Origin of the sequence: Oceanispirochaeta sp. M1 (assembly GCF_003346715.1) — a bacterium.
Taxonomy (GTDB): Bacteria; Spirochaetota; Spirochaetia; order DSM-2461; family DSM-2461; genus Oceanispirochaeta.
The window spans coordinates 1-57,538 of record NZ_QQPQ01000004.1 but is presented as its reverse complement, the minus strand read 5'-3'; the positions used below and the strand labels follow the sequence as shown (position 1 = coordinate 57,538).

The window sequence follows — 57,538 nt, the reverse complement described above, 5'->3', positions numbered from 1 at the left end:
CAGGGCCAGCAGTGATTTAAATAGACCAACTGCAGAAGCGAAAGAGGCCTGATTCTGCAGCAGGCCGACTCTGTAGACGTATGTATCAATGATATCAGATACTTCGTAAACAGCAGGTGAATACAGCAGCAGGGTCTCTTCAAAACCCTGATTCAGAACCACGGATATTCTAAGGAGAAACATTATGACCACCGCAAAGGAGATTGACGGCAGAGAAATATGGATGGTTTGAGTCCAGCGTCCTGCTCCATCTATACGGGATGCTTCATAAAGTTGAGGATCTATTCCTGACAGAGCTGCCAGATAGATGATTGTCCCCCAGCCTATATTTTTCCAGACAATGGCTGCGAGAAGAACACCTCTGAAACTTCTTGTATCTCCCAGATAGTATGCAGCTTCACCTCCAAATCTTCTGATCAATTCAGGGATGATTCCGCCCTGAAGTGAGAGAACATTGAACACAAGACCTGCCAGAACAACTGTTGATATGAAATAGGGCATATATGAGACGGTCTGTACGAATTTTTTGAAATAACTGTTCCTGATTTCGTTCATAAGAAGAGCGAGAATAACCGGAGCTCCAAACTCAAATATCATTCTGAGTCCGGCGAGTTTGAATGTATTTCCCAGGATATTCCAGAAATAGTGGGAGTTAACGAATTTTTTAAACTGGTATAAACCTACCCAGTCAGCCGCAATAATCTGTTCGATGGTGGCAAATGTCGGGACTTTTTTGAAGGCCACTACAGTTCCTAGAAGAGGGATGTATCTAAAGATCAGAACATACAGTAGCCCCGGCAGTATCAGGGCATAAAGCAGCCTGTAATTTATGATTTTTTTTATAGTTGAATTACTATTTATCTTATTCATTTTATATGTGCAGCCCCTTTAGAAGGGACTGCTGATCTCCGAATTTAGTTGATTCAGAAGCGGCTCTGTTGAGCCGCATCTGTATAAAATTAACCTCTCTGTTCCAGATACATTTTAGTATGGGCCTTGATCCAGTCATCCATTCCGGCGGAATAGAGTTCGTTGATAAAGCTGTCCCATTCAGAAGCAGATCTGGATCCGATGATGAACTTGAATACTTCTTCATCCATCATTCTCTGAAGGTCTGCCAGACCGGGTACTTCCTCTTCCAGAACATTCTGGTCATACAATACATAAGCGTCCTGAGGCAGCTTTCCTCTGTCAGTATTTGTTACGTCAGGAGGAGTTCTTCCCAGCCCGCTGATACCGAAGTAGTGGTGCTGTTTGTAATTCTGATCTTCCCGATCGTTAATCAGACCGATACCGACCCAGGCTGCCAGTGATACAGACCATCCGAAGTCACCGGCATAGTCTTTGTACTCACCAGTGAAAGCAACAGCGTCTTTGCCGCCCTTACTTTCATCCCATTCCCAGTTTCCGGGTCCATAAAGGGACATCAGGAAATTTGCAGGGTCCTGATACAGGAAGTCCTGTATGGCGACAATACCTTCAGGGTGTTTTGAACTGGCAGGCACAAGCTGTGCCTGGTAACCTGAGGGTGTTGCGGTTTCAGCAAGACCCATGGGCCCCTTGATTCCTGCGGGGTTAAGAGCGAAGTTACAGTCAGGATTGATTTTTCTCTGCTCTGCGTCTGTGGCTGTTGTATCTGTAGAGGTACTAATTGTGGCTCCTACAACAGCAGATGAAATTAGATCTCTGATTTTATTCTGATCAAGTGAGGCAAACTCAGGATAGATATATCCTTCTTCAAACCACTGGTTCAGCTGTACTACAAAATCTTTTACACCGGGCTGCAGAATATAGGGTTTGAGCATGCCGTCTTTATCCATCCAGTTTGAGTAACCATACTCAGTGAATGCACCCAGAAGGCCGTCATACATGGGAACTGCACCATGAATCCCTTTTGTATTCAGAAGCAGGGGGACTGTTCTGTCACCTGCCGGTTTAGCTTTTTTGACTGCTTCAAAGTAGGCTGTCATATCATCTATAGTTTCGGGAATATCCATTCCCAGTTCTTCCAGCCAGTCTGTTCTGAAGAAAGTGGGGGAGGACATCATAGGTGTTACTCTCGGGATACCCCATATCTCACCGTCATGTGTCAGGGCATCAACTGAAGACTTGGGCCATGCCGGCAGGATATTGGGTCCTACTGTTTTAAAATGTTCGGTCAGGGGCTGTATGGCTCCCTGAGAATAGTAATCGGGCCAATCTCCCCAAAATCCATCGAGCTGGCTTCCTGATGCCAGGAGTAGATTAATCTTTTGAGTATCCTGATCCGAGGACGTACCCGGGGCGAGTACTTCAACACTGTATCCCGTATTTTCCAGTATCCAGTCATGCATGGCACTCTTCATCTCATCTGTTGTGGATATGGATCTGAGTCTTGCTCTCATAAAACCGCCATTTCCATATACAACCAGTTTGACTGCATCGTCTTTGCTTTCTGCTTCCTTTTGTCCGGCTGCAAATAACGTTGTTATTGAGCAGAAACAAATAAGCATTGCAATAAGAAGTTTCTTTAACATTTCAATTCCTCCTGAATTTTTGTATTTTCAGCTTAACCCCTGAAAAATGAATCAGGATATGATGAAATAATGACTTGTAGATGAAAGTTTCGAATCAACACAAAAATGTTTCATTTTGTAAAAATTGTTTCACTTTTCAGTATTTATTTTTTTCAAGAATAATCTGTTTTCTATACTCTCCCGGAGTAGATCCTTCACTTTTCTTGAATACTTTTATGAAGTAGTTCGTATTCCAATATCCAACGTCTTTGCAGATCTCCTGAACAGGTTTATCTGTCTCAATCAGAAAATTTTTAGCCTTATTTATCCGTAAATTTGTAAGGTAGTTGGTAAAAGAGATTCCCGTCGATTCTTTAAAAAGACGGCTTATATAGGATGGGTTTAATTTTACTCTTTCCGAGAGCTGGTTCAGATTCATGGATTCCCCATAATCTTTCTCAAGGATACTGTAAATGGCATTAATATACTCATTGGTTTCTGATACAGCTTCAATCTCAGTATTTTCACTGATCTGATAAAGAAGACAGTGATAGAATTCAGAGATATCAGCCGCCGTTATTTTACTATGAAGTTCAAGATACAGGTTTTGACTGTTAATCAGGATCTCATCGTTTTTCAGATTAAGATTCCCCGCGGCAATTAAAACTTTATTTAACAGTTCAATTTTCTTCTGTTGAATGATCTGGTCTGAATAGCTGTGTTCGGGGTTAAAAAGGATTTCAAGAAAGCTCTCAATTTCATGTATGGATTTTCTGATTTCAATTTTGTTGATATGCTTGATAATTGCTGATACTTTTTTATTAAGAGTCTTCTCTCCATCATTAAAATGATCTCTTTCAAATTCAATATCTTCCCTTGTTATGCTGCTTCCTTTGCCAAAAATCATCAGATACTTAAGCAGTTCATCAGCTTCTTTATAGGAGGTTGCCAGATCGTAAATACTGCGTCCTATAGATCCTATAGTAATATTAGACTCACAGTTGAGTGTTTCCCGGATTGAATCGATAGCAGTATTGGCCATCTCCTGTATACTTGATTCTATCTGCTTTTCAACATTTATAAGATAGATATATTTATGAGATTCCATCTCCAGCAATTCACCTGTTTTGGCGCAGCGGAGTTTTTCTTCCAATATTTCTTTAATGGATATCCTGAATAAAATCTGTTGTTTAAAGTCAAGGTTTATAAAACTGTTATCATCAATCAGTATTATAAGCACCTGAATATTCTCAAGTGTAAGATTTATATCAAGAAGTTCAAAACGCTCATTTATTTCATCAAGGCTGTATTCATTTGTTTTTAGAAGATCCTGGAGAAAGTCCTTCTTCAATGAAGGCAGAGCCTCTGTCAGTCTACTCTCAAGATAATTATTTTCGGCTGTTACAAGGTCTATGTAATTTTTTATATATGTAAAATCACTGTCTTCGGAATTCCTTGTGATTTTCAAATCGCTCTGAATAGATCTGATCAGTCCTTCAAAAGGACTATAGAATAGTTTCAGGTAGATATATGCTGATAAGAATATAAGTATCAGCAATGTGGTCGCTATACTGACAATCATAATTCTCAGCATCATGAAATCAGTCGCATAAGTATGTGCATCAACAAAACTGTACAGACTCCATCCGACTATAGGAATCTTTGTTTTATTCCCAAAGTATCGGTTTCCGTTTAACTTAAAGACCGAGGAATCATTGCTGAAATCCAGGACTTCTCTGATGACTTTTATAAATGAATATACTTCAAGTTCAGTCTTTGATTCATAGAGTATAGGAACATGTTCCCGGCTCAGAACAAAACGCAGTGAATCTGCGTATAGACTGCTTTCTCTGTGAATTGTTTTAAAAAGAAGTTTCGTATCGATACTTACAAAGAAGGTAAGATTTTTAAGAATGTTTCGATAGACAATTACAATCTCTTCATCTTTATCATAAGGATCGGTTAGAAGAATTTTTGATTCATTTATGTTTTTAATCGGATACAGCCTGGCACGGAACCACTCTACTTTGGATTTCTCATAAATCCTCTCAGGGATAGCTCCTGATTTGAACAGAATTGCAGTGGATTCATCATAAAAATAAACAGACTTGATAAACTCATTGAGGATGGGAATCAAGTCCAGTTTTGAACTGATATTGCTGCGCAATTCAAGGTATCTTGAATAATTAAAACGAAGATTATCTGATAATTCCCCCGGGCTTCCCCTGTATGAATCGAAGAACTCTTTGTCATCCAGAAGAGAATAAGTCTTAAAGGAAGTATCAAGAAGTAAAAGTTTTGATACTTCCAGTACACTCTCAAGAGCTACTGTCAATGAATCAGCAGTTTGATCCAGAACAGCCTGATTTCCTGCGCTTATCTTAGCTGAGAGGTTATGGGCAGAATAATTGTAAAAAAGAATGATACCAATAAAAATGGGTAAAAGGGCTGTGAGAATCAATGAAACCACTAGTTTTCTGAAATAGCTGCTTTTCTGCTTCAATATAATATCTTCCTGTATTTTAACTAAACATGTATACAAGATATTAAGTCAATGATGGTTGATTTGTCCAGAGAAAAAGATCTGGTCCAATTTATCAAAGTACAAAATCAAAGATGTACCTGTACTGTTAGAAGAAATCTAAACTCCTCTTCCGGAATAAATAGCTTAAAATCCATCTTCTTTTCATGAAAATACCAAAATTTCTTAAAAAACAGCAAAATAACCCTTTACAAATCAATCTCTAAGACCTATTTTTATATTGTACTATAACAATAGTACAATGGAGCAATGATGTAATGGCTGTAAAAGAAGCGGAAATAAATAAGCTCGATTTTACACTTGATCCTAAAAGCGGTGTGCCCTATTACAAACAGATTATTCTGCAGGTGGAGCTGGCTATCGCCGACGGCAGGCTTGAGAAAGGCGAGCAGCTTCCCACAGTACGCGGGCTGGCGGTGGAATTAAGAATCAATCCCAATACCGTGGGAAAGGCCTATAACGAGATGGAGATCCGGGGCATTGTCACTACCCAGCAGGGTACCGGAACCTTTATCAGCGGGCTGAAAATAAAACTTGATGATCTGGAGAGGGAGAAGATCCTGGAACAGATTGTCAGACCGGTGATTATCAAGGCAGGGTCCTACGGCTTTAAAATCCAGGATATCATGCAGGCCCTTCAGAATATGACTGAAAGAGATAAGATCCCCTCTGTGGGAGAGGAGAGAAAATGATTGATGTATTTCAGAAAAAATTGGATGGGGTTAAGAATCAGCGTAAAGCATTGCTGAAGAAAGATTACAGCTATAATGCTTTTTCTTTTATGATCCTTGGTGTTTTTCTTGCACTGGGTACCACCGCACAGTATCTCTGGGGAGATGTATTCGATCTGGAAAAGATCGTTTATTACTCTGCGGGAATGCTATGGGCTGGAATAATACTGACCATTATTCCCCTCTGGATTATGAATGTTCTCATTATTATCGGAGCCTGGCTCTATCTGGCTCTTGAGATGAGCACTGCGTATTATCCACTGGCCATCGCTGCATCCCTGGGGATCTTGTTTTCGGCTTCAATGGAACTCATTTATCAGTGGGACAAGGTCGTGGTACTCCGAATGGGGCGCTTCCGCTCTGTACACGGACCCGGGCTGTTTACACTGCTCCCCCTGATTGATCGTGTTGCCGCATATGTGGATACAAGAATCAGGGTCACCGATTTCAGTGCTGAAAAGACAATTACAAAGGATACAGTACCGGTACATGTGGATGCCCTGTGTTTCTGGATGGTTTGGGATGCCAAGCAGGCAATTCTTGAAGTGGAGAATTTCGAAGAAGCAATCAGCCTTTCGGCCCAGACGGCCCTGCGTGATGCCATCGGTAAGCATGATCTTTCAACTCTTCTGTCAGGAAGAGAAGAGCTGGGAAAAGAGATCCAGAAGGTATTGGATACCAAGACGAACCCCTGGGGTGTCTCCATCATGTCCATTGAGTTTACAGATGTGATAATCCCTAAGGAATTGGAAGATGCCATGAGCAAGAAGGCTCAGGCCGAGAGGGAAAAACAGTCCCGTATTATTCTCGGAGAAGCAGAAGTAGAAGTGGCCAAACAGTTTCGGGAGGCTTCAAAGAGCTATGAAGGTAATCCTGAGGCTCTGCAGCTCAGAGCCATGAATATGGTGTATGAGGGAATCCGGCATAAAGGATCAATGATGATACTGCCGTCTTCCGCATTGGACAGTATGAACCTGGGAGGAACCATGGGTATGGCAGCCTTTCAGAAAACTCATATGAATCAAATAAATTCCGAAGGCTCTGCCGACGATGACAGCACAGGAGGTGCAGAAAAATGATAAATATTACTGGTGTAAAGAAAACTTATAAAGCTGGTGACACAGAAGTTAAAGCACTTAGAGGCGTAGATCTTCTCATAAATAAGGGTGAATTTATCTCCATTGCCGGTCCCTCAGGATCGGGTAAGACAACACTTCTTAATCTGATTGGATGCATAGACACTGTTGATGAAGGTGAGATCCATATTGAAGGTCAGGATGTCACTTCCTTGAAAAAAGAAGAAAAAACAACATTCCGAAGAGACAAACTGGGATTTATCTTTCAGAGCTATAACCTGATCCCCGTTCTTACGGCTTATGAAAATGTTGCATTTTCTCTGCAGCTTCTGGGACTGAAGGACAAGGAGATTAAAGAGCGGACCATGGCTATTTTGAAAGAAGTAGGCCTGGAAGGGATGGAGAGTAGAAGACCTGCGAAGCTTTCCGGTGGTCAGCAGCAGCGTGTGGCCGTGGCCCGGGCTCTGATCAAACACCCTCTGATTGTCCTTGCGGATGAACCTACAGCCAATCTGGATTCTCATACAGGAGAGGATATCCTCAAGCTGATGAAAGAGATGAATGAGAAGCATGGAACCACCTTTGTTTTTTCTACCCATGACAAGATGGTTATGGAGTATGCCGATAGACTGGTTTATATCCATGACGGTGAGTTCACTTCGGATGAGAGGCGTTCAGCCTCTGAGTCTAAATAACAGCGGAGCTATAAGGAGAAAAAAATGAACTTTCTACCTAAAATGGCAGTAAAGAATCTCTTCCGCTACGGAAGAAGAACCATAATTACTGCTTCAGCCATAGCCTTCGGTATTATGTGTTTCATTTTAATGGACTCATTACTCAAAGGTCTTGATGAAGATTCACAGAGAAACCTTATCTGGTACGAGACAGGTTCTGCAGGATTCTTTAATCCCGAGTACTGGGAAGACAAAGAGATGCTTCCCCTGGATCGTCCGGTTGAAAACTCTGAAGCCCTGGTATCCGAACTGAGATCCAGAAATATTGATGCAGTATCCAGAATCGATTTTTCTGGAGACATGATTATATATAAAGATCCTTATCCCGAAGATGGAAATCTTCAGGTAAAGCTGACAGGAATCGACGTGGACCATGACTCGGATGTCTTCAAACTTAAAGACAATGTAGCCCGGGGACGTTACCTGGAAGCCGGGGAAGACGGTGTTCTTATGGGACAGTGGCTTGCCAAGGATCTGGGAGCCGAGGTTGGTTACCCTCTGACCATAGTAACAAGAACCATGGATGGTTATTTTCAGACACTGGATCTTGAGATCGTTGGTATTCTGGAAAGTGATAACCCGATTGTTAACCGCTATGGAATGTATGTACCTCTGGACACAGTACGTTATGCTCTGGATATGGATGAGTATGCTACTGCCGTATATATCTCCCTGCCAAGGGGTGAACGAGAAACGGAAATGCTGGCAGATCTTGCTCCTCTTGCTGAGGAAAATGGTCTGGATCTCCTTGACTGGAGAATCCTTGGAGCCGACTATGTGGAACTTGCCGAAGCCAAGCGTTCGGGCAGCTCTTCCATTCTGTTCCTGGTATTTCTAATTGCTGCTGTGGGTATCTCAAATACCATTCTGATGTCTGTATTTGAAAGAATCCGTGAGTTGGGAATGATGCGTGCCATGGGTATGAAAAATAAATCCATCCGCAGCCTGTTTATGATGGAAGCAGCGGTGATCGGCTTTTTCGGTTCTCTCGGCGGTGTTATACTCGGAGCACTTGTCAACCTGTACCTGGTCACCAAGGGGATTGATTACTCGGAAATGATGGAATCCGGTGATATGGGATACCGTATTTCGGCCATTGCCTATGGGACATGGGATCCGGCAACCTTTATTACAGCCTTCTTTATAGGAACGGTCATGGCTGTTGTAGTGGCCTGGGTTCCCACAAGAAGGGCCCTCAAACTGGATATCCCGGTTTGTCTAAGATATAACTAGGTCCTTTTGGCCCTTAGATATCTGCCTGAAAGACCCTGGAGTTATATTTTTCACTCCGGCAGTTAAAGGAATTATTATGAAACTTAGATCAATAGCATATAGAAACATATATAGAAACCGCAGAAGAAGTATTCTTTCTGCAACAGCAATAATGGTGGCGGCCATGAGTATTGTTCTTCTTTTCTCTTTTTTGGGAGGGATGAAGGCAGATCTTACCTATAATCTGCAGACATACTCTACAGGTGCCGTCAGGATAAGACACAAGGACTTCAGTAAATATGAGAGACTGAATCCTATGCATCTGACAATTACCGATGTAGATCAGCTGAGAGATGAACTGTTGTCAGAGGCCGGTGTGAGTGTGGTCAGCCCGCGGATAAGCTTTCCCGCCCGTATCTACAAGGGTGAGGAGAACTACAACGCCATGGGAGTCGGGCTGGATTTTTCAACTGAAGCTGAGTACCAGGACCTGGGGCCGGATATTCTGCAGAAGGGCCGTCTGCCCGAGAGTGGAAAAAATGAAGCCCTCATAGGTTACAAGCTGGCCGAGAAAGCAGGGGTTGGTATCGGTGACAAGATAACCCTTTTATCATCTACAGCCAGCAGGGGTACCAATGCAATCACCTTCCAGATAACAGGGCTGGTTGTATTTCCTTTAAGCGGAATGTCTGAAATGACTTTTTATGCTCCTCTGGACAGGGTTCAGCATTTTCTCAAGATGCCCGGTCAGGTTCTTGAAATGCTGGTTAAGTGTGATGAAGATACAGATACTGCAGCTGTGGCTTCGGCTCTTCAAAAGAATCTCAGTGCAGCGGCAGATCTGGAAATTATAAACTGGCAGGATATCAGCACCAGCTACTCATTTATCGAGATGGCCTCGGCTATATATAATCTCTTTGCTCTATTCTTCTTCTTCCTGGCTTCAACGGTTATTCTGAATACCACCATTATGGTGATTTTTGAAAGGATGAGAGAAATAGGTACTCTGAGTGCAATGGGAATGTATGGCAAGGATCTGGTACGTCTGTTTTTCCTTGAGTCAATGTACATAGCAATCATCGGCTCTGTTCTGGGAGTCATACTGGGGGTTGTAATCACGCAGATACTTTCGGTGACAGGAATAAACTTCGGATCAGCCATGGATGGTGTGGATATGGAAATTTCATCTGTACTTCATCCGGAGCTCAGTTTGAAATCAACTGTACTTGTATTTTTCTATTCTGTGATTATGGCTTCGGTCGTGTCCATATTCCCATCCCGTAAAGCCAGCCGGATTGAACCGGTGGAAGCCCTGAGGGCCATTTAACCCGGGTGAAAACCCTGTTTCCTAAGGAGAACTATATGAAGAAAACAACAGCATTTTTTGCAGTACTGCTCATTTTTACAGCGGCAGCACTGTCTGCACAGAGTGCGGAAGACATTATCAGAACCATGGATGAGCTGCAGACCTTTGATACTATGAAGGCAACAGGTTCCATGATTACCAACGACCGCTTCGGCACAAAGAAAGTCGATTATATCAGCTGGTCCGAGGGTAACGATAATTTTATTATTGAGTTCACATCCGCCGCAGAGCTGGGTCAGAAAATCCTGAGAACTTCGAATGAACTCTTTCTCTACTATCCCGATGCGGAGGAGATTATCCGCCTTCAGGGAGCTGCCCTGCGTCAGTCCATGATGGGATCAGATATCTCTTATGAGGACATGACCGAAGGAAACGACACCCTAAGCAAATATGAGGTTGAACTGGTGGGCAGTGAGGTCGTAGACGGGCAGGACTGTTTTGTAATTGAGATGACAGCAAAAAGCCGAAAGGTTCCCTATCCCAAACAGACCCTCTGGGTTGTGAAAGACTCTTATGTGGCCGAGCAGGTCCATTATTTCTCCAAATCAGGAAAACTTCTCAAGGAGATGCGGGTTCTGGAAGTGAAGGAACTGGAGGGTAAGGTCACCATTACCAAGATGGTACTGGAAGACAAGCTAAAGAAAAACTCCAGCACAGAGATGATTGTTGATGAGATTGAGACTAATCCCGATCTGGGATCAAATTTCTTCTCCCTGGACCAGCTGGCCTGGTAATCAATCTCTGTTAAGAAGGATTCTATTTATGAAAAAACTGATCAGTCTGTTTCTTCTTCTGCTTCCCCTCACAGGACTGGCAGCTGAAGCACAGGTTCTATCAAATCTGGAATTTTACAATGCCATTTACCGGGGTGAGGATGAATGGCATTTTACCCCCAGCGGTAAGGCGGCCCTCTCTTTCCGTTCATCCAAAAACAACAATGTGCAGGGCCACACGGAAATAGAGTTCTACCCAATGGACCTCTATGGTACGGCTATGAGTGATGTTCCGGCTCTGTTTGTAAAGCGGGCCTATGTTCGAACCCGTTTTCCGGGATTCAGGATGACCCTGGGAAAGACCCGTCTGGCCTGGGGGCAGGGAACTGTGTTCAATGCAGGTGATGTGGTCTTCGGCAGCCTGAATCCCGTACTGGACCTGACTGAAACCGAGCTCCGTTCTGATACCGCCTGGCTGACCTCGATCAATGTTCCTCTGGGCAATTTTGCTTTTATCGAGGGAGTCGTACTGCCTCCGGCTATTGAAGTCGGAGATGATGGTATCACCATGGCCGGACTGGACAAGACTTCTATCGGTGGAAGGGGATATTTCCTTGCCGGAGGAATTAAGTTTGAGGGTGGCTATCTCTATAAGGGTCAGACAAAGGTCAACGGCGATGCTGTGGGCCATAGACCCTATATCAGTCTGCAGGGGAATATCGGCCCTGACTGGTATCTTTCCAGTTCTCTGGCCATACCAACCGAGCAGCAGAAGTCTGAAGGAATGGCTGGCGGTGACTGGGAGGAGAGCTGGATACTCTCTCTGGGTTTTTTCCATATGCAGGAGATCAACCGGAATAATACTCTTAATCTAAGACTTGAAACTCTCTGTTTTCCCTATCAGAACTGGGAGGACCAGGATATGAGAGATACAATCTATGGAATCTATCTCTACCCGGAAATCTCCTGGACCACAGGAAGCGGAACCTACTATTCAGTACAGTCTGTGATCTCTCCCCTTGATGCTTCCGCCATGATTACCGCCGGGGCAGGATGGAATATTTATCAGGGGCTTTTCCTTGTGGGGTATGCAACATTTCTGGCAGGGGATGAAGATGCAACATTTGCCTGGGACCGCTCGGATGTCTGGGATATCTCGAGGGATAATATAAACGGTATGTACTTTATGACAGGACTTCGATACAAGTTCTGAATTTCATAAAAAACCCCTTCTGTTGGATTTTTGTCCAACAAAAGGGGTTCATATCAGTGGGGAGCTATCTTTAGATACTTCGAAATGTGCCGCTGCCGGTCATTCTTATCTCTTTCAGATGAGCACCGTCTTTTAATGTTATATCCCCGCTGCCGGTGGTTCTGATGTAAGCTTCATCAGCAGATAAATCTTCTGCATGGATTCCTCCGGAACCTGTTGTCTGGAGATCAACTCTGTCACATCTGCCGGCTGCGATTATCTTACCCGATCCTGTGGTTCTGGCAGTAAACTGATCTGTAGTCATTTCTGCGCTGAAATCTCCGGAACCTGTAAGTTCAACTGTAAGAGAATCAGTCTTGACAGTCCCTATCCGTAAGTTTCCCGAACCTGTTGTGACTATATTAGTTTTATCTATATAAAGGTCATCAATATTAATATCACCGGAACCACTGGCTCTGCATTCAAACCTTTTGGCATGAATGCTGTTCAGTGCTATATCACAGCTGCCGCTGTTTCTGATCAGTACATGATCGAGCTTCCACATATCATCAGAATTGAAATTTCCTGAGGATGTTATTCTCAAGGACTCCCAGTAAGGCATAGTTATTTTAATTTTAATCTGATCCGCTCTCTGTATCCAGGAACCGCCTTTTGATTTAATAACAAGAGTTCCCCGTTCTGTATAGACCTCAATATTCCTGGCTGTCTTTTCAGACATCTGAATATCAACACTCCTTGAATTACCCTTTACCAGTTCTGTCTGTGCAGGAACATCTATGGAGACGGATTCAAAATTACCCAGTTTTTCACGCCGGGAGTGATCACTGTATTCACTATGTCCAAAGGCACTCAGATTAAAACCGACCACCAGAAGTATCATAAAAAACAGGCTGTATTTTTTCATAAAAACCTCACATTGTTTGTATATAAGGTGTAACCACTGAACTCATTGAATCTGTTACAAAAAAAAAGGGACGCAGAATGCTTTATGCAGTTCTGCGCCCCAGGGGTGGCTTGATTTTTTCAGCTCTGAAAAATCATGTTTCTATTTGAAAGAAATTTATTTTAGAGCTATCTGAATAATATTCTCGTTGGATCTGATTTTCTCCAGAACAGATTCAGCGGGACTGTCGTCGAGTTTTAGAGTACACACTGCGGCGCGTCCTCCGGAGAATATGGAGTTTTCCATCTCTTCGATATTTATGCTGGCAGCTTTCAATTCATCCAGAACACCGGCCAGTACACCAACCTTATTGATATGGCGGACAATCAGATTATAATGAGCCAGGCTCTTTTCCTGATGGTTTACCTGGTGAAGAGGTTTACCACTCTCTATGTAGGCTTTGACAATATTGACAACCTCAGATGCAATAGCTTCTGAAGCCTGGTCTGTGGAGGCTCCAATATGATGAGTTCCTGTTATTACGGCAGCCAGTTCAGTATCATTGAATTCTTTGGCCGATGCACCGGGTTCATTTTCATAAACATCCAGTGCAGCCTTGATTCCTTTCTCTTTAATAACACTCTTGAGGGCTGCTGTATCAACTACTTCACCCCGGGATGTATTGACCAGGATGGCTCCGTCTTTCATGGCATTCAGTATTTCTGCATTTATGAAATGGGTTGTAGCCTTTCCGGCGGCCAGGTGGATTGAAAGAGCATCTGCTTTGGAGGCGGCTTCTTTTGGAGTCGCACAGTACTCTACACCCCAGGCTTCTGCCTTTTCCGGAGTCAGACTGCGGGACCATGCCGCTACATTCATTCCAAAGGCCTTGGCTCTGTCTGCAGTGCCCCGCCCGATAGAACCCATACCTATTACAGAAAGTGTTCTGTCTTTGAGACCGGATGCATTACCGTAGAGTTTTTTATTCCATACACCATTTCTGAGGTCCATGGTTCCGTCGGCAATCCTGCGGTCGGCGGCAATAATAAGACCCATGGCAAGTTCGGCTACTGCATCGGAGTTTTTCCCCGGGCAGTTGGATACATGTATTCCTCTTGTTGAGGCTTCTTCAAGATCAATTGTATTCACACCGGCACCCGCTCTGATAATCAGGGAGAGATTTGAAGCTCGGTCGATAGTCTCTTTTGTCACCTTAGTTGAGCGGACAATAAGAACTTCAGCATCCTGAACAGCTTCAGGAAGATTTTCCGCAGTCAGATCGGGCTCAAAGCGTATAATGGCTCCAAGCGTTGATAGATCCTTTTTGGCGGATTCGGATAATTTATCTGCAATCAGTATATTCATAACAAAAATAATAGTCTCGAAATCATAAACTGTAAAGTTTAAATTGATCAATCAGTCAAAAAAATATTATCATTTTCAGGAATGGATCAAAAGCATATTCTTTTCGTCATAGCACAGATCAGCTGTGTTACACTCATCCTGTGGACAGGATATCTTATTTTCCAGCCTGTATCCTATATTTCATAGGAGAAACTCCATATAAATTTTTGAAACCTCTGCTGAAAGAATAAACTGATGAGAAACCGCATAACTCTGAAATCTCTGTTACTGATAATTCTGACAATCCGAGTTTTTTGGCGGCACTATTCATTTTTGACTGCCGGATATAAGATCCGAGAGAAGTACCCATATTCTCCTTGAATATGGTTCTGAGCCGGCTCTCTGAGAAAGAGCATAAATCAGCTATCTGAGATATAGAAATATCTTCCCTCAAATGGTCTAAAATATATTTTTGAATTTTCAATAGAAGATCCATACCTTCATCTTTTACAGGAATAGTGTGAAGATTCTGTACCGGCAGGAGAGCCAGCTCTTCCAGTAATATCATAAGATAAGGTACGATCCATGGACCAGTACCATCTCGGGTATAGCGCTGTGTTATCGTTTTACAGTAACTCACAACAGATTTAGATGCTATTTTCACACTGTTTTCTGAGAAATCGTTCCTGTTATTCCAGTCAAATCCGAAAAAGAGCCACTTAATCGGCTGATTGTTGTCATAAAGGAATCTGAATGTCTGCCATGGATGGATCAGAACTATGCTTTGTGAAGGAATATAAAGAATCTTCCGGTCAATTAATATTCGGCAGCTTCCCTCCAGAGAAATGATCAGATTGAACCTGCTGTGATGGTGTATAGATTGATTATCGAGACCCTGTCGGTCTAATCGAGTAAAGATAAGTACATTTTCAGGTAAACTTTCATGCCATTTTTCACCGGAAAAATAGTCAATTGGCTCAATCAATGGGAAATCCATATGTATTATGTAGTCGAAACTGTTAAAAAAGCAATCAATATTGTTATGGATTTATCATATAAATGATTATATACATGTAATATGAATACTACAAACAAGAAACCCGTAAAGATAGCTGTTATTGGAGCTGGCAGCCGGGGTACTTATGCCTATGCTCCCCATGCTTTGAAATACCCGGATCAGATGCAGATCACTGCAGTTGCCGAGCCCAATGAATACAGAAGAAAAAAGTTTGCTGAAATGTACAATATCCCTGAGGAGAATCAATTTGTATCCTGGGAACCTCTTCTGGAGAATCATAATTGTGATGGTGTGATTATTTCAAATCAGGATGCCGATCACTTCGATCCTCTGCTGAAGTCCATGGAATTGGGCTTATCTATCCTGATGGAAAAACCTGTTACCAATAACAGGGGAGAAGCCAGAGAACTTCTGAAGAAAATTGAAGCATATGATAAGCCTTTACTCATCTGTCATGTCCTCCGTTATACGGATTTTTTTATGGAATTGAAGAAACTTCTTGATGAGAATGCCATCGGTGAACTTATCTCCATTCAACACAACGAAAATGTCGGTCATTTCCACCAGGCTCACAGCTTTGTCCGGGGACACTGGCGGAAAACTGAGGGATCTTCTCCCATGATTCTCGCCAAATGCTGTCACGATCTGGATATTCTGAACTGGCTGAATGGAACGGACTGCAAAAAACTCAGTTCCTTTGGCTCCCTTACCAATTTTAGAAAAGATAAGGCTCCTGAAGGAGCACCGGAAAGGTGTTTTGACGGTTGCCCTGTGGAAAAAACCTGTCCTTATTCGGCCTATCGGTATTTGGGCAAAGCGGATGATGAATCAAATATCCCGACCTTTGCTCAGGTCGTCCGGGATCATGGTGAAACTGATGATTTAGAAGCTGCCTTAAAGAGTGGTCCCTATGGCCGATGCGTTTATCACTGTGATAATGATGTTGTGGATAATCAGGTAGTGATCATGGAGTACGAGGGGGGCAAAACAGCTTCCCTTATTATGAGTGCTTTTAATGATAGAACGGGAAGAACCGTAAAACTCATGGGAGTCAATGGAGAAATCCGTGGGTATATGGAAAAAAATGAAATTGAAATAACAGATTTCAGAACAGGTGCTGTGAAGAATATAAATCTTAAAGTTTCTGAATCGGGACACGGCGGCGGGGACGAGGGAATGATCATGGAATTTTTATCTCAGATAGAAAATCCCGATATTCAGGGAATGCAGAGAGGTAACCGCCAGGGATTGCTCGGGCATCTGATGGCTTTTGCCGCTGAGGAATCCAGATTGACAAACAGTGTCATTATGGATTCACAATTTTAGGGAAGAACAGATCATATTATCAGGGGAAAATCCCAGTGGTTTTCCCCTGATAGACTGCCATAGCTAGTATCAATCTACATGAACTGCTCTCATATAAATTATTCTTTTACCACCTTGTTCAGGTCCAGGTTAAGTTTATAAACAAAGGACGGGCTGAACATATCCGGTTTCATTTCGATCATTTTTTCAATCGTGAAATTCTTGATCATTCCAAACATGGAGTGCTCAAACATAGCAGTTGCATGCTTCCTCATTACCGCCTCTCCTTCAGGACTCTTTATGATTTTTGAGATTTTATCCCTTATGGAAAAGTATCCTTCGGGGAATTCGAGAGGGGGAACTTCCTGTCCGTCATCTTCTTCATCAAACCAGTTAGCCACCTCACCCATGGGATTTTTATTTTCTGCTGTACAGATGTAGGACTCTTCCGGCTTTTTCACTCCTTCAAAAAAAGCAGTGTCCCAGAGCTTTCCGCTTCTGGCAATGACGATGTTCTCCCCTTTGCTTTTTTATTCAGCTTTTAACCTTTTAAATCGACTAATTAAATATGGTTTTCAGGAATGGTTTTCAGGAGTTTATTCATCGAGGTCACACTAGCTTTACGGTGAGGGAATCCTTCCTCTCGCTTCCTATCATAGCGCAATCAGCCTAAATAAGAGTTTTCTTAATATTTCAAAAGTGAATGAATTGTAGTATATTTAACTATGCCAAAAGTATTTGAGAGCAATGGATATAAGTTTTTCTTTTATTCAAATGAAGGAAATCCAAGAGAAAGATGCCATATTCATGCTAGAAAGGCTGGTAATGAAGCCAAATTCTGGATGACACCATATATTTCGCTTGCTGATTCATGGGGCTTTTCTGGAAATAAAGATCTAATTGAGGAGAAATGGAATGAGTATTTTAGATAAACCAGTTTCGGCTCAAAAAATTTGGACTGATGTAGATTACCTCTGGGTAATACTTTCAGATGGTCGCCAATTGGCGACTCCACTTTCATATTTTCCTCGTTTGTTAAATGCTTCTAAAGCTCAAAGAGATTTGTTCGAAGTGAGCGGCGGTGGTCGAGGAATTCACTGGGATGAATTAGATGAAGATATCAGTGTTGAAGGTCTGTTACTAGGAGTAGGAGATCAGACAAAACATCATGAAAATAAAGCATCATAAAATGATGTATCGACTCCTTTATTATATGAACCCAGTAGCTTTATCCTGGAATTTTATTTATTCAATTAATAGTTATCTCAGAACTATTCTGTTGAACAAGATCTGTTGACTTCATTTTTTGCCTATTAATTCGAATCCTGTCCATATCAACTGATTCTGAATCGGAAATGGCTATCCCGGGGCGTTGTTCCGGGACTCTAAAGCTGATTGCCACATCACTCAGGTCAATACTCCGGACATGCCGTGCATAAAAAGCCGAGGCAATCGGAATTCCCCATATAGTTTTATCATCAGTCCAGTATCCATGAGAGTGAATATCAATTTCATGCATATCAACAAGGTCCTCAAAGGGAGATGATTCAGCAATCCCTCCTCCCGGATAGTCTATTTTTAAATTACAGAATGTAAGATTTTCCAATTTTCCGTTTTTATGTCCGTGCAGGAAGATCGTACTGTTTCTGTCAGGTCTCAGTAAAAAGTCGTTAATTTCTTCATCAGTATACTGATGAAGATCCCAGGGCTGCACAGGTCCGGCCGAAGCATGGATGATCATATCAGAAAACATTATGTCTTTAATGACTCCCGCTGCCATCATGGGTGGATTCTTATCCTGTGATCCAATATCGGTCCACACCGCGTTCATGATCAGAACAGGGGATGTGACATTGTCCATTATTATAGATGAAAACAGACAGTTCTTAATTGTGGCCCCCTCAAACATCCCAATTTTAATACCGCCGCCGCCGCAGTTTTTCAAAACGCAGTTGGAGACGACAATATTCTCGAAATTCCCCTTTGACAGAGGGCCGAGTCTGATGGCTGCCCACCTTGAACTGATAATGCAATTTGATACGGTCAGGTCTGTCAGTGGTTTATTCTCAGCACTGGTGGTCAGGGCAATGCCGTCATCTCCGCAGTGAAGATGACAGTCGGATATGGTGATTGTTTTTGAGCTTTCAATATTGAAACCATCCTGACGGTCATTTAAGACTGTTAAGCCTGTTAATTTGATGTTTTCACAGTATTTGATGTGTACACACCAGGAATAGGCCCCTTTCACGGTCAAATCTTTCATTTTAATATCTGAACAATTTTCAAGCCTTATAAGCATAGGTCTTTGTATTGAGTCGGTTCCCAGTGGATTATCATGTTTATCCAGAAAGTCTTCCCTGAACTGGCCGTCAATTATGCCGTTTCCCTCAAAACAAATATTTTTTTTATCCTTTGCATAGATCAGGCAGCGGTCAAGGGGTTCAGGGTGGTAGGGACAGATCCCTGTATCATCACTGTAATCTTCGAGATCCCGTGACCCCAGAATAACTGCATTCTCTGCCACAAATAGGGTGACATTGCTCTCAAGATATATTGTACCTGTCAGAAATCGGGTTCCCGACGGGAAATAGACAACACCGCCTCCATTTCCTGAACAGCTGTCAATGGCTCTCTGGATAAATGAAGTCTCTATGGTTCTTCCATCTCCTGAAGCTCCAAATTTCATTACATTGTAAATATTTTCATCAGGGTGGTTCATGCTTATTATCCTTTTGCTATCTCTACTTTTCACCGGACATACTTATTGATTTTATTTTGAATCAGTAGAGAGATATAGGGAAGAAAGTCCTAATATAGGGTACATAAGTACTATCGCAGGGGGATGGTATCCACTTTATATTCCATAGCCAGCCTCATGGCCTGAAATCTGTTTTTCACTTCCAGTTTTTCATAGATGGTACTGAGATAGTTTTTGACTGTCTGGGTACTGAGCAGCACCTGACTGGCTATCTCATCATTACTGTATCCTTTCTGAACAAGGATCAGGATCTCTTTTTCTCTGTGTGTCAGCTGGTAATACCAGTCTGGGATTTCCTGAGACTCTGAACTGGCCCTTCTTATCTTATAGGCACCCTCCAGGACTTTGGGAGATACAATTCTCAATCCCTGACTGGCGCCCTGGATGGAGGCCAGTAACTCTTCTGATGAGATATCTTTAAGAAGATATCCAACGGCGCCGTAATTCATTGCGTCCTTTACATAGTCATCATAGCCGAAAGTCGTGAGCATAAGTATTTTGATCGAAGGATACTTTTTATGAACGGTTCTGGTGAGTTCTATGCCGTCCATCCCCGGCATATGAATATCCATGAGAATTATATCAGCAGTTTCATCCTGAAGAGTCTCCAGAGCTTCCCTGCCACTGTTTACGATAGAGACACTTTCTATTGAATCCTGTTCCGAACGGATCACCTTTCCGAGGCTGTCGGCAAACAGTTTCTGATCGTCAACAATTAGAATCTTCAGTTTATTCATCTTTTTTTATCTCTTCCCTGGGAATGCTCATCTGTACTTCATAGCCTCGTTTGGTCTGCCGGAACACAATTGTTCCGCCGACTTCACTCACTCTTTTTTCCATTCCACTCTGCCCGATTCCCTTCTTGTTGCTGTCGCCGCCCTTACCGTTATCTTCTATAGACAAAAGTAAGTTCTCCTCATTCATCCAGAATATAATATTTATCTGACTGGCTTTCCCATGACGAAAAGCATTGACCAGTGATTCCTGAATGACATTATATATTATCAGTTCAATCTCTGTATTTCTGTATGAAGGGAGGTTTCCCCAGGAAACTTCGACTTTCACTCTGGTGGCCTGCTGGAATGTCTCAATCAGATTAACGATGGTTTTCGTCTTTAAATCCGGCTCTTTCATCTCTCTCATCCGATATAAAACGACTCTTGTTTCATCCAGTCCTGTCTGGGCCTGCTCTCTTGCCCAGGTAAAGATCTCTTTCTGCTCATCCATGTTTGATGGCGGATACTTAAGGGAGGCATCCATCATGGCAAAGATATTGGTGAATGATTTTCCCACAATGTCGTGAAGTTCCTGAATGATTCTCTTTCTTTCATTTTTTGTAGATTCGTTTTTTATTCTTGCGGCGTATTCCAGATATTCTTTGTTGACTTCTATAAGCCGGGTTACCATTCCATCCATCCCATCCATAATTAAATTATCCTTGGTATTTTCATCCATAGTCTTACGTAGGAGAATCATAATGATGGATACAATTATTCCGAAAAATCCATATGAAAGCATATTGATCAGGGAGGGAGCGCTGCGGGGAATGTAATAAATATTCATTGGCATTTGCAAAATAACAGAAACCGTCAGAATTATGAGAGATAATATCAGATTGACTGGATAGGGGGTAAAAAAAATGACATCCACCAGGAGTGCAAAGAGTAACATATATTCTAGGTCCAGCAGATTTCCGAAGGGGATTCCTATTATGAAAAAAGTTATTGTACGGAGAATAAAAAAAAGAAGAACGACATTTTTTTTCTGGTTGAAGATGTAAATAATAAGGGTAAAGGTGCAGGATAGAAAAAATAGGATATCAAAATCTGTTGTCCATCGCTGCGGTAGGTCGTAGAACTCCCCCCCATAATGAAATTGAATATATGCGATTGTATGTAAAAGAAGAGAAATAATCAAAAATAATGATTTAGTAATTTTTAATGACTTCATTTAGGGTTCATATTATCCGGTTTTATAGGAATATTCCAGACAGATTTGTTTTCTGACATACTCTCTGTCTGGATATAAAACCTTAATTACCCCTTTAAACCATCAAAGGTCAAACCACCAAGAAGGTATTTTTGCAGAAAGAAAAAAGTCAGTACAGGAAAGAGTACTGCAACCGAGGCAGCGGCCATTACAGCTCCCCAGTCCATATTGTAAGGAGTTATCATATAGTATATTCCCAGGCTCAAGGTATACTTCGATGAAGTATTGAGGAAAATCAGCGGATCGAGGAAATCGTTCCAGCTGCGCACAAATTCCAATACCAATACTGTGATAATCGGCGCCTTCAATAATGGAAGTATTATGTTTATGAAAATCGACCAGCGATGACAGCCGTCAATGATCGCAGATTCATCAAGTTCATAGGGGATCTGCATAATAAACTGCCTGAAAATAAAGATGTAAAATGGATAACCAAACCATAAAGGAACCACCAGGGGTAAATATGTATTGATCCAGCCCAATTTACTGAAAACCATGAACTGAGGAATTATTCTTACATCCCATGGTATCAGGATGCTGGCGATGACTATCATAAACAGCAGATTCCTTCCCGGGAATCTCAAGCGTGCAAATCCATATCCGACAATTGCCGATGATATGGTTGCACCGGTTAAAGCAAATAAGAGAATCTTTCCTGTATTAACAAAATTTTGTATTAAATCAAAATGTGTAAAAGCATTTTTGAAATTGGCCATACTGAATTGCTTCGGCCAGATATCAGGTGGATAGGCAAAGATTCCTACAGGACCGTTTACGGCTTTGATAAATATCCAGTAGACCGGAAGAATGAAAATGAGAGATGTTATTATGAGCATGAAATACAGCAATGTACTGTTCAGAACTTTCTTATTTTTATAATTCATAATTTTTAATTTCCTCTCTCACTGTGATAATAGACCCACCTGTTTGATGTCTTGAAAAGAAGGAGAGACAGTACAAGGATAATGGCAAACATGAACCATGAAAGAGCCGATGCGTATCCCATTTTCAAATACTTGAATGCATTTGTATATTCCACATAAGAATAGAGTTCAGTCGCCCGAACCGGTCCACCCCCGGTGATCACAATAATGGGAGCCAGCATTTGAAACTGCTGAATCATGACAATAATCAGGTTCAGAAATATTGTAGGTGATATCAGGGGGAGAGTGATGTGAATAAATTGACTTAATTTACCGGCCCCATCTATATCTGCGCTTTCATAATAGTTCCTGGGAACTCCCTCTATGGCCGCAAGGAATAGTATCATTGGCTGTCCGATAGCCCAGATTCCTGTTAATACTATAGAGTACAAGGCAATATTCGGATCATCTATCCAGGGAATCGGACCGATTCCTAAAAAGGATAGTAAATAGTTTAACACACCGGTCTGGGTATTAAACATATAGCGCCATATAACACCACCGACAGCACCGGAAATAACGGCAGGTAAATACACTATGGCCCTGGTTACTTTTGTACCGCGTATGCTCTGGGTCAATAAGAATGCAATAGCCAGGGCTATACCCAACTGCAGGGGAACTTCCAGTCCAACAAATTGTGCCGTCCTTTTCAAACCATCAAGGGCATAGGCATCTTTGGAAAAAATTTTTATATAATTTTGTAATCCTATAAAGGTTAAATCCTGTAAATAGTCCCAGTTACAAAAACTGACAACGAAGGAAAAACACAGAGGAACTGCGTAAAATATCAGGAATCCGATTATCCATGGTGAAATGAAAAGATACCCGTCAATTTTTTCCCTTGTAGAAATAGTAAATCGTTTCATAAATGACCTTATCTTATTTTTCTAGCTAATTGAGGGAGATGCGGATGATCTCCCTCAATTAGAATTAAATGTTTTATTTTTCCTGTAAAATAGAGTCCATTCTTCTTGCTGCTTCAGTCAATGTAGACTGAATCTCAGCATCTGTGATAAACACTTTTTCAAGAGCAGTTTTGAATTCACCGTCTGCTTCAAACCATTTTGGGTTTCTAGTGAAAACAGGGGCTGTATCAGCAGTTATTGCCACTCGATAAAAATCGCCAAGATAAGGCTCTTTATCCAGACCTGTTGAAGTTGTTACGCTTGGAATGGCTCCTACTGAATATTTAGCTTCTTCAATCAGTCTTGCACCTTCTTCGCCGCCGACAAATTTGATGTATTCCCAGACGGCATCTTTATTTTTTGCTTTTGCAAACATAGAATAGGTTGCAGAGTGGATAACAGGAGAAGTCTTCATTCCCGCTCTGGGAACAGGAGGAGCTGCAATACCGAAGTTCAGGCTTGTATCATCCAGGAAAACAGATATAGGCCATGAACCGTTGTCCATCATACCTACAATTCCTGTCTGGAATTCGTTCTGTCCAAGGTTCTGGTAAGCATCCATAGTACTGGTTGTCATAGACATATCGTACAGATCTTTATACCACTGAACTACTTCTACAACTTCTTTTGAGTCTATGTATCCACTGGCTGTTTTACCATCTGCACTGACAAGGTCTCCACCGTTGGACCAGATATATCCCTGGATAGCATATGTATGACCGGGAATCGCTACATAACCATATCTTGCATCAGCACCACTTTTGCCATTGGTTAAGGCTTTCACAGTGTTTTTGAAATCTTCAAAAGTCCATCCGTCTACAGGGTATGCAACACCTGCTTCGTCAAAAACATCTTTATTATAGTAAATTGCTCTGGCTGTATAATCTTTGGGAAGTCCGTATATGCCGCCTTTGTATTCAGCCCATGACTTGGTAACAGGATGATATTTATTCATGTCAATTCCATCACGTTCAATATATGAAGTCAGGTCTTCAACAACTCCGGCTTCTACAAACTGGGGAGTATTCCATATCACAAGACCATCAGGAGTATTTCCTGCTGCATTTGAGGTCAGAACCTTATCGTCGAATCCCTGGGGTACACTGATCAGTTCAACCTTGATTGAAGGATTTTTCTCCATAAACTTATCGGCAAGCATTTGATCAATTTCCAGGTGAAATCCGGAATTCCATGTCATAAATGTGACCTCTGAACCATCTCCTGCAGCCTTAGATTCCTGCTGTCCTCCAGCAAAAAGAACTGTTCCTGAGATCATAGTGATAGCCATCACCAGCAACAACATTTTTTTCATTAATATCTCCTTTGATATAGGTATATTCCAGCCTGAAAACGTATCTGCCAATTGGCCGACTCAGACTTAATATAATCCTAGCAGAGCATTGGAGATTAGATAGAGACCTTAGTAATAAAAAAAGGTACTTAAGTACTGTGCCGTTGTACTGAAAACTATGAATCCAGGGTCTCCCTGAAAATCATCAAGGCCGACATCATCCTGGGGAATCCGGCACTGGGAGCTGTCAGAAGCAGTGTGTGTTCAATCTCCTCGGCAGTACATCCGGCCTTAAGGGCCTTTTCGATATGAGTCTGCAGGGCAAAGTCGAATTGGGAGGCTGCCGAAACGGCTATTTTGATCAGCCATCGGGTTTTATTATCCAGGGGGCCTCCTTTTTCATGAAGGGCATGGCCGAATTCTTCATAGGATTTGTAAATCTCAGGATGCTGTTCCATCAGGTATTTCAGATTGTCTTTCCGCTTCTCTTTCATGCTCATTTGATACGTCCTTTTATTGTTCTGAATTATCTATTCATGTTATCATGGGCCGGTCAAATGAAAAGAAATATTACGTTTAAAATCATTTTTCTCTTCATCCTCTATTTTGCCTTTCAATGGTCTGGTCAATATGCGGCCGGGAAGCTGGCGGAGGAGGGGAGCAGACTCTTTCTATTATTGATGTATGGGGGCTTTTTTCTCCGGGCCTTTGTCTGGATTGAAATCCTGAGGGATATGAAACTGATTTCCGCCTATAGTATGAGCAGTCTCTCCTATCTGATCATTCCTTTACTTTCCCGGTGGTTCATGGGAGAGAGTTATAAGAGTACTTATTTCATGGGAGGAGTGTTGATTCTTGCGGGTATTATCATTTTTTCTGTGGGTGAGCAGAAGCAGACGAAGCTGATGGAAAATCTCTGATGGCCTATGTTCTAATGCTCTGTGTTCTCCTTCTTGTTGCGGCGGGACAGACCCTTCTAAAGAAAGGATTGCTTCTTTCCAAAGCCCGAGGCAGAGGTCGCATAGCATCTTTTTTCCATCCTCTGGTTATTGCGGCGGGGATGATGGTTGTGGCCTCTCCTTTCCTCTATATAAGGGTTGTTGCTCTTCTGGGATTGAGTAATGCCTTTGGTCTTAATGCCCTGAATTACCCCCTGATTTTCATATTATCCAGAGTGATGCTGAAAGAGAGCTCCAACCCCTGGCACTGGTCAGGTCTTATTCTCATTACATCAGGAGTTTTCATCTGGTCAATCTGACAGTCGTTATACCCCTGTATAAGGGATCATCCCATATCAAGCCTCTCTGGAATTCATTGATTCCTCATCTCATCTCACTCCCTGTGACGAATATAGAAATTCTGTTTGTGGATGACGGGAGTCCTGATGATGCTGTGGATCAGCTCCTGGCTCTCAGAAGATCTGTCCCCAAAGGGCTTGTGGTCAGGATCATAAGACTGGCTGTCAATGCAGGTCAGCAGGCGGCGGTCTATTGCGGTCTTGAGCATGCAGAGGGGGAGAGGGTTCTCACCATGGATGATGATCTGGAGCATCCCCCCTCATTCATAGAAGAATTCCTGGAGCAGTCAGAGGGTTTCGATCTCAGTTATGCTCTGCCGCAGCTGGATAAAAGAACAGGGGCTCTTAAACTGGGCAGCCGGATGAGGGATCTTTTTTTCAGAAAAATCCTGGGATGTCCCAGGGATATTACACCCGGCAGTTTCCGGGTCATCAGCCGGCAGGCCGTTGATGCCATAATCGGGAGGAATGGGTCTTTTGTTTATGTCTCGGCTCTTCTTCTGCGAAGTCTGCCGAACATGAGAATTCAGAATCTGTATTATTCCCGGCTCCCGGAAAGGGGAACCGGGCAGCAGCAGTCCCGATTTACAACCGGAGGACGAATCAGACTGTACCTGGGTCTGACCCTCCATTATGGCCTTCTGTTCGGTATACCCCCTCATCTGAGGAGCCGTAAAAAAGCCTATATAATCAAGGATGAATTATGACCGTACATGTTCTGGGTGGCGGCCCGGCACAATTGAATCTTATCAGACTTCTAAAGGACCGGGGACATAAGGTCGCCGTCTCTGATATGAATCCCGACTCTCCCGGTCTTGCTCTGGCCGATTTCCCATCCCCGGCCAGCAGCTTTGATCCTGCCGCTGTTGCAGAGGCTGCCCGGACGGCATCAAGTGATTGTCTACTCACTCTTGGCACGGATCAGCCTGTTTTGACTGCGGCCCTGGTCTCCGAAGAACTGGATCTTCCCTATTTTCTCTCATCAGCACAGGCCCGGCTTGTGACCAATAAGAAAGATATGAAACAGATGTTTCTCTCAGAGGGTATCCCCACGGCCCCTTTTCGCCTTATCAGTCCTGATTTCAAAGATGAGGAGCTGGAAGATCTGAATTTTCCTCTGGTCATCAAACCCCTGGACAGTCAGGGGCAGAGGGGTGTTCTGAAAGTCAGAAATACAGCTGAGATTCGGGATCATATGCAGGAAGTTCTGGGGTATTCAAGAGAATGTGAAATCCTGGCGGAGGAGTATTATCCCTCCGAGGAGATTACCCTGAGCGGCTGGGTTTATAAAGGAAATCTGCATATTTTCTCGATTACAGACAGGGTCACCATAGAAAATGATCCCTATATGGGAGTCTGTATATCACACCGTTATCCGAGTGTCTTTCATCAGGACTGGGATGAGCTGGAATCTCTGAGCAGAAAAATATGCCATACTGTAGGCTTGCAGGAGGGGGCTGTCTATTTTCAGATCCTGGGCGGAGAGAAAGGATTTTTTGTCAATGAGATTGCCTGCCGTCTGGGAGGCGCCTATGAAGATGAATTCCTTCCAGCCCTCTGCGGTGTGGATCCCCTGGAGCTTTTAATTGATCAGACCACAGGGGAAGGGTATAATTGGAGCCGTCCGGAGGAGATGACTGCAAAGCGACAGGGCCGTTATTTTTCCCTGCAGATGTTTTTCTGCAGACCCGGTAAAATCATGAAACAGAGTGGAATGGATCAGCTGCTTCAGTTTCCCGGGACAGGGAAGGGCAGATTTCTCCTTAAAGAGGGCACATCTATCGGGAACCGGGAGAATTCGACTCAGAGAGCCGGATACTTTTTTATCTATGGGAACAGCCCGGCAGATATAAACAAAAAAATTGACCTGGCCTATGAGTCCCTGGAAATCCTGGATGAGCAGGGCAGGCAGATGATAGAACTTGAAAAAAGGATGTACTTTCCCCAATGAAGATAATCAAGGTTGTTTTTCTTTTATTCCCAATTATGCTTCTTTTTTCCTGCGGCAGGTCAAGTGACAGTGTCAGCATCGCACAGCAGTACGGTCTGGCGTATGCTCCTGTACAGATCATGAAGGATAAGGGTTTTCTTGAGGATGAACTCAAAGGGAAAACCGAAGTGAAGTGGATAAGACTGGCTAATACGGCTGCTATTCGTGAGGGAGTACTTGCGGGTGATGTTGATGCGGGATTTCTCGGAATCCCACCCTTTCTGATCGCCATTGATCAGGGAATGCCCTGGAAGCTTCTTTGTGGAATCTCTCAGTCTCCTCTGGGACTTGCAGTACCCGCAGGACGTTGGGCTAATCTTGAAGATATTCCCCTTGATGTGAAAATTGCTCTTCCTCAGCCCGGAAGTATTCAGCATATTCTCCTTGCCATGGCTCTGAAGAGAGAAATGGGAGATGCATCCTATTTTGATAAAAATCTTCAGTCTCTGAAGCATCCCGACGGGCTCAATGCTCTTGTGGCAGGCTCTGTGGACGCTCATTTCACCTCTCCCCCCTATATTTTCATGGAAGAGGATATGGATGAGTTTGAAGTAATCCTGAAAGGAGAAGAGGCCATGGGCTCTCCTTTTACTTTTATTGTTTCCATGGTGACAGATAAGGCTGTATCAGAGCTTCCTGATTTTCCTGCAGCATTGATTATGGCACTGGAGCGTTCAATGGAATTTATGGAAACTCATCCTGATGAATCTCTGCAGCTCCTCTCGGAAGCTTATAATATTGATAAAATTAAACTGGCCGACTATATGAACCGGCCCGGGATGATCTATGGCAGCGATGTTCTCGGCCTTGAGGAATTTATCTCATTTATGGCTGCAGAAGGATATCTTGAGAATATCTCTGACAGCGGAGGGATACGCATTAAATGAAGCGTATAGCGGGTTCTTCAGTTTTCTGGATTCTTCTGATTGTTCTTCTCTGGGAGGGCATTTACAGGAGCGGCCTGCTTCATCCTCTGGTATTTCCGTCTTTGGGAGATATTGTACTGACGGCGGGAAATGATTTTAAAAGCGGAGAGTTGCCTTTAAATATTCTCAGCTCACTTTTTCTTATCTTTATCTCTTTTATACCATCCATCATCATCGCTTTTCTGATGACCCTTCTCTCCAGGAAATCTCTGCAGCTCAAGGCTCTTTTCAGAACGCTTGCCAATCTGGCACATCCTCTGCCGGGAATTGCCCTGCTCCCTGTTCTGATCCTCTGGACCGGTCTGGGACAGCATATTATTGTTCTTATGGTTATCCATTCTGTGTTGTGGCCCCTCCTGGTTAATCTGGAGAGCGGAATGGATGAGACTCCGGAAATCTGGCTGAATCTGGGACGCAATAATAATCTGAACTCCAGAGAGATGTTTTTTCAGATACTCCTCCCCGGAGCCTACCCATATCTTCTGGCGGGTTTGAAAATCGGCTGGGCCCGTGCCTGGCGTGCTGTTATTTCGGCCGAGATGATTTTTGGAACTATCAGCGGAGCCGGCGGTCTGGGCTGGTATATCTTCAATAAGCGGATTTTCATGGACAGCGCAGGAATGTTTGCGGGTATTCTGATCCTTATGATTCTGGGGATACTTGTGGATCAGCTGATTTTTGCTCCACTTGAACTCAAGGTAAACCGCCGCAGAGGGAAAAGCCTGTGAATGTGCTTGAATGCAGTTCTATAGATTTCTCATACCCTCTGCAGAACGGTTCCTCCCTTTCCATTCTCAAAGACTTCAGCCTGAAACTGGCCCCCGGGGAAATCCTTTCCCTTCTGGGACCTTCGGGCTGTGGGAAAACGACAGCTCTAAATCTTCTTGCCGGATTTTTAAAAGCAGAAATGGGCCGGGTAAAATATAAGGGTAATGAATTAGAGAGTCCCTTTTCCAGTGGACAGATGATATTTCAGGACAGTAATCAGCTGCTTCCATGGCTGACTGCAGAAGAAAATATCCTTTTTCCAATCAGCCGGCGTCGTTTTCCGGGGATGAGGGTCAGGGTTGATGAAAAACAGAGACAGAAGCTGGATAATATCCTATCTCTGGTAGGGTTGATGGATTTTAGAGCCTATCATCCTGTGAAATTATCAGGGGGGATGAAACAGCGCTGTGCCCTGGGCAGAGCACTTATGGCAGATGCGGAGATCCTTTTTATGGATGAACCATTTGGAGCTCTTGATACACCCTCAAGGCGTGAGCTGCAGAATCTTCTTCTGGATCTCTGGAAAGAGAAGGGCTTGTCCGTTGTTTTTGTCACACATGATATTTCTGAAGCTATTAACCTTTCAGACCGCATTATGCTTTTCAGCCGACCGGGTTCCCGGGTAAGAGAAATCCAGGTGAGTTTGAACAGACCCAGGGATAGAAGAGAGAGCTCTTTTAAAGAGATGGAATTTGATATCTATTCTTCACTGGCTGATACTGAAGAATAATCCTGCTTTAAGTCCGGGACAAAAAAAATCCTGCGCTTATAAAAACCGCAGGATGATCTTAATAATATAATTATTAAAAGGGATTATTTAACGACAGGAAGACCTTCGTTACCCCAGCCTGAACCACCGGTTCCGGCTGTTCCCATACCACTTTTAATAGAGGCTGCATCGTATCCCATCATTCTGAGAACACCTACAGTCTGACCGGCAGTCTGACCGGAGTAGCAGTAAACAAGAACTTTCTTGTCCATGGGGAGCTGATCGAAAGAAGTCTGCATGTTCTCACCGAAAGGAATGTTGATTGCACCTTCGATGTGACCCTTGGCGTAATCTTCAGCTGATCTGATAGAAACGATTACCGCACCATCAATGTCCATGGCTTTAGAAGCCGCAACGATGTTGTTGGGAGTTGCAGGATCAGATTTCAGGTTGTTGAAGTAATCTACGGCTGCAGCTTTTATATCGGCATCAATTCTTACACCGGAAGCTTCGGGAGCCGCGTTGGCAGCAGTTTCAACATATGTTTCGAATCCTTCAGTCTTGGCTATACCGAGGTTCCATCCGTATTTGATAGAACTTACATTGAATCCTGCAATATTAAGAACAGCGGTAGCCTGACCTGCAGTCTGACCTGTGTAGCAATTTACATAGATGGGCTGATCATCGGGCAGCCAGTCGATTGCTTTTGCAAGTTCGGGACCCCAGGGAACGTTTACTGCACCCTTCAGGTGGCCTTCTGCATAAACATCAGCCTGTCTGATATCCAGGATCAGAACGTCTGCACCGGCATCAATTGCTTCGAAAGCCTTTGTCGCGGGAACAATTCTGGAACCGGGGTAATCTGCAAAGTACTCAGCTGCAGCATCTGCTACAGGGTTAGAAGGGGCATCCTGCTGACCTTCGGCAAACATTGCCATGGGCAGTACTAAAAGAGCCATAAATAGAACAAGAATCTTTTTCATGTATAGTTTCTCCTTAGAGCCGTCAGCATATTTATACTGAAAGCTTAAAATATAAGGAACTGCTTTCACAGAACCTTTAAATCACAAGTTAGCGGAGTGTATCAAATACACCTAATATTGTCAGGTATTATCCTGGAAACTTAAAAACATTTCCGGGTCCAGCCATGCAGTGTCCTGAATATTCAGGTAATTATACAGTGCATTTTATGAATTAAGAGTAACTTCCAAATACATGCTATGTCAACTAAATATCAAGAAATCATTGAATAAAAAACATAACTACCCTTTTTAATCATTAGTAAAAAGATAGTGAATGATGTTAATTGTCTACTCTGGAAGGTTTTGCAATCTATAAATAAATATATATAAAAAAATATATATTTATTTATAGTGAACACAGGTGTATTGAAGACAACTGTAATATCTGTTGTCTATGAAGAACTTCATATAATCCACACACAAAAACCGCTGGTAAGAGCGGTTTTTGCGGCCTGTTAATTTATATTCAGAACAATGAAATGAAAAAGTCGAATCTATAAACTCCAGGGCTTATTTCATACTCAGTTCTAGTCTGAGGACCGCAGCTTCCTGTTCCAAGACCCCTCTGAGCCATATCAAGGGTCAGCCAGGTCTCTTTCTTTTCAAGCAGATCTGTCACATGACGTGAGGCGTATAGATCTTCAGCACTGTGATGGAGAGCTGAGAACTCAAAACTCCTGTCAGCTTCAATTTTTAAAGTTCTGTTTCCATCAGATAATTCCACCCAGCGGGTGCTGCTGTGATTTCCGCATTCCTGGGGAAGAATGTAGGGAACAAACTGTTCTGTTACACTCTGCCTGTAGATGCCGTAGAATGCAGAAGCATCTCTATCAATATAGTTTTCATGAGGTCCCCGTCCATACCAGTTCAGCTGTTCAAAATTATCTTCAAGAGGAAGAATAAGACCTATTCTGGGAAGGCTGGGGTATTCATGGGGGATCATTACTTCAGTTTCGATGACTATGCCCTTTCCCGAGGGTATAATTTTCTGATTCATTGTAATTTCAGGCATTCCATCGGCTGTGCTGTACTTTTTCTTTATCTCCAGTATCCGGTGATTCTGAGTCATTAGCTCTGTGTTTGAGACTCTGAGCTTATGAAGACCGGCTTTAAGCCATTTGCCCAGGGGCTTGTCTTCCTGCCCCGACCATTCCCTTATTCCGTCATTGTCTGTTGCCGCTCTCCATAGATTGAGTTCCAGACCCGTTTTCAGAAGATTCTTTCCCTCTTTGTCTTTCAGGAGCAGATTATTCCCTTCTAAAAAGGCAGTGACTGCAGCCGCAGTTTTATCTGTATTTTCCGGGCCGGCAGTATTTAATGCAAATGAGTAGTTTCCTGAAAGGCGTAGCTGTTCTTCTGCAAGTAAATGATCTTTTTCACACCAGCTTTTTGATTCTCTGACTCTGACTTTGATATTCAGAAAGTATTCGAATCCATTTATGGCTGCAGGAATTGAAACGGGGAGAGATATCTCCATCATTTCTTCTGGATCCAATGACGGAAGCCTCAGAATGCCGGAACTCTGAATTTCCCCGTTTTTTAAAAGCTCCCATTCTCCCTTCAGCCAGTCCATATTAGTGAAATCCTGCTTATTCCGGACCTGAACAGTCGTCAGTCGGCCTTCTCCTGAGGAGAGGGTAAAACTGACAGGCTGCTTAAGATACTTACACTCCCACATGGCGGGGTGAGGAGTTCTATCCGGCCAGATCAGACCATTGATACAGAAATCGGAGTCATGCACAGCTTCATTGTAATCACCGCCGTAGGCCCAGTACTCCCTGCCGTCTTCAGTTTTCTTTGTCAGTCCCTGGTCAACCCAGTCCCAGATAAAGCCGCCCTGCAGACCGTGAGTCGTTTCAAAGGCATGCCAGTAATCTTTCAGGCTGCCGTTGCTGTTTCCCATGGCATGGGAATATTCACAGGCTATATAGGGACGGTGATCCTCGGTCTCTGTTGCAAAGTGGACCATCTCTTCCACGGTTTCATACATAGGGCAGTAGATATCCGTGGCAAAGGCTCCCCATCCGGTTTTATGAACAGGAGTACCCTGACCCCATTCGGGACGGACAGCACCTTCATAGTGGAGAACCCTGGAATCATCAAACCTTCTGATCCATCCGGCACAGGCATCATGATTCGCTCCGTATCCGGATTCATTCCCAAGGGACCACATGATAATTGAGGGATGGTTCTTGTCTCTATGAACCATTCGCTGAACCCTGTTTAAAAAGGCAGAACTGAAACGGGGATCTCTGCATATCTGATCATAATAGTCGTGTGTTTCTATGTTGGCTTCATCAACAAGGTAGATACCATACTCATCACAGAGCTCGTACCATTCCGGTGTATTGGGATAGTGAGATGTTCTCACGGCATTGAAGTTAAACTGTTTGAGGAGTTCAATGTCCTTAATCATCCCTTCCCGGCTGACTGTTTTTCCTGTTTCCGGTTCATGTTCATGTCTGTTGACTCCCTTTATCATGACGGCTTTACCATTGATAAGGAGTTCTCTGTTTTTTATCTCCACTTTTCTGAACCCGCTGCGGCAGCTGACGGCTTCGACAATGCTGCCGTCAGGTTTATGCAGGGCTGTAACAAAGGTATAAAGTTCCGGATGTTCAGAGGACCACATCCTGATATCTTCAATCACCGCAGTAAAACGGATCTCTCTGCCGCCGATTTTATCGCTATCTGTGTGCCTTATGTCTCTGAATCTTGTAGTACCCAGTTCGGGGCAGTCCCATTTTATATTGCCTGCAGAATCATAGAGTGTCCCGGAAAGACCAAAGACTTCATGGGCTTCATTGATTGAGTCGGTCTGCACCGAAATTTCCATTGACCCTTTTCCCTCTGGAAGGGGTTCACATTTTACAAAGAGGTCGGCAATTCTCTCTTCATCCGTTGAATAGAGATAGACATCCCGGTAAATCCCGGCCATCCACCAGTGGTCCTGATCTTCCATGAAACTTCCGTCTGACCATCGGATGACAACGGCACAGAGGCTGTTCTCTCCTTCTTTGAGATAGGTGCTGATATCAAAGGCGGCGGGGGTTCTGGAATCCTTACTGAATCCTACTTCCTCTCCATTTATATATAAAAAGAATGCACTTTCAACACCGTCAAAGTGGATGACTGTACGTCGGTTCTTCCATCCCCCGGGTAGATTGAAGCTGGTATGGTAGATACCTGTCGGATTTTTTTCAGGTACATGCGGCGGCTTTACGGTAAAGGGCATCTGTACATTGGTATACCAGGGATAGTCTCCCGTATCTTCCATGGTCCAGTTTGCAGGGACTTTTATTTTTCTGCTTTTCAAGGGAACCATTTTTATATCTTCGGGGCTCACATCTTCGGGTTTCTCTTTCAGGAGAAAATCCCAGTGACCCTTCAGGTTCATAAACCAGGGAGATTTTTCAGGATTTCTTTCCAGGGCACTCTCTATATCTGCAAAAGGGAAGAGTGTGGAACGGGGTGGTATTGTTGAAATCGAAGGTAACTCGGGTTGTATCCAGGGTTTATGGGCTGCCAGTGGGGAAAAATACATGGGGATCTCCTCTTTATTGATCAGGGTCTAAGGGTTAATTCTGTATTCTGGTATCTTATTTTCTTCTTAATATCTGTTTTAACAGATGCCTTAGCCTTGGAAAATGGGGCTTATGGTATATATAATGTGCTAAATGGTATATCCGGGAAATGATCATATAAGAGAAGAGCTAGTCTTCCGTTCTCTGGGAGAGCCCTCTCGCAGGCAGCGTATCGGCTGTGGTTTTATGTATAAGGGCGGGGTCTCTGTGGATGAATATGAGAGTTATTTTTCTTCCTATGCTCTTGTGTATGTCATCAGGGGCAGAGGAAAATACATTACAGAACAGGGGCAGGAGATTCCCCTTGAGCCGGGTAGTCTTTTTCAGCGTCATCCAGGTATTCTTCACTCTACTCTTTTAGATCCGGAGAGCCGCTGGCTTGAGTGTTTTCTTGATTTCGGGGAAGACATGTACAGAGCTCTTGTCTCTATGCGTCTGGTTTTTCCGGATGAACCGCTCTGCTGGCTACCTCCCGACAGCGGTATTGAAGAGGAGTTCTACCGGATTATGATGAGTCTTAAAGAGGCGTCCGAAAGGGAGCTGCCCCATTACAGTATGGAGATTTTGCAGTTCTGTGCATCCCTGCTTGAGCGTTCCAGAAAGGGAGATGAACCGGGTTGGGACAGAGTTGAGCTCAGCTGCCGTGATTTCAATAGAATGATTGACAAGCGTTTTGATTTGAAAGAATACTGCTACAGCAGAGGATGGGGATACGAATCCTTCAGAAAGGTTTTTTATAAAAAAATGGGCCTCTCTCCGGGACAGTATATTATACAGATCCGTATGGATGAAGCCTGTCGGTTATTAAGAATTGGAGATCTTACTGTCAAGGAGACAGCCCTGAGGCTGGGATATAAAAGCCCCTATGAGTTTTCGGCTCAGTTCAGGCGCTATACCGGCTGGTCTCCCAGAGATTATAGAGGTGCTCAGCCTCTGGCGGCTCCGTAATCTCTTATTATTTTGATTATCAGCAGAATTGTAGGGACAAGATGGTAGAAAAGGTCGAAAATATCGATAGGTTTTTTCAGGGTACCTTCTCTCAGCATTATCAGTTTTTCAATTATATGCGGCATTGGTGTGAATGGTGCCAGCAGCATAAGAACGGCTGCTATAATAAGAAGCGGATATTCAATTTTATCTAGAAATGAAAACATATTAGTTCCCCTTTAATAAGTTATTGTTTTAGTTAATATTGCCCATGAAGCCTTAACTGCTCAGGGCCGAAGGATATTCAGGAAATACATCATTCAGATAGAGAGCCGCCTGTTCTACACATCCGCTGCAGCTGAGCTGGCGGGCTTTTCGGATCTTCCGGCAGACCAGATCGCCGGATTTTACCCGAAACCAGTTTGCAAAGTCCTCCATTTTATCAGGATGGTGTATTTCGAGAAGGTATGAAGCTGCATAATAGGCACCGCAGTACTTATTCGGAGCCTTACCGTGACCGTGTTTTTTGAATTCTATTACAAGTTCACTATCCAGAACCAGCCCGTTGGGATCATAGGTTTTCAGTATGGCCTGGGCACAGTTTATCCTCAGCTTGCGATTCTTGTGTTTAAAATGGTTCAGTACTGATTCTTCTCTTTTCATATAACCCTTTATTAAGATAATATGAAAAGAATATATATAAAATACAATATGTTGTCAATTTAAGGGAACGGCCATATTCGGGAATTTATTACAGAATATGTATTATATTGATGAAAAGTCTGTCAGTTTATGACTGTTTCTGTAGTCCGACATAAACTGCACATATATCTCTTTCCACACATCCGTATTGAAACTGGAGTCCCTTGGATTGGTCATTCCTGCTATCTGGCAGTCGGTGGCACCAAGGTTGAGAATCCAGGTCTTCATATTCACAGCCTGCCAGCTATAGATCTTTCCATTGCGGCCGCCCAGGGTAGGCATATTGTCATAAACATCTTTACCCGCCATCACTATTATATCCGGCTGTAATGCAATCAGAACCTCTTTGTAGATCTCCTGTCCCTGTTTCCACATCTCCCTTCCGGGATCGGAATAACCATCGTGAAGAATTCCCTGAAGAAACTGGTGATAACAGATACTGTTCCAGAATTTTTTTCGATCCAGTTTGAGAGAAGTTCCTAAACCTGATTTCCAGTGGCTTGAATCCGAGAGGACAAGTTCCAGAGCGGTATAGAAAGGATCACTTACTTTATTTTTGATAAGATCAGAGATATAGGATTCGATTGTTTTGTCCCGGTAACGGGCATCATAATAACTGCGGCCGATAATAAGCAGCCGGATATTTTCGGATGAGCCGTAATTTTTGCCTATCCATGGAGGATAGTTCACAGCCTTTCTGAAGTTAACTCTAGACATATGCAACTCCGCTGTATCTGATATATTTTTTGAAGAACTCTCTAATGACAGTCTAGCAGAAAGACGGGATATTACAATTGAAAAAAAAGAACCCGCATTTAAGCGGGTTCTGAAGTATTAGTTCTGCTCTCCGATAATCCAGAGGGATAGAAGGATAATGAGCTGAGGCAGCAGGGCTCCCAGCCAGCGTACAAAATCCGGTTCCACAAAATTAGAAAGGAAAAAGTTCATAATAATGCTGATCAGGAAGAATATGCAGATTACCAGATGGATAATTCTGAAAAGGTTATCTGAAATAGATATAAACAGTCCTGCAACCAGAGCTGCACCTGCAACCAGCTGCACAACTCCGAAAATCATCGGAAATAGATCATTTGATTTTCCGAACATCTTATTCAGGCCTCTCATGGCTTCCTGTCCGGCAGAATTATAGCCATTAAACGCCATAATTCCAAAAACGATGAGTGCGGCACCCAGTACCAGCTGTAAAATAAAGTAAGCGTCTATCTTTCTATTCATTTCGTCTCCTGTTTTTCCAGGACCTTCGAGTCCCGGTGTTTGATGTACAGGACCAGAGGGTCCTGCTTTTATAGTAAGACATCATTGTGTTCAGTACAAATTCGCATTTAAAATATTTTTACCATCAGAGAAAAATATGCTTGAAAAATGAAAAAAACAGTACCCGGAAATTCATTTTTATATAGACCCGTTAAGTCCAGCTGTTTATATTTGATGCGGAGGGTATTATTTTGACAAAAAAAATAAAAACCGGATGGATCGTACTGGCGGTTGTCGCGGTAGTGATTCTTATGATTTTTTCTTCCTTTAAAGGAACATATAATAAAATGGTGGCTCTTGATGAGTCTGTTGCAGCATCCTGGAGTCAGGTTGAAAATGTATACCAGAGACGAATGGATCTGATTCCCAACCTTGTAAATACTGTAAAGGGGTATGCATCTCACGAGCAGGAGACCTTTGCACTGATCACCGAGGCACGCTCCAGAGCGGGAGGAACCATCCAGGTTTCCGACGAAGTCCTGAATAATCCTGAGAGTTTTAAGCGGTTTCAGCAGGTTCAGAGTGAACTGGGATCGGCACTTCAAAGACTGATGGTTGTTTCAGAAAATTATCCTGAGCTTAAAGCAGACAAGAATTTCCTTGCCTTGCAGGATCAGCTGGAGGGAACAGAAAACCGTATTGCAGTAGAGCGAAAACGCTTCAATGATTCTGTTAAAAACTACAATCTATATATCAGACAGTTTCCCAGGGTCATGATTGCCAATTTGATGGGATTCAGCGAGAAACAGTATTTTCAGTCTGCTCAGGGTGCCGATCAGGCTCCTGAAGTCTCCTTCGAATAGGACAAGGTTTTATTATGAAAAAAAGTCTTTTAAATAAAGACGAGCAGATATCAATATCAGCAGCTGTCAGAAAAGCGGAATCCTCTACTTCGGGTGAGATTTCTACAGCACTCATAGGAGAGAGCTCTGATTATGCTTTTTACGAGCTGAGAGCATCTGTTGCTTTTGCTGTGCTCCTCTATATTGTTCAGCTCCAGTTTTATCCCGGTATGAATGCATATATTGAGACTCTTTACTGGAATAATCCGGCCTGGGTGACTCCCATGGTTATTGGAATGATCTCATTTCTCGGGGGAGGAATCTTTTACTTCATTAGTAATATTCCTGCAGTAGACCGCATTATCATTCCTAAGAATATTATGAAATCCAGGGTTCGAAGCAGAGCTCTGAGACATTTTACAGAGTCCGGAGTCTATGCCACTGCCGATGGTACAGGAATCCTTATCTTTATCTCATTGATGGAGAGACGGGTGGAAATACTGGCGGACAGAGGTATCAGTGAAAAAATTTCTGAAGATGAGTGGGCTGAAGTAGTCTCAGAGCTGACAGAGAGTCTGGCCGGGAATGAGCTTGCCACTGGACTGATCAAGGCAGTAGAGAGCTGCGGATTGAAACTTAAAGATCATTTTCCTATTGCTGAAGATGATGTAAACGAACTGAGCGATGACCTTGTCATCCTGGAGGAGTGAAAATGCGGAATAAAATAACAACTTTACTATTCCTTTTTGTACTGATCCCTTTTTCACTGTCTGCTCTGGAAGTTCCTCCTCTTGAGGGGCGTGTAAATGACAGGGCCCGTATCTTCTCCTCCTCACAAGCCCGGGAGCTGGAGCAGTATCTTACTGCTCTTGAATCGCAAAGTTCGGTACAGATGGCTGTTCTGACGATTCCCGGTCTCGATGGTGATGACCTGGAAGGATACTCCATACGTGTTGCGGATGAGTGGAAACTGGGGCAGGAAGGTATGGATAACGGAATTCTGCTCCTGCTGGCGGTTGAAGATCGAAAGGTGCGTTTTGAGATCGGATATGGTCTTGAGGGTACTCTGACTGATGCCAAAAGCGGTTATATTGTCCGTGAAATAATGATTCCCTATTTCTCAAAAGACGATTATGCAGGGGGTATTATGGCTGCATCCTCGGCTGTAGCCGGGGTTGTGACTGGCGGAAAGGATATCAGCCAGGCGGCAATGGATAAATCCGGTAGAAGCGGTCAGCAGTCCTCGAGGCGTTCCGTCCCTGTGAATCTTCTGGTTATTCTGTTTATTCTGTTTTTTAATTCCTTCGGACGTATGGGGCGCAAGGGCAGGGGAGGTCTGTTTCAGCTCCTTTTCCTCAATTCTCTTCTGGGATCTTCAAGAAGATCAGGCTGGGGTTCCGGAGGCAGCAGTTCCGGCGGCGGCTTCGGCGGAGGTGGCGGCTTCGGCGGAGGTGGCGGCTTCGGTGGAGGTGGCGGCGGCTTCGGCGGCGGCGGTGCCTCAGGGAGCTGGTAGCCAGCCCTCCTCACTGTAATAACAGTCTTCCCGGATATAATCCACAACCTTTCTAATGTAGGGGATGGTTTTTTCCGGGAGCTTATCCATGGGGAACCATGAAAGATCAGAGCATTTTTCTGGTTCCCTGTTTATGATTTCTCCCTGCCACTCTTCTGCAGTGAAGAACACATCCATTCTTACTGAATCATCAGACTTCCTGTGCATTACATGGGCGGTTTTTAAATCCTCTTCTCTAATATGGATTCCGGCTTCTTCCTGTGCTTCTCTTATTACTGCGGTAGTGAAGGATTCTCCCTCTTCCACATGTCCGGCTATAAAGCTGTATTCACCGTCTCTGAATCCGGTATTCCTACGCTGGAGCAGAAGAATCTTTCTATCTTTTAAAAGGATGAGATACGAGGCGGGTATATTGGTACAGCGGCTCATAAAAGGACCATCCCTGCTATAGCCGAAGCTGCGATATAGACAATGGGATGAGCCTTCCACTTCAGATAGGAGAATCCGATGAGAAAGAAGATCAGAAGGTTCATGGGTTCTATGAGATCCATGTAACGCCCGCTCTCTCTGAAGGCCTGAACTGGAATGACTGCGACTGTGAGGACATTGTAGGCTGCAGTGGCAATCAGACCTGTTACCGCTGGTCTAAGTCCGGACAGAGCTGACTGAACTAAGGGTTTCTCGTTGAAATGGAGAAAATAACGGGCAACAATAACGATTATAATCAATGAGGGGCTTACAAGACCGAGGGTTGCTGCCAGTGAGCCGAAAATCCCTGCCTGTTCCAGTCCTACATATGTGGCCATATTGATGCCGATGGGACCGGGTGTTGATTCAGAGATTGCAACCATATGGAAAAATTGACTGCTGCTGAACCATCCGCGGCTGAGGGCTTCATCCTGCAGAAGGGGGAGGGCTGCCAGACCGCCTCCGATTGTGAAGAGTCCGATTTTAAAGAATATAAAATAGAGGAAAAGTACTGTCATGATTTATGCCTCCCCTGTACAAAAAAGGAGAGTACACCCAAGAGGGCTGCCGTAAGTACAACGGGTATGGGAGAGACCGCAGTAAACCCCACAGCCATAAAGGCTGCCAGGCAGAGAAGGCCTCCCCATATATTTTTTACAGTTTTTTTTGCGAACTTCCATACTGATGAGATAAGAAGTACCGCTACTGCAATATTGACTCCCTTCAATGCTTTCTGTACCAGAGGCTGTTCGTCAAAATGGTCCAGAAAGCTAGCAATCAGTATGATAATTATCAGGGATGGAGTAACCATTCCCATGGTTGCTGCCAGGGCACCTGGAATTCCTGCGGTCTTATATCCCACAAAGGTCGCCGTGTTAATGGCGATAATTCCGGGTGTGGACTGTCCGATGGCATAATAATCCAGCAGTTCTTCCTCGCTGACCCAGTTTCTTTTTTCAGAAAGCTCTTTTTCAAGCATGGGAAGCATGGCATAGCCCCCCCCGAAACTGACGGAACCTATTTTAAAAAATGTCGTATAGAGTTCTTTTAGATGAACCTTCGGATTATTCATATTATTCCTATAGCATTGATCTGCTCCTGTGAGCAGACCGTGTAAGTAAATTTGAAGAAGATTTCAATTGTAAATTGGATTTTATAGAATTCTGGTAAAATACGGAATAGTACAGATATATTAAAAAAAAACGCCGGATTTCCGACGTTTTCAATATTCACATTTAATTCAGATCACTATCAGAACTTATATGTATAGGCTAGAGCCAGTCTGTGAAACTTTACATAAGTTGAATCATATACACGGTTTATAAACCAGTTGTAGTGGATTGTATCATCGGTGTATCTTTTATCGGTTTTCATCTGTGCAAGGATCGTCAGATTATTTTTTTCATTAAAAGTAATATTGGCCAGAGGTCCAAAGGTCACTTTAACAAAATCAGATCCCCAACCATCATCGGAATCCATAGGTGCTATGTCTTTTACACTGTCTATATACTGGCCTGTTTCAACCATAAATCCGACTGTATCGAGTTTCATGGGCATCTGATACCCGAGCAGGTAAGTTCCCTGGAATACAAGTCCGTTGTAGTTTTCACCCTTATCGGCTTTCCACTGCCAGGGATCATCGCTGCCGGCTTCGGTATAATTTACATATTTGAATTTTGCATTGGCTACCATCACTACATGGTTCCACTCACCGGGAACAACAGCCGCAAGGTCAAACTGGAATGTTCCGCTTGCCCAGGTCTCCATGGCAGCACCTGCGAAGGCATCCTGAAGGGGGGTTCCTGTTCCATCATTGTTAAGTCCTAACCCGTTAAACCCAAATCCATGCCATCCGGAACCTATGGAGTAACCAATGTCAAAGTTTAAAAAAGCTATGGGTGTAAATGATACTTTTGTCTCCACATAGGCAACAACCGGAGCGATATAAGCCTTGACCCCGAATTGGATATTATTATCTTTGGTCATGGCACCGCTGCCCTGAAGAAAGGGAACCGTTACAGTATGTCCCGCAAAAAGCTGAAGCTCCACTGCTCCCCATCCGCTCCCCAGAGGTCTTCCCGCGTCTCCATCTATGGGTACGAAATCGGGGGGGAGGTCTTCGGGAGTATAATCGGGCCATTCAAAACCGCCAGTGGCGTTCTGTCCCTCATTGCTGTCAGCGTAATAGGCGAATTCCGCACCCCAACTGGTCTGATGAGTTATTTCATCAAGGGCAAAAACCGAGGGGACCGATAAAAACAGTACCAGGAGTACCACAAAACATTTTTTCAAATCACTTTCTCCTTTTTATGCAGGCTCCATCATATACCGGATGAGAAAGGAGGTAAATTAAATTTTTATTACTGTTCTATTCTAATCATTTAGAATAAATTCCGTATCAGTCTTTCCAGTCAACCTTGATCATCTCGGAGCCCATTTTTTTGCCGGCCAGGGCTGCCAGGTTGAGGAGCTCTTTCTTGCAGCAGTCGACTGTTTTTCCGGCTTCCAGGCGTTTTGCTAATTCATCTGCAAATTCTTTTACAGTAATTGTTTTCTCTGACATAAATGAACCTTCCTTGAGTTTGTATCTTTTTATTTTAAACCACTCCTTTCGCAGAGTCCAATTTTAAATTTTTGATATCAATCCTTATGGTTCAACTGAAGCGGTTCATGACGTAGTCTGTAATTTCTTTCAGACTGCTGATTTGTCTTGATGAATTACCGGAGCGTACAAAGAACTTTTCAGTTTTCCCGCTTCCCTTTTCATTGTTTACTATGTAGAGCGGCTTATCTCCGGGTCTTATGTTTATTCTGCATATCTCACAGCCGTTTATCACAGGAAAATCCACCTTGATATTGCTAACCGGATAAGCAACGCCGAACATATTGGACATCAGCGTCCTGAGATGAAGTTCAAAGTAGTCTTTTCCCACTTCCTTGAGGCAGGCGTAATCTTTTTCCAGTCCGAGAATCTCTCCATCGTCCTGAACGCCCACCAATAGAGTTCCTCCATCGCTGTTGCTGAATGCTGAGATGGATTTCATGATGACCTGCTCCATGATTTTGCTGGCACACTCTTCCTTGTAATCCCAGCGCATGGATGATTTGAACTCACAGTAAAGATTTTCTCCCAGAATTATCATCTGTTTTACTTTTTCTTCTTCAGTAATAACAAGCTGTGTCTTCAGGACAGTTCTATAGTCATTGAAGAGCAGGAAAAAATAGAAGCCGATGAAAGCAGTGATAACTATGAGCAAAATGATTAGAGGATTCTGAATTCGGGCGATAAGCAGGTTATCTTCCGGGGTGTAGCTGCCTATGACAATTGATGAATCCATAAGCTCTATGGTGCTGTATTGCGTCCACCAGTCTCCGCTCGGGAGAGATATTCTGTTAATACTGGATGCGGTACTGTCAGGATTTTCCATAAGATTGTAAATAGCCTGAATAATTTCAATATCAAGGGGATTGGATTTAAGCTCAAAGGGTGTTCCTCCCTCGGACGTTCTTTTTATCTTCAGAAGCTCCCGAATTGGATATGTCACAAAATCTTCATCATCAAGAAGAATAAAGATGACAGTATTTTCATCAATTGAGTATTCAGATATTGCCGTAGCCAGCTGTTTCAAAGAGAAATCCAGCCACAACTCAATATAGGTTTCACTGTCCTTATACAGTTTGTAATAGAGGGTGACACCGCTTTTATTCAGTACGGGAAGATTGTAAGACTGGCTCAGTTTCAAAGGACTTACCCTGCTCTTTTCTTCAATTTCCGTAAAACCCAGGGTATTAACAAAACTCATACCACTGGATTCTCTCATTGTATTCAGGGTTTGAGCTGCATCTTTTTCGTTTATAAATAATTCAATATCTCCATTCTCCAGTGTATATGCATCCAGCTCCTTTCCTGTACTGTCCCGGAATGTTAAAGACTGGATCAGGAATTCCTGGAGCATCAGTGATTTAAGACTGTCACCATAAATCCCGGGATCTCCTAAATCATCAATCTGCCCGATCTGAACCCAGAGTGAGGATATTTTGAACGTCAGGAGCAAAGGAGTGTATACCTGGTCAATGGCCTGGATCGCAGTCTTTGAACTGCTGCTGAAATACTGTCTGGTGAGATTCCGCTGTACCTGGCTGCTGCTGACATAGAAAATCATGCCGATCATCAGCAGTAGAAAAATACCGGGAACACTGCTTTTCCATATGAGCTGTCTGCTGTTGGTCCCTTTTCTCCAGTTAAATCTTATGCTGCCTTTCAATTATTACTCCTTAATTCGATCAAGCTGTGTAGCTGCCGGGCCGTGGCATATCCTCTTCGGGATGGATGACCTCTTTTACTGTGGAACCGTTTTTTCTATCTATTACAAGAATTGTGGCCGGATGAAGAAAGGGATCCTCCCAGAGTCTTTCAATGGGTCTTGATTCAAGAATCTTGAGGATCATTTTGATTATAACCGTATGGGTCACTACAAGGATCGGTCCCTTCTCATTTTCAAGTTTGTCAAGAAATGTCCGGACTCTGTTTTCAAGTACCGGCATGCTTTCGGCACCTTCCAGTTCAAAACTACCGGGATTGTGCCAGAAATTATGCTGAGCCTCTGCTTCTTCACTGCTGAGTTCATTATGGGTTTTTCCCTGAAGAATCCCCAGGGATACCTCTTTCAGACCATCTTCAAAGTTTATTTTATCAGTATCGGGAGATAGGATATTCAGGGTATTGCGGGTTCTGCCCAGGGGGCTGCAGTAGACATTGGAAAAATGAAGAGTTTGAATTCTCTTTTTCTGCAGGAGGGTTCTGGACCTCCCGGTTTCTGTTAAAGGAGAGTCCAGTTGTCCCTGGTAACGTTTCTCCCTGTTCCACTCTGTTTCTCCGTGGCGCATTAGGTACATTTCATTCATATCGCTATTCTGGCAAATTTCTAAATAAAAAAATAGCCTGATTTTTCTTGTCATATAAAAAATGAACATCTACTATTAAGGTATGTTTTTCAGAAGAAAAGATTATCAGCTGCCCGAAGAGTATAGAGAGCTCTATTTATCAGAGCAGAATGCATTCAATTTCCGTCACATGAAAATTGTGACTCTCACTATAATTTTAATAATAGCAGTATTGCTGTTGGAGTATCTCTTTTTTCCAAGATCAGATACAGTTGAATATAATCATGTTTATAAGGTGATTTTTTCTCTGATATTGGGTGACGGAATTCTATTTCTTTTCATTCCTAAGGTACTGAGATTCGAAATTTCGGATTTAGGCAAAAAAGTTCTGCTTCTCCTGTATCTTTACACTCTCTCCTTTCTGTTTATGGGACTTACATACTTTGATCTCTATTTTGGTATGGAACTGTCAGGATTTCTCATCGTTTTGTTGTCCCTCAGTACCATGATCTGGTTAAATCCTAAAGAATTCGCCTATCTCAGTACTTTTGTCTTATTTCTTCTAATCCTTTCCTACCTGATTCTCAGTTCTTTAATTACGATTGAGCTGGAACATATTATACAGGCTTTAGTCTTTTACGGCCTGAGCTGGGTTCTGTATCTGAGCATTTCTACAGTACGGATTGAGAACTTTCTTAACAGAATCACAATGGAAAAGCAGTATGAAATGCTTGAAACTGAGAGTGTTACCGATCCCCTTACGGGTCTTTACAACAGACGTTACTTAAAAGAGGAAATACAGAAGGAACTGTCCCGAAGTGAACGTTCAGGGATAAGATTTTGTATCCTGATGATAGATATCGATCACTTTAAGAAGATAAATGATAATTATGGTCATATAACCGGAGATGATGTTCTTAAGGAGCTGTCTACCATATTAAGGAATTCTGTGAGGATCTCGGATAAGGTATTCCGTTACGGAGGTGAGGAATTTATCGTTCTCCTGCCGGAAACAGTTGCGATTGATGCAAAAATCCTTGGAGAGAGAATTCGGGAAAAAATTGAGAACTTTTCTTTTTCGGGAGTACGTAAAAAAGTAACTATCAGTGCGGGGATAGCTCAGACCAGCGTAGACTGTACCCAGGAGCTGCTCATTCAGAAGGCAGATAAACGTTTATATATGGCCAAAGAAGGCGGCAGGAATGCTGTTGTGTGGAGTAATGGTAGTTCTTCTCAGGATGATCTTTAATTCAATTTCTACTCTGTCGGAAGAAGTTCAGCAGTCATCTTCTCAATAGCCTGGAAAACCTGATTATCTCTGGAATAAACCTTTGCGAACTCAGTCTCTGCCACTGTGAATGACTCCAGAGCTTCATCATTCAAGCCCTGATATCTGGCGCTTATGGCCTTGTGGAAGTAAAGATTGCCCAGTATCTCGGCTTGTCCCTGATATTTTTCCAATTGGGTTTTGAAGAAAACAGATGTTTCATCCAGTTTCCCGACGCTGTAGAAGTATTGAATGATGGTGGTACAGTTGGCAGGATTTTCAGGATACATGGCAAAAAGATCTCCAGCAGCATCACGTGCATTAACAAAGTCAGATTTATTCAGGTAGAGACGGATCAGTCTGTCCGGGAAACGATAGTCATCGGGAGAGAAGGCTCCACCCTTGATGAGATATGATTCTGCCTTGTCGCTGTCTTCAAGATGGAGTGCAATCGTAGACGCAAGGAACGCGCTGTCCGCTTTGTAGAAGGGATCGGTATAGAGATTGATGGCCTTTTCGATATAGGAGAGGGCTTCATTATTTTTTTTCATATTCAGATGGGCTATGGCCAGGTCATGGTAGTAGGCCGGGTTGGCATTGTTATATTCGAGAGCCTTCTGCAGATCTTCTACCGCCGCCTCCCAGCTGCCTGAAAGAAGCTCAGTGTAAGACAGTTTTGAGTATATCTCTTCTGTTTCCATCCCCAGAGCCGCAGCCATCCGGAAGTTGGCAATTACCAGGGAGCGAATATCTTCCTGAGGCTTTTCCCACTCTTCACCATACAGGGTCATTACCTGGTGATAGTATTCAGCCAGCCAGTAGTAGGCCTCCCGTCTGTCGGGATTCTCCTTTATCACCATTGTCAGAGCGCCAGCCGGATCATAGAGTTTGAAGTCGAAACTCCCTTCCTGTCCCCTTATATCGCTCAGTTCTTCATTCTCTCTGAGATCCGCAAAGGCAAACATCTGATGGAGATTGGTTTTGGCATAGTAGAGCAGGGTCAGTTCAGTTTTTTTAAGAATCATATCTGATATATCCAGATCTTCTGCTTCATCGTGGAGCAGGGTCCATGCACTTTGATACTGTTTCTGAGTTATCAGGCGGTCTACATCATCCAGGACCGAGCTGTTTTTTTTGTTTTCAGCAGCACTCAGTGGTTGAAAAGCTGCAAAGAGGAAAAAGATCAGAAATATGTTTTTTAAAGGCTTCATGGCATGTCCTTAATGTTCCGGGATTGAAGTAAAGCCAGTATATACGGTCTGTCTTGACAAGTCAGCTCTTTAAGGTCAGTCTTTTTGCTAAGTAATAAATCAGGCACTTGCCCACAGGTTGAATCCATGAATAGTAATGCAGGAGATTTCGACTCCCTTGAACCTTCACTCATAATTGATGCCGTAGAGAAAGAGAGTGGACTCTCACTGTCTCCTCTGGTACATCCTCTTCCCAGTTATATTAATAGGGTTTATGAACTTCAGGATGATGAGGGGGGACGCTTTGTAGCCAAGTTCTACCGTCCCGGACGCTGGTCTGAAGAGGCTATCAGGGAAGAACATGATTTTATGGAAGACTGTCATGAGATGGATATTCCTCTGGCCCTCCCCGAAATACTGAAATCCGAGGACACACTGGGTAGAACGGAGGAGGGAATCCTCTTTGCCCTGTATCCCTATAAAAGCGGAAGGCTCTGGGAGTTTCGGGAAGATGATGAGCAGTGGTACCGCCTGGGGCAGCTCATTGGGAGAATGCACAGCGCCGGCCGGCAGGATGATGCTCCCAGCAGACCGAGAATCCATCCTGGTGGAACCTTTCTTCGGGACTGCAGTGAGATTCTGGAGAAAAACTGGATACCCGGCGGTCATGCAGGAGAGTTTGAAAAACTTGCATCAGATATTTCAGATCTGATTAATCCTCTTTTTCGGGATGTTGAGGAGCATCGTATTCACGGTGATTTTCATTGCGGAAATATTCTGGATAGAATGGATCAGGGGCTGATGATTATTGACTTTGACGATATGGCTACCGGCCCTGCAGTACAGGATTTCTGGCTCCTGCTTCCCGGTCATGCTTCAGCCTGCAGAAAAGAGTTTTTTATGCTCCTGGATGGGTATCAGGAATTCTGTGAAATGAATCCCGATGCCCTTGGATTGGTAGAACCCCTGCGAGTTATGCGCATGGTCTATTTTCTGGCCTGGTGCGGTCGGCAGAAGGATGACTACAGTTTCCGAACACACTATCCTGACTGGGGGAGTGAAGTCTTCTGGGAAAATGAAATAATGGATCTTCAGAACCAGCTGCAGGAAATCAGGGATTTTGAATAAAAAGGATACCCCTGTTTCTTGACTTTTCCCATCCCATTGATCATATTATGTACATAGCAATGACGGAGACGAGTAACTGTCCCCTCAGGTCAACAGAGAAGCGGTCCAAGGCTGGAAGACCGCCGTCCTGAATCAGTGAAAACCCCTCCTGAGCTTCTCCCCGAAACTGACTTTTTACTGTTTTCACAGAGCTGTCAGGACTAGATGGAGACGAAATCCCGCGTAACGGGAGAGCTGAGAGCGCCGAAATGCACAGACACTGGCAACGGCGAAGTAAGGTGGAACCGCGGAGAACCCTTTTGTTTTTCGTCCTTATACTGAAATTTAAGTATTTTGGTGACAGGACGGAGAACGAAAGGGTTTTTTTTCGTCCTGAAACGGAGGTAAAGATTATGACCAGCAAAGAACAGAAAAAATTGGAAAAACTTCAGAAAATGCGTCACTCCATGGCCCATGTCATGGCGGGAGCCGTTCTGAAACTGATGCCCGAAGCCAAGTTTGCAATCGGGCCGGCCATTGATAACGGATTTTATTACGATTTTGATCTACCCAGAAATCTGACTAATGAAGATCTTGCAGCTATTGAAGAGGGTATGAAAGAGATCATCAAGAGCAATGTTGCTTTTGAAAAAGAAGTACTCAGCCGTGGCGAGGCACTGGAGATGTTTAAAGATCAGCCTTATAAAGCAGAGCTGATTCAAGAGCTCCCTGAGGACGAAGAGATTTCAATCTTCAAGATGGGTGATCTTTTCGTAGATCTCTGCCGGGGACCTCATGTGGAGGATACCAGCCGCTTGAATTCTCAGGGATTCAAGCTCCTCTCCATCGCCGGTGCCTACTGGCGGGGTGATGAGAAAAGACCCATGCTCCAGAGGATCTATGCAACCGCTTTCGGTGATCCCAAGGCTCTGAAGGCACATCTGGAATTCCTGGAAGAGATGGAAAAAAGGGACCATAGACGGGTCGGTAAAGAACTGGATCTCTACAGTCTTCATGAAAAAGCAGGTCCCGGACTTGTCTACTGGCATCCCAAGGGCGCCCGGATGAGAGTAACCATCGAAGACTTCTGGAGAAAAGAGCATTATAAAAACGGATATGAAATGGTATTTACCCCCCATGTCGGAAAATCCTGGCTCTGGGAGACTTCCGGGCATCTGGATTTCTATAAGGAAGGGATGTATCCCAATATGGTAATGGACAATGTCGATTACTACGCCAAGCCCATGAACTGTCCTTTTCATATAATGATTTATAATAACGGCAAGCACTCCTATAAGGAGCTGCCCTTCCGCTGGGCCGAACTCGGTACGGTCTACCGCAATGAACGTTCAGGAACTCTTCATGGTCTTCTCAGAGTCCGCGGTTTTACTCAGGATGATGCACACCTGATCTGTACTCCCGATCAGATGGGGGATGAAATCTCAGAAGTTCTCCGTTTCAGCCTCTTTATGCTGCGTTCCTTCGGATTCAATGATATCTCCGCCTATCTTTCCACCATGCCTGAAAAGAGTGTTGGAGAAAAGGTTCACTGGGATGCGGCTACCGAATCACTGAGAACTGCCATTGAAAAAGAGGGCCTGGAGTATAAGATTGATGAAGGGGGAGGTGCGTTCTACGGTCCCAAGATTGACCTGAAGGTCAAGGATACAATGGGACGGGAATGGCAGCTGTCTACTATTCAGTTCGACTTTAACCTGCCCGAGCGTTTTGATATGACCTTTGTGGATAGGGACGGACAGGAAAAACGTCCTTATGTAATACATAGAGCCCTTCTGGGATCTATCGAACGCTTTTTCGGTGTTCTTATCGAGAATTACGGCGGCGCCTTTCCCGTATGGCTGGCACCTCTGCAGGTCAAAGTTATTCCCGTAAGTGAGAAATTCTCTGATTATGCCAAAGAAGTTGAAAAAGCACTCCGGGCGGCGGAAATCATTGTGGATACCGATCTCTCTGATGACCGTATGAATGCCAAGATTCGAAATGCTCAGAATCAGAAGATTCCCTATATGTTGGTGGTTGGAGAGAAGGAAATGAATGAAAAGGCCGTCAGTATTCGTATCAGAACCGGTGAACAGCTCAACGGCATGGCTCTTGATGAAGCTATTTTAATGATCAGAGATAAGATTGAGAAGAAGGAAATGCCTTAAATCTTTTTAAGATTTCAATGACCAAAACTCCGGGGAGCCTTGTTAGGCTCCCTTTTTTTATTAGATAATACTTTAGCGATTGACATGTATTATAATTTCAGAGAATATAAAGTGTTGATATTTAAATACTAGTAATTTACAGGGGATTGAAGGCTATGACAAAAATAGTTATTTTAGGCGGCGGTTATGCCGGTGTTCATGCAGGGAAACTTCTGCATAAAGCTTATAAGAAAAGTGATGATGTTCAGATTTCCCTTATAGATGCCAACCCCTATCATACAATAATGACAGAACTCCACGAGGTTGCAGGGGGCCGTGTTGATAACGGCTGTGTCAAAATTTCATTTGACAGAATCTTCAGCGGAAAAAAAGTTGAAGTGTTTCAGGACAGAATTAACAATATAGACAGAGAGAAGCAGCAGCTTCATTCAGATACTGCCACATATGATTATGACTATCTTATAATGGGTACAGGAGCCGAATCTACAGACTTCGGTATTCCCGGAGTCAAGGAACATTCCCTTCCTCTCTGGAGTTATCAGGATGCCCTTGATATAAAAGATCATATCCGAGAGATGTTCCGTCAGGCTTCTTATGAAAAGGATCCTCAGGTCAGAAGAAATCTGATGACATTTGTTGTAGCGGGTGCCGGATTCACCGGTGTGGAAATGATTGGAGAGCTTATCGAGAAAGTTCCCCAGATGTGCAGTGATTATAATATTGATCCAGATGAGGTTCAGCTGATAAATGTTGAAGGTCTGGACAGCATCCTTAAGATGATTCCCGAAAAGCCCAGAATGAAGGCCCAGCGCTATTTGGAGAAGAAGGGTGTGAAGATTCTTCTTAACTCCCTGATTACCAACGCCGAAGAGGGCTCCTTTACCCTTAAGGACGGAACTGTAATCCCATGCGGAACCCTGATCTGGACCTGTGGAATCAAGGGTGGTTCTTTTGGTGTGAGCACAGGGCTGACTGTCGGTCATGTAGACCGCCTAAAAGTTCATGAAACCATGCAGAGTGCTGATCACGAGAACCTCTATGTTGTAGGTGATGCACAATGGTTCCTTGAGAATGAACGTCCTGTTCCTCAGATTGTAGAGGCTGCTGAGCAGACCGCTTCAGTCGCAGTAAAAAATATTATTTCCCAGATTTCAGGTGGAAAAGCAGAACATAAGTTTAAGTCCAATTTTCATGGATTCATGGTCTCCATCGGAGGCCGTTATGCAGTGTCTCATACCGGCGGTTTTTCAATGTCCGGTATTCCTGCAGTGGCTGTAAAGCATCTTGTCAATGTTTATTATCTTCACACTGTTTGCGGTGTAAACGGCTGGTGGAAATATCTGCAGCATGAAATCTTTGACATGAAGAATAAGAGAACCCTTCTGGGTGGTTTTATCACCAATAATATTCAGAGTCTCTGGGCTGTTCCCTTAAGGGTCTGGCTTGGGCTTATGTGGCTTATAGAGGGTCTGAACAAGGTCGGCGAAGGCTGGCTTAAATTTGATCTTGGAACTAAATCGGGCTGGATGTTCAGTTCCGGTGTCGTACAGGCCGGTCAGGCTGTAGCGGATACCACGAGTGCAGCCAGTGAAGCTGTGGTGGAAGAAGTAGTTGTACAGGCAGATGCAGTTGCCGCCGCAACAGGAGACGTTGTAGAACAGGTTGTTGAGACCGTTACTATGGCCGCAGCCGATACAGTTGCCGCAGCCAGTGATGCCGTGGAAACTGTAGTAGAGACAGCAGGTCATACCCTGGGAGCACTCTGGGACACAAGCGGACTTGTACTTCGTTACGACAGTGCTGTGGTTACCTGGTTCCGGGAAACCTTTATGGACAGCATGGCAGCCTATCTCCCATACCAGTTTTTCCAGACAATGATAGTCTCCGTTGAGGTACTGATCGGACTGGCCCTTATTGGTGGTCTGTTTGTATTCCCTGCAGCGGGTGTTTCAATAATTATGTGTTTTGTCTTTATCTTTTCCGGATTTTTCAGCTGGAGTCAGGTCTGGTTTATCTTTGCAGCATTTCTAATGCTCGGCGGTGCCGGACGGGTCCTCGGTCTTGATTACTGGGTTCAGCCCTGGCTTAAAAAATGGTGGAATGGATCATCCCTTGCCAGGAAATCCTACCTTTACTTCGGAGAACCCCGCAGAAAGAAAAGGAAAGCCTGATTGTCCAAAGCTCTATCCTCAATGAATCTTAACCCGGAGCTCTCTGAGTTATTGGAGAGTGTCCGCAGTAAAATAGTATCCCTGGTTCAAGAAAGTCCGGATATGATCCGTGAGGATCTTAAAATTCTGACAGCCAGACCCGGAAAGATGCTGAGACCTCTCTTTCTTCTTATTTCTGCTCACGGCGGAGATGCGGATAAAGAGGATCTTATTTCAGTTGCTGCGGCGGTGGAGCTTCTCCATATCGCCTCACTGGCTCATGATGATGTTCTCGATAATGCAGCCCGCAGGCGTGGTGTTGCCACTCTCTATCATAGAAAAGGTGCCAGACGGGCTGTCCTGGCGGGTGATTATCTGCTGGCTCTGTCGATGAAGATGGCGTCCTCTCATTTTGAGGAGTCTCTTGTACCTCATATGACTGGAGGGATCGAGCGTCTCTGTCTGAGTGAAATAGAACAGGATGAGAATCTTGGATCTTTTAATATAAGCAGAGAAGATTACTTCAGAAGGATAAGGGGAAAGACCGCTGAACTTTTTGCTCTCTCCCTGTATGCCGGGGCTCTGTTAAGCGGAAAAACTGAATCTCAGCGTGAGACCCTCTACAATGCCGGGATAGATTTCGGTACGGCCTTTCAAATTCAGGATGATATTCTGGACTACCGGGGGAATCCGGGCACAATGGGAAAGAGCCGTAGCACTGACCTTAAAAACGGGATTCCCACCTTGCCCCTGATTCTTGCACTTGAAGATGGTGTTCCCCTTATACGTTTTTTACTGAATAAATTTATGAGACCTCTCTTTTCCGGAATACTCCGGAAACAGATCTTACACCGCGGCTATGATCAAAAGGCCCAGGATATTGCAGACAAATTCTTTCAGAGTTCCCTTGATTCAGCCTTAAAGGTTATGAGTAAGGATGGATTTGAACAGTACAGTCTTCTCCTTGGAACTCTGGGAAGCCGTATTCACTAGTTCTACTTTTCAAAATTCTGATTCTGACGGATAATGATTTATCACTGAGTTTGAATTTACAGGCTCAGGGTGTATGCCTACTGTAAAGGAAGAATATCATTGTCCGTCAATATTCAAGATACTGTTGAACAGATCAAAATTAAAGAACAGCTTATTAAAGACCTCGAGCATATTCAGGCTCTCCTTGACTGGGATCAGGAGACAGGTATGCCCCGTAATGCCTCAAAAGACAGGGCCCGTCAGATGGGAATGGTACAGGATCTTCTGACTCCTCATCTTCAGGATGATGTATGGGGAGTATGGCTGAAGGAACTGGGTAAGTCTTCAGAGCCTGATCATCAGTCATGGCAACGTCTGCTTAAAAGAAGATACAAAGAGAATAAAGTTCTTCCTTCCGATTTTATGAGCCGCTTTGTAGAGACCACCTCACTTGCCAGAGACAGCTGGCTGAAGGCCCGGGAAGCAGATGATTTTAAACTCTTCTCCCCATCACTTGAAAAAATCGTAGATCTTCTGAAAGAGAGATGTGAATATACAGGATATAAAGAGGAGCCCTATGATGCGCTTCTGGATCTTTATGAACCTGATATGAAAGCTTCTGTGCTGGAGCCTCTCTTTGATAGTCTCCAGTCTGAACTCACACCCATGCTGGATGAGATTCTGGCAGGACAGGATAACAGAACTGTATTGACGGGGAGATCCTTCTCTTCCGAATTTCAGAAAAAGATCAGCCTTAGGGTTCTGAAGGATATGGGCTACAGCCTGGATTCAGGCCGTCTTGATGTATCGGTGCACCCTTTTACAACAACTCTGGGTTCCCGGGATATCCGGGTAACCAGTGCATTTATTGAAGATGATTTGATTTCAGGTCTCTCAAGTACTATCCATGAGGGCGGACACGGCCTGTATGAGCAGAATCTACCGGAGAAATGGCATGGCACAATGGTGGCTGAAGCCTGTTCTCTCGGTTTTCATGAATCCCAGTCACGGCTATGGGAAAATATTGTCGGCCGCTCTGAGGCATTCAGCCGTTATCTGAGCCCCTTGATCTCTGCATCCGGAGGAGAGCTGTTCAGCACTGAGGATCTCTACCGGGATTTAAACAGGGTAAGCCGTGGACTGATCCGGGTGGATGCCGATGAGGTCAGTTACAATCTTCATATAATACTCCGCTTCAGGCTTGAACGGATGCTGATCAACGGTGACCTTAAGGTGAGTGAACTGCCTGATCTGTGGAATGATGAGCTGCGCCGTCTTCTGGGAGTGGATAATACAAGCGACCGCTCGGGAATCCTTCAGGATATTCATTGGTCCTGTGGAGATATGGGGTATTTCCCTACCTATACTCTGGGAAATCTGTATTCAGCCCAACTGTGGAATAAACTCAGAACTGATGTTCCTGATGTGGATTCTCAAATTGAGAAAGGGAATTTTTCAGGTATTCTCAATTGGCTTGTACAGAATGTTCACAGCAGGGGAGCACTGGAGACATCAACAGAACTGATGACTTCAGTTACAGGAGAGCCTTTGAAGGCTTCATACTTTGTAGAATACCTGAAGAGGAAATATATAAAATGATTGGAAATCCCCGCTTCTGGCTTGCACTCATTCTCTATTTTGCTGCTGCAGCTTTGAGCGCCGGAATCAGGGCTTACCGTAAAAAAAAATCACCCCGATGGCAGAATCTCTATCTGATCCTGGCTGTGACCGCTTCAATCGGTTTATGGGTTTATGCGGGTTCTGAATCCTACAGATTTATAGAGGTTTTCAATCTTGTTAATCTGTTCTGTCTACTCTTCGGTGTACTCACAGGACTGGGAGTGTATTTTCTACCTTTTCTGATAATACTGCCCATCCTTTTTTCACAGATATATAAAGTTCCCCTGGCTCCGTTTCTCTCTGAGGAGGAACGAATACTGGGGGAGCTCTGTTTTTATCCAAGTAATAAGGGTGATGTTACAGTAGGGTGGATAACAGGGGAGAAAGAGGATGTTATCTCACTTAAAGGGGAGAAGGCAGGAATCCTCTTTGTCAGGAAAAGTGTTGCTCCACAGTACTTTTTTCTAAGAAATTATATTTACCCATTGGCAATTCTCTCTGAATCACACACTGTTGCCGATCTTGCCCATGCTGATCCGGAGTGGTACTACTCTCTTACAACAGGACAGGAAAGTGAAAGTCCTCTCTATCAAAGCAGCTTTCCCGCGGTTAAATATCACGGTACCGGTTTTTTTACGTCTTACTCCTACTCTGTGGAAAAGGGTCGGATTGTTATCATGAGAAACTGAATCAGGACTATTCATCTATTATCCTTAAGGCGTATTGAATTAATCTCCCGATAAAAATACACTTAGCCTATGACATTACCTAATAAACTTACGGTGGGGCGGCTTGTACTGACTCCAGTTTTCTTCGGATTGTATATTTTCACGGTTCTGGGAGATTCAATTCTGTTCTCAGGAATGATAGCTCTCTGGGTTCTTCAGCTTGTTATGGAAGTTTCTGATGTACTGGACGGCTATATCGCAAGATCCAGAAATCTGGTTTCGGATATGGGCAAGATTATGGACCCCTTTGCTGATGTTATCAGCAGGGTTACCTACTTTGTCTGCTTTACGTTTTCCGGACTCATGCCTCTATGGGCTCTGATGATAATTCTATGGCGTGAGTTTTGTATCATGTTTATCAGAATGGTCATGGCCAAAGAAGGAACAGCCCTCGCCGCTAAATGGGGTGGTAAGGCAAAAGCTGTCTTCTATTTCATCTCCGGTATATTCGGATTGCTGGTATTAACAATGCAGTCTCTGGGTGCGGTGGAATACCTGTCTGAAATGCAGTTAGCAGCCAGATGGTTGTTTATACTTGCTGCTGCCAGCTCACTTCTTTCTTTTATTGAATACCTGGTTCTATTCCTTAAAACGGATACAATGAAACATTTTATTTCAGAATAAGGACTTAGAAGAAATATGTATTTTTTTTGCATAATTCTGTTGACAAAAAAAGGGTATTAACGGTATATTCACGGAGCGTTCAGGCAAACAAGCCGACAACGCAACGAACAAAGAGAGCAACTCTTAACGGGAAGCGATCTGCTAAATGTTCTTTTACAAAGGAATTAGAGAAGGGAAATTAAAGTATTTGACGAAAGTCAAGCACTGGTAGTACGAAGATAAGGTCGTACCGCAAGCCGTAAGGCTGAGGAACGATCCTGTCAAATAGAATCGTGCCGAAAATCTTATGATTTAGGTACGGTCCGAACGTTAGTTTTCTTTTTAGCACAGTGGGACTTTCCGCAAGGGAAGCCGCACTGCATAAAGG

Annotated in this window: 58 protein-coding genes (1 of these 58 cut by a window edge); 29 read left to right on the top strand and 29 right to left on the bottom strand. The window is 43.6% G+C overall.

All coding sequences use genetic code 11. From position 1 onward, the window contains the following. The 3 genes from DV872_RS03510 to DV872_RS03500 all read right to left on the bottom strand — a co-directional run. Window positions 1-870: the 5' portion of a sugar ABC transporter permease gene (locus DV872_RS03510; protein ID WP_114628466.1), read on the bottom strand. 63 nt of this gene lie to the left of the window's left edge; only the first 870 of its 933 coding nucleotides appear in the window; it begins with the start codon at window positions 868-870; the stop codon falls past the left edge of the window. 89 nt (window positions 871-959) lie between these two features. Further along, window positions 960-2,516 (bottom strand): extracellular solute-binding protein, encoded by a 1,557-nt coding sequence (locus DV872_RS03505; protein ID WP_114628465.1) that lies wholly within the window; start codon window positions 2,514-2,516, stop codon window positions 960-962. A 136-nt stretch (window positions 2,517-2,652) separates the two neighbouring features. Beyond that, window positions 2,653-4,998 (bottom strand): AraC family transcriptional regulator, encoded by a 2,346-nt coding sequence (locus tag DV872_RS03500; protein WP_114628464.1) that lies wholly within the window; start codon window positions 4,996-4,998, stop codon window positions 2,653-2,655. Window positions 4,999-5,294: 296 nt separating this feature from the next. Between DV872_RS03500 and DV872_RS03495 the strand changes: the two genes are divergently transcribed. The 7 genes from DV872_RS03495 to DV872_RS03465 all read left to right on the top strand — a co-directional run bounded on the left by DV872_RS03495 (window position 5,295) and on the right by DV872_RS03465 (window position 12,082). Then, window positions 5,295-5,729: a GntR family transcriptional regulator gene (locus tag DV872_RS03495; protein WP_114628463.1), complete on the top strand. Its 435-nt coding sequence runs from the start codon at window positions 5,295-5,297 to the stop codon at window positions 5,727-5,729. Beyond that, window positions 5,726-6,847, top strand: a complete 1,122-nt coding sequence (locus DV872_RS03490) for a slipin family protein (RefSeq protein ID WP_216664355.1) — start codon at window positions 5,726-5,728, stop codon at window positions 6,845-6,847. Before DV872_RS03495 ends, DV872_RS03490 begins: the two co-directional genes overlap by 4 nt. Beyond that, window positions 6,844-7,539, top strand: coding sequence for an ABC transporter ATP-binding protein (locus DV872_RS03485; RefSeq protein ID WP_114628462.1), 696 nt, complete (start codon window positions 6,844-6,846; stop codon window positions 7,537-7,539). Before DV872_RS03490 ends, DV872_RS03485 begins: the two co-directional genes overlap by 4 nt. Before the next feature lie 24 nt (window positions 7,540-7,563). After that, on the top strand, window positions 7,564-8,811 hold the full coding sequence (locus DV872_RS03480; protein ID WP_114628461.1) for an FtsX-like permease family protein: 1,248 nt from the start codon (window positions 7,564-7,566) through the stop codon (window positions 8,809-8,811). Between the two features lie 76 nt (window positions 8,812-8,887). Beyond that, window positions 8,888-10,117, top strand: coding sequence for an ABC transporter permease (locus DV872_RS03475; protein ID WP_216664354.1), 1,230 nt, complete (start codon window positions 8,888-8,890; stop codon window positions 10,115-10,117). 35 nt (window positions 10,118-10,152) lie between these two features. After that, on the top strand, window positions 10,153-10,890 hold the full coding sequence (locus tag DV872_RS03470; RefSeq protein ID WP_114628459.1) for an outer membrane lipoprotein-sorting protein: 738 nt from the start codon (window positions 10,153-10,155) through the stop codon (window positions 10,888-10,890). A 28-nt stretch (window positions 10,891-10,918) separates the two neighbouring features. After that, window positions 10,919-12,082 carry a hypothetical protein gene (locus tag DV872_RS03465; protein ID WP_114628458.1) on the top strand — a complete coding sequence of 388 codons (1,164 nt, stop codon included), beginning with the start codon at window positions 10,919-10,921 and terminating at the stop codon, window positions 12,080-12,082. 70 nt (window positions 12,083-12,152) lie between these two features. Here the strand turns inward: DV872_RS03465 and DV872_RS03460 are convergent, their stop codons facing one another. The 3 genes from DV872_RS03460 to DV872_RS03450 all read right to left on the bottom strand — a co-directional run bounded on the left by DV872_RS03460 (window position 12,153) and on the right by DV872_RS03450 (window position 15,294). Then, window positions 12,153-12,986, bottom strand: coding sequence for a GIN domain-containing protein (locus tag DV872_RS03460; RefSeq protein WP_114628457.1), 834 nt, complete (start codon window positions 12,984-12,986; stop codon window positions 12,153-12,155). A 156-nt stretch (window positions 12,987-13,142) separates the two neighbouring features. Then, the gene (locus DV872_RS03455; protein WP_114628599.1) at window positions 13,143-14,330 is read right to left on the bottom strand and encodes an NAD(P)-dependent oxidoreductase; all 1,188 of its coding nucleotides are present in this window, start codon (window positions 14,328-14,330) and stop codon (window positions 13,143-13,145) included. A 154-nt stretch (window positions 14,331-14,484) separates the two neighbouring features. Further along, a complete protein-coding gene (locus DV872_RS03450) occupies window positions 14,485-15,294 on the bottom strand; it encodes an AraC family transcriptional regulator (protein WP_171832040.1) in 810 nt (269 codons plus the stop codon). Window positions 15,295-15,387: 93 nt separating this feature from the next. On the opposite strand from DV872_RS03450, the gene DV872_RS03445 reads away from it, so the two are divergent. Continuing rightward, window positions 15,388-16,653, top strand: a complete 1,266-nt coding sequence (locus tag DV872_RS03445) for a Gfo/Idh/MocA family protein (protein ID WP_114628455.1) — start codon at window positions 15,388-15,390, stop codon at window positions 16,651-16,653. 98 nt (window positions 16,654-16,751) lie between these two features. Here DV872_RS03445 and DV872_RS03440 read toward each other — a convergent pair whose 3' ends face one another. Further along, entirely contained in the window at window positions 16,752-17,093 is a 342-nt protein-coding gene (locus DV872_RS03440; protein ID WP_114628454.1) for a hypothetical protein, read from the bottom strand. Between the two features lie 264 nt (window positions 17,094-17,357). Here DV872_RS03440 and DV872_RS03435 point away from each other — a divergent pair, with 264 nt between their 5' ends. Both DV872_RS03435 and DV872_RS03430 read left to right on the top strand, forming a co-directional pair. Further along, window positions 17,358-17,564 (top strand): DUF4160 domain-containing protein, encoded by a 207-nt coding sequence (locus tag DV872_RS03435; RefSeq protein WP_114628453.1) that lies wholly within the window; start codon window positions 17,358-17,360, stop codon window positions 17,562-17,564. After that, the gene (locus DV872_RS03430; protein WP_114628452.1) at window positions 17,548-17,820 is read left to right on the top strand and encodes a DUF2442 domain-containing protein; all 273 of its coding nucleotides are present in this window, start codon (window positions 17,548-17,550) and stop codon (window positions 17,818-17,820) included. Before DV872_RS03435 ends, DV872_RS03430 begins: the two co-directional genes overlap by 17 nt. A gap of 61 nt (window positions 17,821-17,881) precedes the next feature. On the opposite strand, the gene DV872_RS03425 is transcribed toward DV872_RS03430, so the two are convergent. The 7 genes from DV872_RS03425 to DV872_RS03395 all read right to left on the bottom strand — a co-directional run bounded on the left by DV872_RS03425 (window position 17,882) and on the right by DV872_RS03395 (window position 24,998). Further along, a complete protein-coding gene (locus DV872_RS03425; protein ID WP_114628451.1) occupies window positions 17,882-19,351 on the bottom strand; it encodes a glycoside hydrolase family 28 protein in 1,470 nt (489 codons plus the stop codon). A gap of 110 nt (window positions 19,352-19,461) precedes the next feature. Continuing rightward, window positions 19,462-20,127, bottom strand: a complete 666-nt coding sequence (locus DV872_RS03420) for a response regulator transcription factor (protein ID WP_114628450.1) — start codon at window positions 20,125-20,127, stop codon at window positions 19,462-19,464. After that, window positions 20,120-20,953 (bottom strand): sensor histidine kinase, encoded by an 834-nt coding sequence (locus tag DV872_RS03415; protein ID WP_158546811.1) that lies wholly within the window; start codon window positions 20,951-20,953, stop codon window positions 20,120-20,122. Before DV872_RS03415 ends, DV872_RS03420 begins: the two co-directional genes overlap by 8 nt. Before the next feature lie 473 nt (window positions 20,954-21,426). Next, the gene (locus DV872_RS03410; protein WP_114628448.1) at window positions 21,427-22,263 is read right to left on the bottom strand and encodes a carbohydrate ABC transporter permease; all 837 of its coding nucleotides are present in this window, start codon (window positions 22,261-22,263) and stop codon (window positions 21,427-21,429) included. 5 nt (window positions 22,264-22,268) lie between these two features. Beyond that, on the bottom strand, window positions 22,269-23,168 hold the full coding sequence (locus DV872_RS03405; protein ID WP_114628447.1) for a carbohydrate ABC transporter permease: 900 nt from the start codon (window positions 23,166-23,168) through the stop codon (window positions 22,269-22,271). Between the two features lie 73 nt (window positions 23,169-23,241). Beyond that, on the bottom strand, window positions 23,242-24,519 hold the full coding sequence (locus tag DV872_RS03400; protein WP_114628446.1) for a sugar ABC transporter substrate-binding protein: 1,278 nt from the start codon (window positions 24,517-24,519) through the stop codon (window positions 23,242-23,244). A gap of 155 nt (window positions 24,520-24,674) precedes the next feature. Continuing rightward, the gene (locus DV872_RS03395) at window positions 24,675-24,998 is read right to left on the bottom strand and encodes a carboxymuconolactone decarboxylase family protein (RefSeq protein ID WP_114628445.1); all 324 of its coding nucleotides are present in this window, start codon (window positions 24,996-24,998) and stop codon (window positions 24,675-24,677) included. Between the two features lie 57 nt (window positions 24,999-25,055). Here DV872_RS03395 and DV872_RS03390 point away from each other — a divergent pair, with 57 nt between their 5' ends. The 7 genes from DV872_RS03390 to DV872_RS03360 are packed head-to-tail and all read left to right on the top strand — an operon-like array spanning window position 25,056 to window position 30,209. After that, window positions 25,056-25,418: a hypothetical protein gene (locus DV872_RS03390; RefSeq protein WP_114628444.1), complete on the top strand. Its 363-nt coding sequence runs from the start codon at window positions 25,056-25,058 to the stop codon at window positions 25,416-25,418. Next, window positions 25,418-25,756, top strand: coding sequence for a hypothetical protein (locus DV872_RS03385; RefSeq protein WP_114628443.1), 339 nt, complete (start codon window positions 25,418-25,420; stop codon window positions 25,754-25,756). The genes DV872_RS03390 and DV872_RS03385 overlap by 1 nt, the downstream gene beginning before the upstream one ends. After that, window positions 25,663-26,502: a glycosyltransferase gene (locus DV872_RS03380; protein ID WP_114628442.1), complete on the top strand. Its 840-nt coding sequence runs from the start codon at window positions 25,663-25,665 to the stop codon at window positions 26,500-26,502. The genes DV872_RS03385 and DV872_RS03380 overlap by 94 nt, the downstream gene beginning before the upstream one ends. Beyond that, window positions 26,499-27,746 carry an ATP-grasp domain-containing protein gene (locus DV872_RS03375; protein WP_114628441.1) on the top strand — a complete coding sequence of 416 codons (1,248 nt, stop codon included), beginning with the start codon at window positions 26,499-26,501 and terminating at the stop codon, window positions 27,744-27,746. The genes DV872_RS03380 and DV872_RS03375 overlap by 4 nt, the downstream gene beginning before the upstream one ends. Next, on the top strand, window positions 27,743-28,672 hold the full coding sequence (locus tag DV872_RS03370) for an ABC transporter substrate-binding protein (protein WP_114628440.1): 930 nt from the start codon (window positions 27,743-27,745) through the stop codon (window positions 28,670-28,672). The genes DV872_RS03375 and DV872_RS03370 overlap by 4 nt, the downstream gene beginning before the upstream one ends. Then, a complete protein-coding gene (locus DV872_RS03365; protein ID WP_114628439.1) occupies window positions 28,669-29,439 on the top strand; it encodes an ABC transporter permease in 771 nt (256 codons plus the stop codon). Before DV872_RS03370 ends, DV872_RS03365 begins: the two co-directional genes overlap by 4 nt. Continuing rightward, window positions 29,436-30,209 (top strand): ABC transporter ATP-binding protein, encoded by a 774-nt coding sequence (locus tag DV872_RS03360; protein ID WP_114628438.1) that lies wholly within the window; start codon window positions 29,436-29,438, stop codon window positions 30,207-30,209. Before DV872_RS03365 ends, DV872_RS03360 begins: the two co-directional genes overlap by 4 nt. Window positions 30,210-30,292: 83 nt before the next feature. On the opposite strand, the gene DV872_RS03355 is transcribed toward DV872_RS03360, so the two are convergent. Together DV872_RS03355 and DV872_RS03350 are read right to left on the bottom strand one after the other, a co-directional pair. Further along, window positions 30,293-31,171 (bottom strand): rhodanese-like domain-containing protein, encoded by an 879-nt coding sequence (locus DV872_RS03355; protein ID WP_114628437.1) that lies wholly within the window; start codon window positions 31,169-31,171, stop codon window positions 30,293-30,295. Window positions 31,172-31,676: 505 nt separating this feature from the next. Next, window positions 31,677-34,754: a glycoside hydrolase family 2 TIM barrel-domain containing protein gene (locus DV872_RS03350; RefSeq protein WP_114628436.1), complete on the bottom strand. Its 3,078-nt coding sequence runs from the start codon at window positions 34,752-34,754 to the stop codon at window positions 31,677-31,679. Between the two features lie 133 nt (window positions 34,755-34,887). On the opposite strand from DV872_RS03350, the gene DV872_RS03345 reads away from it, so the two are divergent. Then, window positions 34,888-35,742 (top strand): AraC family transcriptional regulator, encoded by an 855-nt coding sequence (locus DV872_RS03345; RefSeq protein ID WP_114628435.1) that lies wholly within the window; start codon window positions 34,888-34,890, stop codon window positions 35,740-35,742. Here the strand turns inward: DV872_RS03345 and DV872_RS03340 are convergent. From DV872_RS03340 to DV872_RS03325, 4 genes are all read right to left on the bottom strand, one after another. Continuing rightward, on the bottom strand, window positions 35,721-35,948 hold the full coding sequence (locus DV872_RS03340; RefSeq protein WP_114628434.1) for an RND transporter: 228 nt from the start codon (window positions 35,946-35,948) through the stop codon (window positions 35,721-35,723). The genes DV872_RS03345 and DV872_RS03340 overlap by 22 nt on opposite strands. 52 nt (window positions 35,949-36,000) lie before the next feature. Further along, window positions 36,001-36,384, bottom strand: coding sequence for a C-GCAxxG-C-C family (seleno)protein (locus tag DV872_RS03335; protein WP_114628433.1), 384 nt, complete (start codon window positions 36,382-36,384; stop codon window positions 36,001-36,003). A gap of 102 nt (window positions 36,385-36,486) precedes the next feature. Then, window positions 36,487-37,140 carry a hypothetical protein gene (locus DV872_RS03330; protein ID WP_114628432.1) on the bottom strand — a complete coding sequence of 218 codons (654 nt, stop codon included), beginning with the start codon at window positions 37,138-37,140 and terminating at the stop codon, window positions 36,487-36,489. A gap of 117 nt (window positions 37,141-37,257) precedes the next feature. Beyond that, window positions 37,258-37,659, bottom strand: coding sequence for a hypothetical protein (locus DV872_RS03325; RefSeq protein ID WP_114628431.1), 402 nt, complete (start codon window positions 37,657-37,659; stop codon window positions 37,258-37,260). Between the two features lie 230 nt (window positions 37,660-37,889). On the opposite strand from DV872_RS03325, the gene DV872_RS03320 reads away from it, so the two are divergent. From DV872_RS03320 to DV872_RS03310, 3 genes are read left to right on the top strand one after another with little or no spacing between them, the layout of a single operon-like run. Continuing rightward, window positions 37,890-38,501: a LemA family protein gene (locus tag DV872_RS03320; RefSeq protein WP_114628430.1), complete on the top strand. Its 612-nt coding sequence runs from the start codon at window positions 37,890-37,892 to the stop codon at window positions 38,499-38,501. A 14-nt stretch (window positions 38,502-38,515) separates the two neighbouring features. Further along, a complete protein-coding gene (locus tag DV872_RS03315) occupies window positions 38,516-39,190 on the top strand; it encodes a TPM domain-containing protein (protein WP_114628429.1) in 675 nt (224 codons plus the stop codon). A 2-nt stretch (window positions 39,191-39,192) separates the two neighbouring features. Beyond that, the gene (locus DV872_RS03310) at window positions 39,193-39,993 is read left to right on the top strand and encodes a YgcG family protein (RefSeq protein WP_114628428.1); all 801 of its coding nucleotides are present in this window, start codon (window positions 39,193-39,195) and stop codon (window positions 39,991-39,993) included. Here the strand turns inward: DV872_RS03310 and DV872_RS03305 are convergent. From DV872_RS03305 to DV872_RS03280, 7 genes are all read right to left on the bottom strand, one after another. Next, complete coding sequence (locus DV872_RS03305) at window positions 39,979-40,422, bottom strand: NUDIX domain-containing protein (RefSeq protein WP_114628427.1); 444 nt, start codon at window positions 40,420-40,422, stop codon at window positions 39,979-39,981. The two genes, DV872_RS03310 and DV872_RS03305, sit on opposite strands and share 15 nt — an antisense overlap. Further along, complete coding sequence (locus DV872_RS03300; RefSeq protein WP_114628426.1) at window positions 40,419-40,979, bottom strand: chromate transporter; 561 nt, start codon at window positions 40,977-40,979, stop codon at window positions 40,419-40,421. Before DV872_RS03300 ends, DV872_RS03305 begins: the two co-directional genes overlap by 4 nt. Continuing rightward, window positions 40,976-41,533 (bottom strand): chromate transporter, encoded by a 558-nt coding sequence (locus DV872_RS03295; protein ID WP_114628425.1) that lies wholly within the window; start codon window positions 41,531-41,533, stop codon window positions 40,976-40,978. Before DV872_RS03295 ends, DV872_RS03300 begins: the two co-directional genes overlap by 4 nt. Before the next feature lie 179 nt (window positions 41,534-41,712). After that, window positions 41,713-42,753 (bottom strand): hypothetical protein, encoded by a 1,041-nt coding sequence (locus DV872_RS03290; RefSeq protein WP_114628424.1) that lies wholly within the window; start codon window positions 42,751-42,753, stop codon window positions 41,713-41,715. Between the two features lie 106 nt (window positions 42,754-42,859). Beyond that, window positions 42,860-43,024: a hypothetical protein gene (locus DV872_RS26465; protein ID WP_158546810.1), complete on the bottom strand. Its 165-nt coding sequence runs from the start codon at window positions 43,022-43,024 to the stop codon at window positions 42,860-42,862. A gap of 91 nt (window positions 43,025-43,115) precedes the next feature. Further along, window positions 43,116-44,726 (bottom strand): helix-turn-helix domain-containing protein, encoded by a 1,611-nt coding sequence (locus DV872_RS03285; protein ID WP_114628423.1) that lies wholly within the window; start codon window positions 44,724-44,726, stop codon window positions 43,116-43,118. 19 nt (window positions 44,727-44,745) lie between these two features. Beyond that, window positions 44,746-45,366, bottom strand: a complete 621-nt coding sequence (locus DV872_RS03280; RefSeq protein ID WP_158546809.1) for a histidine phosphatase family protein — start codon at window positions 45,364-45,366, stop codon at window positions 44,746-44,748. Between the two features lie 82 nt (window positions 45,367-45,448). Here DV872_RS03280 and DV872_RS03275 point away from each other — a divergent pair, with 82 nt between their 5' ends. Then, window positions 45,449-46,594, top strand: coding sequence for a GGDEF domain-containing protein (locus DV872_RS03275; RefSeq protein WP_114628421.1), 1,146 nt, complete (start codon window positions 45,449-45,451; stop codon window positions 46,592-46,594). 8 nt (window positions 46,595-46,602) lie between these two features. On the opposite strand, the gene DV872_RS03270 is transcribed toward DV872_RS03275, so the two are convergent. Next, window positions 46,603-47,823, bottom strand: coding sequence for a lipopolysaccharide assembly protein LapB (locus DV872_RS03270; RefSeq protein WP_114628420.1), 1,221 nt, complete (start codon window positions 47,821-47,823; stop codon window positions 46,603-46,605). A gap of 126 nt (window positions 47,824-47,949) precedes the next feature. Here DV872_RS03270 and DV872_RS03265 point away from each other — a divergent pair, with 126 nt between their 5' ends. Continuing rightward, window positions 47,950-48,930: a serine/threonine protein kinase gene (locus DV872_RS03265; RefSeq protein ID WP_114628419.1), complete on the top strand. Its 981-nt coding sequence runs from the start codon at window positions 47,950-47,952 to the stop codon at window positions 48,928-48,930. 40 nt (window positions 48,931-48,970) lie between these two features. Here DV872_RS03265 and DV872_RS26460 read toward each other — a convergent pair whose 3' ends face one another. Next, window positions 48,971-49,117, bottom strand: coding sequence for a hypothetical protein (locus tag DV872_RS26460; protein WP_158546808.1), 147 nt, complete (start codon window positions 49,115-49,117; stop codon window positions 48,971-48,973). 205 nt (window positions 49,118-49,322) lie between these two features. Between DV872_RS26460 and thrS the strand changes: the two genes are divergently transcribed. The 6 genes from thrS to pgsA all read left to right on the top strand — a co-directional run bounded on the left by thrS (window position 49,323) and on the right by pgsA (window position 57,171). Further along, window positions 49,323-51,077 (top strand): threonine--tRNA ligase, encoded by a 1,755-nt coding sequence (thrS, locus tag DV872_RS03260; RefSeq protein ID WP_216664353.1) that lies wholly within the window; start codon window positions 49,323-49,325, stop codon window positions 51,075-51,077. A gap of 155 nt (window positions 51,078-51,232) precedes the next feature. Beyond that, complete coding sequence (locus tag DV872_RS03255) at window positions 51,233-53,248, top strand: NAD(P)/FAD-dependent oxidoreductase (RefSeq protein ID WP_114628417.1); 2,016 nt, start codon at window positions 51,233-51,235, stop codon at window positions 53,246-53,248. Beyond that, on the top strand, window positions 53,249-54,220 hold the full coding sequence (locus DV872_RS03250; RefSeq protein ID WP_114628416.1) for a polyprenyl synthetase family protein: 972 nt from the start codon (window positions 53,249-53,251) through the stop codon (window positions 54,218-54,220). Window positions 54,221-54,319: 99 nt separating this feature from the next. Further along, the gene (locus tag DV872_RS03245; protein WP_114628415.1) at window positions 54,320-55,798 is read left to right on the top strand and encodes a carboxypeptidase M32; all 1,479 of its coding nucleotides are present in this window, start codon (window positions 54,320-54,322) and stop codon (window positions 55,796-55,798) included. Then, window positions 55,795-56,508 carry a hypothetical protein gene (locus tag DV872_RS03240; RefSeq protein WP_114628414.1) on the top strand — a complete coding sequence of 238 codons (714 nt, stop codon included), beginning with the start codon at window positions 55,795-55,797 and terminating at the stop codon, window positions 56,506-56,508. The genes DV872_RS03245 and DV872_RS03240 overlap by 4 nt, the downstream gene beginning before the upstream one ends. Before the next feature lie 69 nt (window positions 56,509-56,577). Beyond that, window positions 56,578-57,171, top strand: a complete 594-nt coding sequence (gene pgsA, locus DV872_RS03235) for a CDP-diacylglycerol--glycerol-3-phosphate 3-phosphatidyltransferase (RefSeq protein ID WP_114628413.1) — start codon at window positions 56,578-56,580, stop codon at window positions 57,169-57,171. The last annotated feature ends 367 nt before the right edge of the window (window positions 57,172-57,538 follow it).

Coding starts and splice junctions, on each gene's coding strand:
- DV872_RS03505 (WP_114628465.1), bottom strand. CDS start 2,516: ATGTTAAAGAAACTTCTTATTGCAATGCTTATTTGTTTCTGCTCAATA.
- DV872_RS03495 (WP_114628463.1), top strand. CDS start 5,295: ATGGCTGTAAAAGAAGCGGAAATAAATAAGCTCGATTTTACACTTGAT.
- DV872_RS03490 (WP_216664355.1), top strand. CDS start 5,726: ATGATTGATGTATTTCAGAAAAAATTGGATGGGGTTAAGAATCAGCGT.
- DV872_RS03485 (WP_114628462.1), top strand. CDS start 6,844: ATGATAAATATTACTGGTGTAAAGAAAACTTATAAAGCTGGTGACACA.
- DV872_RS03480 (WP_114628461.1), top strand. CDS start 7,564: ATGAACTTTCTACCTAAAATGGCAGTAAAGAATCTCTTCCGCTACGGA.
- DV872_RS03475 (WP_216664354.1), top strand. CDS start 8,888: ATGAAACTTAGATCAATAGCATATAGAAACATATATAGAAACCGCAGA.
- DV872_RS03470 (WP_114628459.1), top strand. CDS start 10,153: ATGAAGAAAACAACAGCATTTTTTGCAGTACTGCTCATTTTTACAGCG.
- DV872_RS03465 (WP_114628458.1), top strand. CDS start 10,919: ATGAAAAAACTGATCAGTCTGTTTCTTCTTCTGCTTCCCCTCACAGGA.
- DV872_RS03460 (WP_114628457.1), bottom strand. CDS start 12,986: ATGAAAAAATACAGCCTGTTTTTTATGATACTTCTGGTGGTCGGTTTT.
- DV872_RS03455 (WP_114628599.1), bottom strand. CDS start 14,330: ATGAATATACTGATTGCAGATAAATTATCCGAATCCGCCAAAAAGGAT.
- DV872_RS03445 (WP_114628455.1), top strand. CDS start 15,388: ATGAATACTACAAACAAGAAACCCGTAAAGATAGCTGTTATTGGAGCT.
- DV872_RS03435 (WP_114628453.1), top strand. CDS start 17,358: ATGCCAAAAGTATTTGAGAGCAATGGATATAAGTTTTTCTTTTATTCA.
- DV872_RS03430 (WP_114628452.1), top strand. CDS start 17,548: ATGAGTATTTTAGATAAACCAGTTTCGGCTCAAAAAATTTGGACTGAT.
- DV872_RS03425 (WP_114628451.1), bottom strand. CDS start 19,351: ATGAACCACCCTGATGAAAATATTTACAATGTAATGAAATTTGGAGCT.
- DV872_RS03420 (WP_114628450.1), bottom strand. CDS start 20,127: ATGAATAAACTGAAGATTCTAATTGTTGACGATCAGAAACTGTTTGCC.
- DV872_RS03415 (WP_158546811.1), bottom strand. CDS start 20,953: ATGAATATTTATTACATTCCCCGCAGCGCTCCCTCCCTGATCAATATG.
- DV872_RS03410 (WP_114628448.1), bottom strand. CDS start 22,263: ATGAATTATAAAAATAAGAAAGTTCTGAACAGTACATTGCTGTATTTC.
- DV872_RS03405 (WP_114628447.1), bottom strand. CDS start 23,168: ATGAAACGATTTACTATTTCTACAAGGGAAAAAATTGACGGGTATCTT.
- DV872_RS03400 (WP_114628446.1), bottom strand. CDS start 24,519: ATGAAAAAAATGTTGTTGCTGGTGATGGCTATCACTATGATCTCAGGA.
- DV872_RS03395 (WP_114628445.1), bottom strand. CDS start 24,998: ATGAGCATGAAAGAGAAGCGGAAAGACAATCTGAAATACCTGATGGAA.
- DV872_RS03390 (WP_114628444.1), top strand. CDS start 25,056: ATGAAAAGAAATATTACGTTTAAAATCATTTTTCTCTTCATCCTCTAT.
- DV872_RS03385 (WP_114628443.1), top strand. CDS start 25,418: ATGGCCTATGTTCTAATGCTCTGTGTTCTCCTTCTTGTTGCGGCGGGA.
- DV872_RS03375 (WP_114628441.1), top strand. CDS start 26,499: ATGACCGTACATGTTCTGGGTGGCGGCCCGGCACAATTGAATCTTATC.
- DV872_RS03370 (WP_114628440.1), top strand. CDS start 27,743: ATGAAGATAATCAAGGTTGTTTTTCTTTTATTCCCAATTATGCTTCTT.
- DV872_RS03365 (WP_114628439.1), top strand. CDS start 28,669: ATGAAGCGTATAGCGGGTTCTTCAGTTTTCTGGATTCTTCTGATTGTT.
- DV872_RS03355 (WP_114628437.1), bottom strand. CDS start 31,171: ATGAAAAAGATTCTTGTTCTATTTATGGCTCTTTTAGTACTGCCCATG.
- DV872_RS03350 (WP_114628436.1), bottom strand. CDS start 34,754: ATGTATTTTTCCCCACTGGCAGCCCATAAACCCTGGATACAACCCGAG.
- DV872_RS03345 (WP_114628435.1), top strand. CDS start 34,888: ATGGTATATCCGGGAAATGATCATATAAGAGAAGAGCTAGTCTTCCGT.
- DV872_RS03340 (WP_114628434.1), bottom strand. CDS start 35,948: ATGTTTTCATTTCTAGATAAAATTGAATATCCGCTTCTTATTATAGCA.
- DV872_RS03335 (WP_114628433.1), bottom strand. CDS start 36,384: ATGAAAAGAGAAGAATCAGTACTGAACCATTTTAAACACAAGAATCGC.
- DV872_RS03330 (WP_114628432.1), bottom strand. CDS start 37,140: ATGTCTAGAGTTAACTTCAGAAAGGCTGTGAACTATCCTCCATGGATA.
- DV872_RS03325 (WP_114628431.1), bottom strand. CDS start 37,659: ATGAATAGAAAGATAGACGCTTACTTTATTTTACAGCTGGTACTGGGT.
- DV872_RS03315 (WP_114628429.1), top strand. CDS start 38,516: ATGAAAAAAAGTCTTTTAAATAAAGACGAGCAGATATCAATATCAGCA.
- DV872_RS03310 (WP_114628428.1), top strand. CDS start 39,193: ATGCGGAATAAAATAACAACTTTACTATTCCTTTTTGTACTGATCCCT.
- DV872_RS03305 (WP_114628427.1), bottom strand. CDS start 40,422: ATGAGCCGCTGTACCAATATACCCGCCTCGTATCTCATCCTTTTAAAA.
- DV872_RS03300 (WP_114628426.1), bottom strand. CDS start 40,979: ATGACAGTACTTTTCCTCTATTTTATATTCTTTAAAATCGGACTCTTC.
- DV872_RS03295 (WP_114628425.1), bottom strand. CDS start 41,533: ATGAATAATCCGAAGGTTCATCTAAAAGAACTCTATACGACATTTTTT.
- DV872_RS26465 (WP_158546810.1), bottom strand. CDS start 43,024: ATGTCAGAGAAAACAATTACTGTAAAAGAATTTGCAGATGAATTAGCA.
- DV872_RS03280 (WP_158546809.1), bottom strand. CDS start 45,366: ATGAATGAAATGTACCTAATGCGCCACGGAGAAACAGAGTGGAACAGG.
- DV872_RS03275 (WP_114628421.1), top strand. CDS start 45,449: ATGTTTTTCAGAAGAAAAGATTATCAGCTGCCCGAAGAGTATAGAGAG.
- DV872_RS03270 (WP_114628420.1), bottom strand. CDS start 47,823: ATGAAGCCTTTAAAAAACATATTTCTGATCTTTTTCCTCTTTGCAGCT.
- DV872_RS03265 (WP_114628419.1), top strand. CDS start 47,950: ATGAATAGTAATGCAGGAGATTTCGACTCCCTTGAACCTTCACTCATA.
- thrS (WP_216664353.1), top strand. CDS start 49,323: ATGACCAGCAAAGAACAGAAAAAATTGGAAAAACTTCAGAAAATGCGT.
- DV872_RS03255 (WP_114628417.1), top strand. CDS start 51,233: ATGACAAAAATAGTTATTTTAGGCGGCGGTTATGCCGGTGTTCATGCA.
- DV872_RS03240 (WP_114628414.1), top strand. CDS start 55,795: ATGATTGGAAATCCCCGCTTCTGGCTTGCACTCATTCTCTATTTTGCT.
- pgsA (WP_114628413.1), top strand. CDS start 56,578: ATGACATTACCTAATAAACTTACGGTGGGGCGGCTTGTACTGACTCCA.